Origin of the sequence: Shewanella sp. 10N.286.54.B9, assembly GCF_041468565.1 — a bacterium.
In the GTDB taxonomy this organism is placed as follows: domain Bacteria; phylum Pseudomonadota; class Gammaproteobacteria; order Enterobacterales; family Shewanellaceae; genus Shewanella.
Genome location: NZ_JBFRIY010000040.1, coordinates 3,294 through 57,387, shown reverse-complemented (window position 1 = coordinate 57,387; position 54,094 = coordinate 3,294). Strand labels below are relative to the sequence as shown.

52 protein-coding genes are annotated in these 54,094 nt (G+C 44.8%); 3 read left to right on the top strand and 49 right to left on the bottom strand.

The window, feature by feature from the left end; all coding sequences use genetic code 11:
* Window positions 1-53: 53 nt before the first annotated feature.
* The 49 genes from AB4135_RS14970 to AB4135_RS14730 all read right to left on the bottom strand — a co-directional run bounded on the left by AB4135_RS14970 (window position 54) and on the right by AB4135_RS14730 (window position 52,135).
* The gene (locus AB4135_RS14970) at window positions 54-545 is read right to left on the bottom strand and encodes a chemotaxis protein CheW (RefSeq protein ID WP_371994113.1); all 492 of its coding nucleotides are present in this window, start codon (window positions 543-545) and stop codon (window positions 54-56) included.
* Between the two features lie 353 nt (window positions 546-898).
* The gene (locus AB4135_RS14965; RefSeq protein WP_371994111.1) at window positions 899-1,795 is read right to left on the bottom strand and encodes a chemotaxis protein CheW; all 897 of its coding nucleotides are present in this window, start codon (window positions 1,793-1,795) and stop codon (window positions 899-901) included.
* Window positions 1,779-2,570, bottom strand: coding sequence for a ParA family protein (locus AB4135_RS14960; RefSeq protein WP_371994109.1), 792 nt, complete (start codon window positions 2,568-2,570; stop codon window positions 1,779-1,781). Before AB4135_RS14960 ends, AB4135_RS14965 begins: the two co-directional genes overlap by 17 nt.
* Before the next feature lie 63 nt (window positions 2,571-2,633).
* The gene (locus tag AB4135_RS14955; RefSeq protein ID WP_371994108.1) at window positions 2,634-3,371 is read right to left on the bottom strand and encodes a hypothetical protein; all 738 of its coding nucleotides are present in this window, start codon (window positions 3,369-3,371) and stop codon (window positions 2,634-2,636) included.
* Window positions 3,364-4,506, bottom strand: a complete 1,143-nt coding sequence (locus tag AB4135_RS14950) for a chemotaxis response regulator protein-glutamate methylesterase (RefSeq protein ID WP_371994106.1) — start codon at window positions 4,504-4,506, stop codon at window positions 3,364-3,366. Before AB4135_RS14950 ends, AB4135_RS14955 begins: the two co-directional genes overlap by 8 nt.
* 92 nt (window positions 4,507-4,598) lie before the next feature.
* A complete protein-coding gene (locus tag AB4135_RS14945; RefSeq protein WP_371994104.1) occupies window positions 4,599-6,788 on the bottom strand; it encodes a chemotaxis protein CheW in 2,190 nt (729 codons plus the stop codon).
* 13 nt (window positions 6,789-6,801) lie between these two features.
* The gene (locus tag AB4135_RS14940) at window positions 6,802-7,539 is read right to left on the bottom strand and encodes a protein phosphatase CheZ (RefSeq protein ID WP_371994102.1); all 738 of its coding nucleotides are present in this window, start codon (window positions 7,537-7,539) and stop codon (window positions 6,802-6,804) included.
* Window positions 7,540-7,552: 13 nt separating this feature from the next.
* The gene (cheY, locus tag AB4135_RS14935; protein WP_012143382.1) at window positions 7,553-7,936 is read right to left on the bottom strand and encodes a chemotaxis response regulator CheY; all 384 of its coding nucleotides are present in this window, start codon (window positions 7,934-7,936) and stop codon (window positions 7,553-7,555) included.
* Between the two features lie 41 nt (window positions 7,937-7,977).
* Window positions 7,978-8,697 (bottom strand): RNA polymerase sigma factor FliA, encoded by a 720-nt coding sequence (locus AB4135_RS14930; RefSeq protein ID WP_371994100.1) that lies wholly within the window; start codon window positions 8,695-8,697, stop codon window positions 7,978-7,980.
* Complete coding sequence (locus tag AB4135_RS14925; protein ID WP_044556319.1) at window positions 8,690-9,571, bottom strand: MinD/ParA family protein; 882 nt, start codon at window positions 9,569-9,571, stop codon at window positions 8,690-8,692. Before AB4135_RS14925 ends, AB4135_RS14930 begins: the two co-directional genes overlap by 8 nt.
* A 4-nt stretch (window positions 9,572-9,575) precedes the next feature.
* The gene (gene flhF / locus AB4135_RS14920; RefSeq protein ID WP_371994098.1) at window positions 9,576-10,976 is read right to left on the bottom strand and encodes a flagellar biosynthesis protein FlhF; all 1,401 of its coding nucleotides are present in this window, start codon (window positions 10,974-10,976) and stop codon (window positions 9,576-9,578) included.
* 11 nt (window positions 10,977-10,987) lie between these two features.
* Window positions 10,988-13,087, bottom strand: coding sequence for a flagellar biosynthesis protein FlhA (gene flhA / locus AB4135_RS14915; protein WP_371994096.1), 2,100 nt, complete (start codon window positions 13,085-13,087; stop codon window positions 10,988-10,990).
* Window positions 13,088-13,347: 260 nt separating this feature from the next.
* Complete coding sequence (flhB, locus tag AB4135_RS14910; RefSeq protein ID WP_371994094.1) at window positions 13,348-14,481, bottom strand: flagellar biosynthesis protein FlhB; 1,134 nt, start codon at window positions 14,479-14,481, stop codon at window positions 13,348-13,350.
* 57 nt (window positions 14,482-14,538) lie between these two features.
* The gene (gene fliR / locus AB4135_RS14905; RefSeq protein WP_371994093.1) at window positions 14,539-15,339 is read right to left on the bottom strand and encodes a flagellar biosynthetic protein FliR; all 801 of its coding nucleotides are present in this window, start codon (window positions 15,337-15,339) and stop codon (window positions 14,539-14,541) included.
* 67 nt (window positions 15,340-15,406) lie between these two features.
* Window positions 15,407-15,676 carry a flagellar biosynthetic protein FliQ gene (locus AB4135_RS14900; protein ID WP_220737933.1) on the bottom strand — a complete coding sequence of 90 codons (270 nt, stop codon included), beginning with the start codon at window positions 15,674-15,676 and terminating at the stop codon, window positions 15,407-15,409.
* A gap of 108 nt (window positions 15,677-15,784) precedes the next feature.
* The gene (gene fliP / locus AB4135_RS14895) at window positions 15,785-16,534 is read right to left on the bottom strand and encodes a flagellar type III secretion system pore protein FliP (protein ID WP_371994091.1); all 750 of its coding nucleotides are present in this window, start codon (window positions 16,532-16,534) and stop codon (window positions 15,785-15,787) included.
* Window positions 16,531-16,905, bottom strand: a complete 375-nt coding sequence (gene fliO, locus AB4135_RS14890) for a flagellar biosynthetic protein FliO (RefSeq protein WP_371994089.1) — start codon at window positions 16,903-16,905, stop codon at window positions 16,531-16,533. Before fliO ends, fliP begins: the two co-directional genes overlap by 4 nt.
* Window positions 16,906-16,916: 11 nt before the next feature.
* On the bottom strand, window positions 16,917-17,297 hold the full coding sequence (fliN, locus tag AB4135_RS14885) for a flagellar motor switch protein FliN (RefSeq protein WP_020911691.1): 381 nt from the start codon (window positions 17,295-17,297) through the stop codon (window positions 16,917-16,919).
* A 12-nt stretch (window positions 17,298-17,309) separates the two neighbouring features.
* Entirely contained in the window at window positions 17,310-18,338 is a 1,029-nt protein-coding gene (fliM, locus tag AB4135_RS14880; RefSeq protein WP_220737930.1) for a flagellar motor switch protein FliM, read from the bottom strand.
* Between the two features lie 55 nt (window positions 18,339-18,393).
* Complete coding sequence (fliL, locus tag AB4135_RS14875) at window positions 18,394-18,912, bottom strand: flagellar basal body-associated protein FliL (protein ID WP_371994087.1); 519 nt, start codon at window positions 18,910-18,912, stop codon at window positions 18,394-18,396.
* Between the two features lie 92 nt (window positions 18,913-19,004).
* Window positions 19,005-20,567 (bottom strand): flagellar hook-length control protein FliK, encoded by a 1,563-nt coding sequence (locus AB4135_RS14870; protein ID WP_371994085.1) that lies wholly within the window; start codon window positions 20,565-20,567, stop codon window positions 19,005-19,007.
* 169 nt (window positions 20,568-20,736) lie between these two features.
* Entirely contained in the window at window positions 20,737-21,183 is a 447-nt protein-coding gene (fliJ, locus tag AB4135_RS14865; protein WP_371994083.1) for a flagellar export protein FliJ, read from the bottom strand.
* 8 nt (window positions 21,184-21,191) lie between these two features.
* A complete protein-coding gene (gene fliI, locus AB4135_RS14860) occupies window positions 21,192-22,532 on the bottom strand; it encodes a flagellar protein export ATPase FliI (protein ID WP_371994081.1) in 1,341 nt (446 codons plus the stop codon).
* A complete protein-coding gene (fliH, locus tag AB4135_RS14855) occupies window positions 22,501-23,463 on the bottom strand; it encodes a flagellar assembly protein FliH (RefSeq protein WP_371994079.1) in 963 nt (320 codons plus the stop codon). Before fliH ends, fliI begins: the two co-directional genes overlap by 32 nt.
* Window positions 23,463-24,518, bottom strand: a complete 1,056-nt coding sequence (gene fliG, locus AB4135_RS14850; protein WP_371994077.1) for a flagellar motor switch protein FliG — start codon at window positions 24,516-24,518, stop codon at window positions 23,463-23,465. Before fliG ends, fliH begins: the two co-directional genes overlap by 1 nt.
* A complete protein-coding gene (fliF, locus tag AB4135_RS14845) occupies window positions 24,508-26,205 on the bottom strand; it encodes a flagellar basal-body MS-ring/collar protein FliF (RefSeq protein WP_371994116.1) in 1,698 nt (565 codons plus the stop codon). Before fliF ends, fliG begins: the two co-directional genes overlap by 11 nt.
* Before the next feature lie 34 nt (window positions 26,206-26,239).
* A complete protein-coding gene (gene fliE, locus AB4135_RS14840) occupies window positions 26,240-26,572 on the bottom strand; it encodes a flagellar hook-basal body complex protein FliE (protein WP_220737923.1) in 333 nt (110 codons plus the stop codon).
* 795 nt (window positions 26,573-27,367) lie between these two features.
* On the bottom strand, window positions 27,368-28,723 hold the full coding sequence (locus AB4135_RS14835) for a sigma-54-dependent transcriptional regulator (RefSeq protein WP_371994075.1): 1,356 nt from the start codon (window positions 28,721-28,723) through the stop codon (window positions 27,368-27,370).
* Between the two features lie 3 nt (window positions 28,724-28,726).
* Entirely contained in the window at window positions 28,727-29,806 is a 1,080-nt protein-coding gene (locus AB4135_RS14830) for a PAS domain-containing sensor histidine kinase (protein ID WP_371994073.1), read from the bottom strand.
* A 742-nt stretch (window positions 29,807-30,548) separates the two neighbouring features.
* Window positions 30,549-31,982, bottom strand: coding sequence for a sigma-54-dependent Fis family transcriptional regulator (locus tag AB4135_RS14825; RefSeq protein ID WP_020911679.1), 1,434 nt, complete (start codon window positions 31,980-31,982; stop codon window positions 30,549-30,551).
* A 287-nt stretch (window positions 31,983-32,269) separates the two neighbouring features.
* Window positions 32,270-32,671, bottom strand: a complete 402-nt coding sequence (fliS, locus tag AB4135_RS14820) for a flagellar export chaperone FliS (RefSeq protein WP_371994071.1) — start codon at window positions 32,669-32,671, stop codon at window positions 32,270-32,272.
* Between the two features lie 6 nt (window positions 32,672-32,677).
* Window positions 32,678-33,031 (bottom strand): flagella biosynthesis chaperone for FliD, FliT, encoded by a 354-nt coding sequence (locus tag AB4135_RS14815; protein ID WP_371994070.1) that lies wholly within the window; start codon window positions 33,029-33,031, stop codon window positions 32,678-32,680.
* 198 nt (window positions 33,032-33,229) lie between these two features.
* The gene (fliD, locus tag AB4135_RS14810; RefSeq protein ID WP_371994068.1) at window positions 33,230-34,591 is read right to left on the bottom strand and encodes a flagellar filament capping protein FliD; all 1,362 of its coding nucleotides are present in this window, start codon (window positions 34,589-34,591) and stop codon (window positions 33,230-33,232) included.
* Window positions 34,592-34,690: 99 nt separating this feature from the next.
* Window positions 34,691-35,143 (bottom strand): flagellar protein FlaG, encoded by a 453-nt coding sequence (locus AB4135_RS14805; RefSeq protein ID WP_371994066.1) that lies wholly within the window; start codon window positions 35,141-35,143, stop codon window positions 34,691-34,693.
* Between the two features lie 232 nt (window positions 35,144-35,375).
* Entirely contained in the window at window positions 35,376-36,785 is a 1,410-nt protein-coding gene (locus AB4135_RS14800; RefSeq protein WP_371994064.1) for a flagellin, read from the bottom strand.
* Window positions 36,786-37,288: 503 nt separating this feature from the next.
* On the bottom strand, window positions 37,289-38,701 hold the full coding sequence (locus AB4135_RS14795; RefSeq protein WP_371994063.1) for a flagellin: 1,413 nt from the start codon (window positions 38,699-38,701) through the stop codon (window positions 37,289-37,291).
* A gap of 336 nt (window positions 38,702-39,037) precedes the next feature.
* Window positions 39,038-40,240, bottom strand: coding sequence for a flagellar hook-associated protein FlgL (flgL, locus tag AB4135_RS14790; protein WP_371994061.1), 1,203 nt, complete (start codon window positions 40,238-40,240; stop codon window positions 39,038-39,040).
* A gap of 33 nt (window positions 40,241-40,273) precedes the next feature.
* Window positions 40,274-42,196 (bottom strand): flagellar hook-associated protein FlgK, encoded by a 1,923-nt coding sequence (gene flgK, locus AB4135_RS14785; RefSeq protein WP_371994060.1) that lies wholly within the window; start codon window positions 42,194-42,196, stop codon window positions 40,274-40,276.
* Window positions 42,197-42,239: 43 nt separating this feature from the next.
* Window positions 42,240-43,286 (bottom strand): flagellar assembly peptidoglycan hydrolase FlgJ, encoded by a 1,047-nt coding sequence (gene flgJ, locus AB4135_RS14780; RefSeq protein WP_371994058.1) that lies wholly within the window; start codon window positions 43,284-43,286, stop codon window positions 42,240-42,242.
* Between the two features lie 28 nt (window positions 43,287-43,314).
* Window positions 43,315-44,406, bottom strand: a complete 1,092-nt coding sequence (locus AB4135_RS14775) for a flagellar basal body P-ring protein FlgI (RefSeq protein WP_371994114.1) — start codon at window positions 44,404-44,406, stop codon at window positions 43,315-43,317.
* 111 nt (window positions 44,407-44,517) lie between these two features.
* A complete protein-coding gene (flgH, locus tag AB4135_RS14770; protein WP_248974153.1) occupies window positions 44,518-45,192 on the bottom strand; it encodes a flagellar basal body L-ring protein FlgH in 675 nt (224 codons plus the stop codon).
* 71 nt (window positions 45,193-45,263) lie between these two features.
* Entirely contained in the window at window positions 45,264-46,052 is a 789-nt protein-coding gene (gene flgG / locus AB4135_RS14765) for a flagellar basal-body rod protein FlgG (RefSeq protein ID WP_020911666.1), read from the bottom strand.
* Window positions 46,053-46,062: 10 nt separating this feature from the next.
* A complete protein-coding gene (gene flgF, locus AB4135_RS14760; RefSeq protein ID WP_371994055.1) occupies window positions 46,063-46,806 on the bottom strand; it encodes a flagellar basal-body rod protein FlgF in 744 nt (247 codons plus the stop codon).
* Between the two features lie 175 nt (window positions 46,807-46,981).
* Window positions 46,982-48,343 carry a flagellar hook protein FlgE gene (gene flgE, locus AB4135_RS14755; protein WP_371994054.1) on the bottom strand — a complete coding sequence of 454 codons (1,362 nt, stop codon included), beginning with the start codon at window positions 48,341-48,343 and terminating at the stop codon, window positions 46,982-46,984.
* Window positions 48,344-48,418: 75 nt separating this feature from the next.
* Window positions 48,419-49,222 carry a flagellar hook assembly protein FlgD gene (gene flgD, locus AB4135_RS14750; protein ID WP_371994052.1) on the bottom strand — a complete coding sequence of 268 codons (804 nt, stop codon included), beginning with the start codon at window positions 49,220-49,222 and terminating at the stop codon, window positions 48,419-48,421.
* A gap of 24 nt (window positions 49,223-49,246) precedes the next feature.
* The gene (gene flgC, locus AB4135_RS14745; protein WP_020911662.1) at window positions 49,247-49,663 is read right to left on the bottom strand and encodes a flagellar basal body rod protein FlgC; all 417 of its coding nucleotides are present in this window, start codon (window positions 49,661-49,663) and stop codon (window positions 49,247-49,249) included.
* A gap of 2 nt (window positions 49,664-49,665) precedes the next feature.
* Entirely contained in the window at window positions 49,666-50,064 is a 399-nt protein-coding gene (gene flgB, locus AB4135_RS14740) for a flagellar basal body rod protein FlgB (RefSeq protein ID WP_020911661.1), read from the bottom strand.
* A 175-nt stretch (window positions 50,065-50,239) separates the two neighbouring features.
* A complete protein-coding gene (locus AB4135_RS14735) occupies window positions 50,240-51,073 on the bottom strand; it encodes a protein-glutamate O-methyltransferase CheR (protein WP_371994049.1) in 834 nt (277 codons plus the stop codon).
* Window positions 51,074-51,214: 141 nt separating this feature from the next.
* Window positions 51,215-52,135 (bottom strand): chemotaxis protein CheV, encoded by a 921-nt coding sequence (locus AB4135_RS14730; protein ID WP_371994047.1) that lies wholly within the window; start codon window positions 52,133-52,135, stop codon window positions 51,215-51,217.
* A gap of 282 nt (window positions 52,136-52,417) precedes the next feature.
* Between AB4135_RS14730 and flgA the strand changes: the two genes are divergently transcribed.
* From flgA to AB4135_RS14715, 3 genes are all read left to right on the top strand, one after another.
* Window positions 52,418-53,131: a flagellar basal body P-ring formation chaperone FlgA gene (flgA, locus tag AB4135_RS14725; RefSeq protein WP_371994046.1), complete on the top strand. Its 714-nt coding sequence runs from the start codon at window positions 52,418-52,420 to the stop codon at window positions 53,129-53,131.
* A 76-nt stretch (window positions 53,132-53,207) separates the two neighbouring features.
* Window positions 53,208-53,531: a flagellar biosynthesis anti-sigma factor FlgM gene (gene flgM, locus AB4135_RS14720; protein ID WP_371994044.1), complete on the top strand. Its 324-nt coding sequence runs from the start codon at window positions 53,208-53,210 to the stop codon at window positions 53,529-53,531.
* Between the two features lie 45 nt (window positions 53,532-53,576).
* Window positions 53,577-54,002 carry a flagella synthesis protein FlgN gene (locus AB4135_RS14715; protein WP_371994042.1) on the top strand — a complete coding sequence of 142 codons (426 nt, stop codon included), beginning with the start codon at window positions 53,577-53,579 and terminating at the stop codon, window positions 54,000-54,002.
* The last annotated feature ends 92 nt before the right edge of the window (window positions 54,003-54,094 follow it).

Sequence of the window (54,094 nt, the reverse complement as noted above, 5' to 3'; positions counted from 1 at the left end):
TCTAGGCTGTTTTAGCCTTTCCGTCTTAGCTTTTACCATCTAAGCTTTAGCGATTAAATCTGTGTCAGTTCCATCCACTCTTCATCTGAGAGTAGCTTATCCAGATCCACTAAGATCAACAGCTCGCTATCGCGGTTACTAACACCCTGAATAAACTTGGCGCTTTCTTCAGTACCCACATTTGGCGCATTATCAATCTCTGAGCGACGCAGGTAAACAACCTCTGCAACGCTATCGACCAATATACCAATAACTTGTTTTTCAGCTTCAATGATTACGATACGCGTTGAATCATTAACGTCTGCAGACGCAAGGCCAAAGCGCGAACGAGTGTCGATAACAGTCACAACGTTACCACGTAGATTGATAATACCTAGAACGTAGTGCGGTGCACCTGGTACCGGCGCTATTTCAGTGTAACGCAGTACTTCTTGAACCTGCATGACATTGATGCCATATGTTTCATTATCTAACTTGAAAGTCACCCATTGTAACACTGCATCTTCATTGCCAGCCGCTACGGCTACGCTATTTGAACTTGTCATAATCGCCTCAATCAATAGTTCTGTGACTATCTATTTAAATATTATATTAATACCAACCGTAGTAAATAACTACTCACTCTAGCTTGTCAAAATACTCGATAACGTCGTTAAAAATGTTGATTGTAGAATAACTACTTATCGAAAATTTCTGCCTTGTGTCAAATGTTTTTCCTGCGCTATTTCTGAACACCTACTTACTGTGATTGGTATAAGCATATCTTTCTATGCGCTTCAAACCAATCACTTTAATATCGAAATACTACAAACCTATGCCCTTTATCGGCATTTGCTATTTTTTCTAAACTCGCCACTGCAAATTTTGCTAATTTACTGCGGTAATGACTCAGAGCAATCTAGCGCGAGCCTTGACTTCCAAGCCCCGAATCGAGCATCGTAATTAATGCATCAACATTCAAAATACCACACATCTGCTCTTTTACTACTCCAGCAAGCCAAGGTCTTTTACCTGCTTGACTGCGCCAGTTAACTTGTGACTTGTGTATTTTTACAGTATTGACCAATGACTCGCAGGTTAAGCCCCAGCTACTCTCTTGTAATACCACAATATATTGATAGTTGACGCTTTGTGCCAAATCCTCATATTTTTCGGGCATTACCCAGGCACAGGTATCAACCACATTTAACTGAGACTCTCTGTGCTGCTGCACACCGAGATACCAACTTGGCCGACCCATTAAATGGTTTATACGGTCAAGGTTTACAATGCCACCTAAGCTGACTAATGGCACCGCTAAAGTTAATCCAGCAACTTTAAAGAACAGTACTTGAAACTCGTCATCTAATTGCTCTACCAGATCTTTAGTGACGCTTGGAGGCGCCGGCGGTGATTCTGGAATCTGTTGATGAGCAATAGGCTCTATCTCTTCAGGCACAATAGCTTTAGCTGCTATAGCCTCGCTCACTTCGGGCGCATCGATAACGACATTTCTATCAGCTTTAGCTCTAGTCTTCTCTTCGACTAAAGACTGGTGTACTTGAGGTTGTTCAAGCTGGTTATCTACAACTGTCGGTGCAGATACCGGCGCTAACAGTTGCTCCAATGCTTGGCTACTGACACGCTCTTTCACAGCATACTGTTTAACCTCGGCCTTTGATTGACGTTGAAGCTGCCTAGTAGGCACCTCCTCGGCTAATGCAATCAAGGGGTCAGCCAATTCTGTGTCTGCTGTATTGTCAGTTAACAATAAAGAGAAGTAATCACTTACTGCATCATCAACCAATTTTGACATGGGAGAAATCCTTGGCAAGTAAGTCATCGAGTAGCCTATCGTAAGCTTTTACCCCTCGACTACGAGGCGCGAAATGTGAAGCGGGTAGATGGCTCAAGCTTGCGTCTCTAAATTTAGTGTCCACGGGGATAACATCAGACCAAAGATTGTTTCGATAATCTTGAGTTAATTGTTGCAAAGCCACTGTGGCAGCTCGGGTTCTTTTATCAAACATGGTTGGTACGATTGTGTAGCTATACTGGACTTTCTTTGATCGTCCCATGAGGATCATGGTTTTAACCATTCTATCCAACCCTTTAATCGCCAAAAATTCAGTTTGAACGGGTACGATAATGTGCTGACTAGCAGCAAGAGCGTTAACCATCAACACACCGAGTACCGGAGGACAATCTATAAGCACCACATCGTATTGATCCTCTAAAAGCGCTAACGCTTTAGTTAAAATTAACCCCATCCCTTCTTGGTGCCCAAGGCTACGATCTAGCGTAGCTAATGCCATTGTAGAGGGGATTAGATCGAGATCGGGTACATTGGTAGGCACAATATAATTGCCAATGGTCTCTTTAGTTAACTTTTTATTGGCTAAGAAGAGATCATACAAAGAGCTCGGTAACTCTTCACTGTCGATCCCTAAGTAATAGCCTAGTGATGCATGAGGATCCGTGTCGACCATGAGCACTCGTTTACCACGCTTGGTAAACGCGCCAGCTAAACTAGCAACAGTCGTTGTTTTACCAACACCGCCTTTCTGGTTTGCTATGGTCCAAATTTTCAAAATGATCCTTATGATGGCCGCGCCACCGTCTTTGAGAGACTCTAACTCACACTAAGCTAACCGCTAATCTTCTATCGCTCGAGTTGTGATCCTGATCCCGCCATGAGGCAGGCTTATCAGCTTTACGCCCTCTTCAGTAATATTGAGCATTTGAGCTTTGTCTGGAAGGCTATAAGTCATCTGTGGGGCTAGTTCATTATTAGCTTGCTCGACAACGGCATTTGACTCTTGTAGCAATCTATCGTCGGCATATTCAGCAGCAGGTTCTTGCTTATCTATCTTAGCAACCACATGAGCAGTATCAATATCAGGCAAGTCATTCTCCTGCAGCAGCCTATTGTCTGTTGTAGGTACTTTTGATTTTGCTGAGTCGATAGTTAATGGCTCAAGCACGGTATTTTCAATACTGTTATCTGCAGCGATGCTACTTTCGGCTTCGCTCTGATTTGATTGCGTGATAGAGCGTTGAATAAGTTGCTCCACGCTGCCATCACCTATCGGCATTGACGTAAGCTCTCCCGCGCGTGCGCGAGCAACAAATGACTGCACAAACACTGGGTTTTCCGCCATCCAATTAGCCATAACCTCAGCTTGCTCATCAGGTACCATAAACAAAATTTGGCTTTGTTTTAATTCAGCCACTTCTTCTAGCAATAACTGATTTTTATACCTGAGTTCGAAATAGAGAGAACCTAAAACAAAAGCGGCAATACTGAGTAAAAACATCACCAACAACGACACAGTATTCACCGCGCCCCTGATGCTTGTTCGACACTCATATTGCCGTTGTTTACTAGCCATGTGCCGTCTCTTTGAGGATCGATTCGGCCATCTGCTCAATGCTAATAGATTTAGTTGCAATGCCGGTATTCGTTACCGCTTGCGGCATGCCATACACTACGCAGCTTGCTTCGTCCTGTGCCCAAATATTAGCGCCCGTCGCTTTGAGCATACGAGCGCCTTCGCGACCATCTGCGCCCATACCAGTGAGCACTACCGCTAATACATCGCCGCCAAATAATTTAGATGCCGATGCAAAGGTAATATCCACACTGGGCTTATAGTTCATCTCAGGTTTCCCTGCGAGCACTTTAATACGACCAAAACTACCACTGCGCTCCAGCATCATCTGCATTCCGCCAGGTGCTAGGTACGCACAACCCGCACGTAATTGATCACCAGATTGCGCTTCTTTTACCTCAATTTTACACAGGCTATTTAGGCGAGTTGCAAAGGTCGGTGTAAAAGCTGCAGGCATATGCTGGATCAGCAAAATCGGGTGCGGATAATTTGCCGGTAATTGGGTTAACACTTTTTGCAGTGCGACCGGGCCGCCAGTCGAGGTGCCAATTAGTAAAGCTTTATACTTTTTACCGCTGGCACGAGTAACAGCCGACGAACGACTGCTCGGTTTATCTGCTGGCTGCGGCGGCACTGGCTTACTGGAAGCTGCTGCACGGGATAAAGGCACCGCCTGCGCCGCAGTTGCCCGCGGTTTTACCGTTGCTATTGATGGGCGAACAGCAGGCCTAAATAAACGACGCCGACCTAAGGTTTTAATTCGCTGCTGTAGCAGTGCAATAGCATCATCTTTATTGGTGGCAATATCTTCGAATCGTTTCGGAAGAAAATCAAGTGCACCGGCTTCAAGCGCATCTAAGGTCGCTTTGGCGCCATCGTGGGTTAATGATGAAAACATCAAAATTGGCACCGGATTGCTGGCCATAATCTGTTTAACCGCAGTGATCCCGTCCATCACTGGCATCTCAATATCCATGGTAATGACTTGTGGCTTAAGTTCTGCCGCAAGCTTTACGGCTTCTGCGCCATTCACAGCAGTGCCAATCACTTCGAGTTCTGGATCTTGACTGACAATCTCACTAACGCGTCGTCGAAAAAAACTTGAATCGTCGACAACTAGTACTTTTATGCCCATTTAAATTCCTATAACGCATGGGGTTCCAGCTTTCACATTATGCAAAAGGACAAGTCGAAAACATGTTTTCTTCTTGCCCTCTCAATTAGGCGTTAACCTTTATTGCGTGCGTAATGCTTTAGAAGTCCAGGAACGTCCAAAATCAGCGCGATACCGCCGTCGGAGGTAATTGTCGCCCCCGCCATTCCCGGCGTACCATGTAACAAGGTGCCTAGTGGCTTAATTACCACCTCTTCCTGTCCAATAAGTGAATCCACTACAAACCCTATCTGCATCGTGCCTAACTGCACAATAACCACGTGCCCATGCTGTCTATCTCCATGGATCCCGCCAGTTTGGGTTCGAGTGAGCCAGCTCTCTAGATAAAATAGCGGTACCGCTTTATCACGAACAATGACGGTCAGTTGACCATCGACCACATTGGTTTTAGTCAGATCAAGGTGGAAGATCTCGTTAACGCTGGACAGAGGTAATGCAAATACTTGCTCAGCGACTTCAACCATTAACGTAGGCATAATAGCGAGTGTTAATGGCACTTTAATCTCTAACCGTGTGCCCTTGCCTTTAAGCGAATCAATAAAGATGGTGCCGTTTAGCTGGGTGATCCGTGTTTTAACCACGTCCATTCCTACGCCACGACCTGAAATATCAGATATTTCTACCTTGGTTGAAAAGCCTGGGGCGAAGATAAGATTATAAGCTTCTTCATCTGTCATTCGAGCAGCAGCATCTTCGTCAAGTACACCGCGATCTATCGCAATATTCTTAAGTCTTTCAGGGTCCATCCCTGCGCCATCATCTTCAATTTTTAATAGAATATGATCGCCTTCTTGGCTAGCCGACAGAGTAATCGTTCCGCTACGTGCTTTGCCGCTCGCTTCACGATCATCGGGCATCTCAATGCCATGGTCGACTGAGTTTCTCACCAAATGCACCAGAGGATCGGCTAACGCTTCAACTAAGTTCTTATCCAGGTCGGTATCTTCACCCACCATAACAAGATCAATCTCTTTATTGAGACTGCGGGCTAAATCTCTAACAACACGTGGGAAGCGACCAAATACCTTCTTAATTGGCTGCATGCGGGTTTTCATCACCGCGCCTTGAAGATCCGCTGTTACTAAGTCTAAATTAGCTAAAGCCTTCGACATCTCTTCGTCATCACGTGAGATCCCTAGGCTCAATAAGCGATTACGGACTAATACCAGTTCACCGACCATATTCATTATCTGGTCGAGCCTTGAGGTATCAACACGTACTGTCGTTTCAGCTTGTGGCATATTATTGCCAGCAGTTTTCGGCGCAGCTTTTGCGACAGGTTTTGCTTCTGCTTTAACCTCAGCTTTAGCAACTGGAGCCGTAACGGCCTTTTGCTGTGACGTGGTTATCGCTTGAACTACTGCAGCGGGAGCGGTTTCGCTTGTGGTCACTTGCGCCGGTTTTTCTACAGCGGCTGGTGCGGCGCCAGAACCATGCAGTTCATCAAGCAAACGCTCAAATTCGTCATCGGTTATCTCATCAGAGTCAACAACATGAGTTGGCTCCTCAGTTACGACAGCGACCGAAGCTGATGCCTTAAACTGACCCGAACCATGCAGCTCATCAAGTAAAGATTCGAATTCATCGTCGGTAATGTCATCTGAGCTTTGGGCAGTTTCAACAATACTTGTAGCAGCATCAACACCCGGGCCTTTGCCACTGCCGTGTAATGCGTCAAGTAATGCTTCAAATTCTGCGTCGTTGATGTCGTCGATACTGCCGCCGGCTGTCATATCGGCAGCTTGTGGTGCTACAGCCTCTACAACCTCTTCAACCATTGGCTCTTCAACGACTACTTCGCTTGCAACAGTAGCAACACTCGCTTGAGTGTCTGCTAACTCTGAGGGCAGCAATTGTCCCGCACTCAAGGTTTTTAGTTGTGCTAGCAATGTGGTGTCGGCTGGAGATTGAGGCTGACCTGCTTGAGTTTCGGCAAACATCGAGTTAATCGCATCAACTGCCTGCAGGATAACATCCATCAGGTTGGCGCTAACTTCTCGTTTGCCGGTACGCAATAGATCGAAGGTATTTTCTGCTTCATGACAGACATCAACCATTGGCGTCAAACTGAGGAAGCCTGCACCACCTTTTACGGTGTGAAAACCTCTAAAAATAGCGTTAAGCAGATCGGTATCGTCAGGATTATTTTCTAACGTGACCAGTTGTTCCTGTAGAAGCTCTAAAATTTCACCAGCTTCGATCAAAAAGTCCTGCAGTATCTCTTCATCAACATCAAAGGACATTATTTTGACTCCCTTAAAAACCTAAACTCGAAAGCAGATCGTCAACTTCATCTTGACCCGTCACAACATCCTGACGTTTTTCTGCATTCATAATAGGACCTTCGGCTTCAACATCTAACGATGGTGCGCATTCATCAGCAGTGGCTGGTTGCTCACCAAAGACAGTCAACATCGATACTAAGCTGTTCTCAACTTCTCGAACGAGATCTATCACCCGACGGATCATTTGCCCAGTTAGATCTTGAAAATCTTGTGCTAGCAATATTTGATTAAGAAGTTCTCTGACTCGGTTTGCATCCGATTCGCTTCTTTCGACAAATTGCTGAATATCATGACATAGCGCTTTGAATTCATTCAGTGGTAACTCACGACGCATGAGTTTATCCCATGCAGGTTTTACCGCTTGAATATTATTGCTTAACGCATTAGCTAAAGGTAAACACTCTTCTACCGCGTCCATGGTCTTATTAGCAGCTTGCTCCGTCATATCAATAACGTAAGTTAAGCGCTCTTTAGCATCCGGTATTTCGGTGTTAGCAAGTTCAATCAAGCGGTTATCCACTTGAAAGTCTACAATTGCACTGTGAAGTTGGCGGGTTAAACGGCCAACTTCATCAAAGAGTTCTTTCTGGATTGGAGAGGCTATATCCCTCACCAATTCATCGGCTTTGGCTTGCTCGCCATCGCGAAGTAACGCGACGAGGCTCTCAGCTTGCTCGAGAGTAATGAGCCCTGAAGTATGTTGCTGCATTGCTCATCCTTGCTTAACCGAGTCGCTCGAAAATTTTATCTAGCTTTTCTTTAAGCGTTGCTGCAGTGAAGGGCTTAACGACATAACCGTTAACACCAGCTTGCGCCGCTGCGATAATCTGTTCACGCTTAGCTTCAGCTGTCACCATCAGTACCGGTAGATGCTTTAGCTCATCATCGGCACGTATCGCCTTTAGTAGATCAATGCCTTGCATACCAGGCATGTTCCAGTCGGTTACGACAAAATCAAAATCGCCCTTCTGTAACATAGGTAAGGCTGTTGAACCGTCATCTGCTTCTTGAGTGTTGTTGAATCCCAAGTCTCGCAACAAGTTCTTGATGATACGTCTCATTGTTGAAAAGTCATCAACAACAAGAATCTTCATATTCTTGTCCAAGGTTTCCTCCGCGGAACTTATTTTTTAGTGTTTGTTTATTGTTATGCTTGCGTCCAGTGCTTGAGTTTACCTTTGAGCCTTAGCATCGCCTGACTATGGATCTGGCTTACTCTAGACTCACTGACCTCAAGAATGGCCCCAATCTCTTTTAAATTTAATGCTTCATCGTAATACAGCGACAATACCAGAGCATCACGTTCTGGTAATAGCTTTATCGCTGCCACTAATGCTGAATGAAATTCAACTTCAGCTAACGATTCATAAGACACATCTTCATGATCATCTTCGTGGCTAACGACATCGACTGCGACACCTAAATCTTCAATGCCAACAACTTTGCCCACAGACACATCATTTAGAATGCTGTAATACTCATCAAGCGACATCTCTAATCGCTCTGCTATCTCAGGATCTCGTGCATCGCGACCAAGTTCTTGCTCTAGCTCATCAATCACTTGCGCAACACGACGTTGATTGCGATGCACCGAACGCGGTACCCAATCACCACGTCGTATTTCATCTAACATAGAGCCACGAATTCGAATACCAGCGAAGGTTTCAAATTTCGCGCCTTTACTGCCATCAAACTTTGATGATGCCTCTAACAGCCCCATCATACCCGCTTGCAGCAAATCATCTAGCTGCACTGACGCTGGTAAGCGCGCCAGTAAATGATGTGCAATTCTTTTTACTAGCGGTGCATACTGTTCAACGATAGAGGTCTTATTATCTAAACTAGTATACGCGGCCGCTTTATTCACCTGACTTATCCTCTTGATAATCAGGGCGTTGAACCAATCGTTCAACAAAGAACTCTAAATGTCCGCCAGGCTGAGAAGGTATCGGCCAACTCATTATTTTGTTCGCTAGTCCGTGATAAGCAATGGCTGCTGGAGACTTAGGGAACGCCTCAACAATCAGTTTTTGCTTTCTTACCGACTTACGTAAGTTTTCATCGAAAGGCACCGTAGCAACCAGTTCGAGCGCCACATCTAGGAATCGATCAGTTACTTTGCTTAACTTAGCAAACAACTCCATCCCTTCGCGTAGACTGCGCACCATGTTGGCAACAATCTTAAATCGGAACACGCCATGTTCGCGGCTCAATATTTTAATCAGTGCGTAAGCATCAGTAATCGATGTTGGTTCATCACAAACAACGATTAATACATCTTGTGACGCCCGCGAGAAACTAAGCACCATGTCTGAAATCCCCGCTGCGGTATCGACGATTAAGATATCAAACTGAGTTCTCATTTCACTAAATGCGCGAATGAGACCTGCATGCTGTGCTTGAGTTAACTCAACCATCGCTTGGGTTCCTGACGTTGCAGGAATAATCCCAATACCCTTTGGTCCTCTTAAGATGACATCATCTAATTCGGCATCTCCAGACAAAACATGAGATAAATTTTTCTCAGCGCGCAGTCCTAGCATCACATCGACGTTCGCTAAACCCAAATCGGCATCCAAAACGAGCACGCGTTTGCCCTTTTCTGCTAACGCTACGGCGGTGTTAATTGACACGCTGGTTTTACCCACGCCACCTTTACCACCAGACACGGCGATAACTTTTACTTTTTCATTATTTGGCTGATTCATCATACGTAAACCACTTGCTTGATCGGGAGTCATGTTTTTACTCAAATGCATGGGTCACTTCTCGTGACCGTTCACTGTTCTGTAATGGTTCTAATTCTTGGTTATCTAACACGGCTAATGCTCGGTTGGCTAAAGCTAACGTGTCAGCCACTTGCATATCTTCAGGAACACGTTGTCCATCAGTCACATAACTCAAAGGTAACCCACTTTGGATCAGTACACTTAGCGCTGGCGCCAATGACACTGATTCATCTAACTTAGTCAGTACCGCGCCTGAAAGCGGGATACGGGTAAACTGTTTTACGGCGTCTTCCAGTACTCGACGCTGTCCTGTTGCAGACATTACCAGATAACTACGAATAGGTATTCTGCTATTTGCAGTTAAGTTATCCAATTGCTGAAACAAACGCAGATCTCGCTGGCTCATACCTGCAGTATCAATCAATACTAACTTGCGGTTTCTAAACTGATACAAAATCTGTTCTAACTCATTAAAATCATGAGCCTGTTTAACTGGGCATCCCATTATTTTGCCATAAGTTGCCAATTGCTCAAAGGCTCCAATGCGATAATGGTCAGTTGTAATCAATGCGACTTGATCTGAACCATGATGTGCGGCAAATCTAGCGGCTAATTTAGCAACAGTTGTCGTTTTACCTACACCTGTTGGTCCCACAAATGCCACTACACCACCTTGACGAACAATATCATCGCCTTGGTTGTCTAGCATATTAGCTAAACTTCGCGGCAATGAGGCGACTAATTCAGCTGGTGAATAATGCTCGCTCAAGTTAGACAGTTTTTTGGCAACCGCAGGAGAAAACTCAGCTTCTAACAACTTGCTCTCAAGCATCGCACCAACGGGATCGACACGCTTTTTTTGTTCAGACATTAAGGTGCTAACTTGATGCGTGAGTAGGCTGCGAATTGACGCCAACTCCTCTTTCATCGCATCCATTTCTGCGCTGTTATTTTGTTTCTGTGGTGCAAAGCTGTCCGGCGCTCTATTCGGGGTAAACTCTGCCTTTGCAGGCTCTTTAGATTTGGCAACTTGTGCCTGTAAACCTTTGGCCCACTCAGGCATGTCGAGCTCTTCACTACGCGTGGCTGAAGTATGCTGGTTGACACGGCTTTGTTGACGTTCCAGCAATGCTTGCAGCGAATCTGGCGCTGGTGTTGCTTTAGCGCGAGACTCAGCTTTTACATTGGCTTGCGATCCGAGTGTCACTTTTTCATCGCTAAGGTCGGTAAAGGCTGCAGGAGACGGCGCCGACGCGGCAAGTTGAGGTTTAGGATCGTCATAATCCACTGCCGCAACAATTTCTATTCCGCCGGTCACTTTCTTATTCGACATAATGACAGCATCCGAACCCAACGTTTCTTTAACTTGGGCTAAGGCCGAGCGCATATCTTTTGCTAAAAATCTTTTAATCTTCAATTATTCGCCCTCTACTGTCCAACAGCGGATACGATGCGTATCTGTTTCTCATCAGGTACCTCTTGATAGGAGATCACCCTCAGATTTGGAATCGTATGCTTAACAAATCTTGATAATGTTGAACGTAGCATGCCTGATGTTAATAAAATTGCTGGTTGACCGACCATTTCTTGGCGCTGTGTAGCATCAACCAGTGACTTCTGCATACGCTCTGCAAGGCTTGGCTCAATATTTGGACCCTCACCTCCAGTTGCTTGCATAGACTGATGCAACATCTGTTCCAACTCTGGCGCCAAAGTAATGACAGGGATCTCAAGCTCAGGGCCACTGATCTCTTGTACTATCATTCTCTTTAAGGCAATACGCACTGCAGCAGTAAGTACTTCGGTATCGGCACTCTTCGGCCCGTACTCTAACAATGTCTGCACTATGGTCTTCATATCTCGTATCGATACGCCTTCGTTAAGCAGGTTCTGCATCACCTTCACCACCGTGCCAAGTGGCATAACATCTGGAATGAAGCCATCAACCAATTTAGGCGAACTCTTAGCCAGCATATCTAATAGCTGCTGCACCTCTTCGTAACCAAGTAACTTCGACGCATTGTTGGTCAATAGTTGGCTGATGTGAGTGGCTACTACCGTTGCTGAATCGACTACAGTGTAACCTAAGGTCTGAGCATGTTCTCTGAGCTCTGGTGCAATCCATACCGCTTCTAAACCAAAGGCAGGATCTGTGGTTTCGATCCCCTCGAGTTTACCAAATACTTGTCCAGGATTAATCGCCAGTTCGCAATCATGGCGAATTTCACCTTCTCCCGATGACACCCCCATCAGTGATATGCGGTAAGCATTAGGTGATAAGTCCAAGTTGTCACGAATATGCACTGCCGGTACTAAGAAACCTAGCTCTTGAGATAACTTCTTACGCACCCCTTTAATTCTACCAAGTAGTTCACCGCCTTGGCCTTTATCGACCAAGGGGATCAAGCGATAACCCACTTCAAGACCAATCGTGTCAACATGTTGAACATCGTCCCAACTCAGCTCTTTTGGCGCCGCATCACGTTTCTCAACCGGTCCAGACTTGGCAAGCTCAACGGCCCGCTCTCTGTCAGTGTCTTGTTTTTTCTTAATAAAATATGCTGCCCCACCCGCTATTGCCGCGAGTGTGATAAACACGAAATGTGGCATACCCGGCACAATACCCATAACAAACATAACCGCAGCTGCAATGGCTAATGCTTTTGGGCTGTCAAACATCTGGCTCATCACCATTTCGCCCATATCGCCAGACTCGTTCTGACGAGTAACCATAAGTGCTGCAGCAATCGATAACAAAAGACCAGGAATTTGCGCAACCAGACCATCACCAATAGTCAGTAACGTGTAAATCTCAATAGCATCGGAAAAACTAAGCCCGTGCTGCACCATACCAATAACAAATCCACCAAGGATATTGATCACTAGAATCAATATCCCAGCTATCGCATCACCTTTTACAAATTTTGACGCACCGTCCATCGCACCATAAAAATCAGCTTCTCGAGTCACTTCTGCACGGCGAGTGCGGGCTTCGTCTTGGCTAAGTAGCCCAGCATTTAAGTCTGCGTCAATCGCCATCTGCTTACCCGGCATCGCGTCGAGGGTAAAGCGAGCACTCACTTCAGAGATACGCCCTGCACCTTTGGTGACAACGGCAAAGTTAATGATAATTAGGATTAAAAATACCACTAGGCCGACAGCGTAATTGCCACCAATAACCACTGAGCCAAACGCTTCAATCACTTTACCGGCAGCATCTCCGCCATTATGACCTTCAAGCAGCACCACACGCGTAGAAGCGACGTTAAGGGCTAGACGTAAAAGCGTAGCAACAAGCAAAACCGTGGGGAACGCAGCAAAATCGAGTGGCCGGTCACTATAGATAGCGACCAATAACACAACTAATGCAAGTGCGATGTTGAAAGCAAATAAAATATCGAGCAGAAAGGCAGGCATGGGCAGTATGATCATAGCCAGTGCAGCTAAAACCAATAATGGGGTACCCAAACCTTTAAATTGTGCGGGCTTTAGTTGTTTTAATTGCCCAAGTCTTGCGTTAAATTCCATTCACCCTAAGTCCAATCTTTGACGCCTATTGGCTGTACTGCAAATTTAGTACCAAAAGTTGTACTAATACTAATTGCATTAACCAGTAACAAAACCAATAGGATCAAGCTGCTCACATTGCAGAGCATGGACACTATAACCTGAAAAGAATAACCAAAGAATGCAAAGCCAAGTAAGTGGGTGTTTTTTATACACTTCAAACGTAAAAATGAGACTTTAACGCAACGCTAATATTTAAACCTGCAGATATTGCCGCTCGATTAGTGTTTTAGCTCATCTGGAATAGGCTGTTTAGTGGGAATGGCATTAGGACGACGGCCTTTACCTCTTTGGTACTGACGCAATTGAAATACGTAGGCAAGCACTTGTGCTACTGCAGTAAATAGTCCTTCGGGGATCTCTTGATCTATTTTGGTAGTATGGTAAATAGCACGGGCTAAAGGCGGCGCGGTAACAATTGCCACATCATGTTCTCGAGCAATTTCACGGATTTTAAAGGCCACTTCATCCACCCCTTTAGCGACCACAAAAGGCGCGGTTGATTTAGCAGCATCATATTTAACCGCTACAGCATAATGTTCTGGGTTAACCACTATGACGTCGGCATTAGGCACTTCGCCCATCATGCGCCTTTGTGCCATCTCTTGTTGTAGCTGACGAATACGTCCCTTAACTTCGGGTTTACCTTCGGTATCTTTGTACTCATCTTTAACTTCTTGCTTGGTCATTTTTAACTGTTTGGCGTGATTCCAAATTTGATAAGGCACATCGATAGCGACAATTATAAACGTCGATGCACACAGCAAAATGAAGATCCATGAAACCAAATCCAACGCATGATAAATATTGCCGGGAAGGTGATCTTGTGACAACATCAAAATATCATTGAGGTAAATATTAAGTACCAGATAGGCAGTAATTGCCACCACCGAAAACTTAGCAATACCTTTGGTAAGTTCAACCACAGCTTGTACGCCAAACATTCGTTTAAACCCTGCAACAGGGCTCATTTTACTCGGCTTGGGCATACAGGCTTTGGCAGAAAAAGACATCCCACCCAGTGCCACATTTCCAGCAAATGCGATCAATGCTAGCAATAAGATAAAGCCTAACAGTGGCGCAGCTAATTCATTGCCCACCATGCTCCAAATATTCATCATCTGCCGCGTGTCAAAGATCTCTTCACGGGTCAATGTAAAAAGGTTAGTCATAATAGTGTGCATCGCTTTAGCAATACTTGGCCCTGTCATAACAAGCCCAACTGAAGCGGCAATAAGAACAGCAGAAGTCCCTAAATCTTTGGAGCGTGCAACCTGCCCTTTATCTTTGGCCTGTTGCAACTTTCTGGAGGTTGCTTCCTCTGTTTTTTCTTGGCTACTGTCATTTTCAGCCATGACAGTCCCCCGTATTGAGTGGGGGTATCACTATGATGAAGCGCGTAGGCAATAGCATCAGTTAAGCCCACCATCTAAGGTGCACTGTAGTTCAAGGACATTACACAGCAGAATTTGTACCTCTCGCCATATCTCATCAAAGTGAGCCATGATTGGTGTTAAAGTGAGCCAAAGAATAAACAAGCCACTAACCATGGTCACAGGGAAACCGATTGCGAAGATATTCAGCTGTGGCGAAGCACGTGTCATCACCCCGAAAGAGAGGTTGATCGTCAGAAGAGCGACAATGGCCGATAAAGACATGGTGAGTGCAGCGCCAAACATATAACCGACAAATTCGGTAAACATCCGGTAACTCGCAAGACTCAAACCTTCCATTGATACCGGAATTGAATCAAAACTCGCAACCACCATTTTGATTAGTATTAGATGCCCATCTACCGCCAAAAATATCATTGTTGTTAGCAAAAGAAAGAAGTTAGCGACAACTGGTGTCTGTTGGCCGGAACCGGGGTCAATCATGGAGGCGAAACCTAGACTGGTCTGCATACCAATAATTTGTCCGGTTAGCACAAAGGTCTGCATTAACAGCAGGGTTGAAAACCCCATAGAAACACCAATGATGATCTGCTGGAAAGTGACAAACACGGCGCTCAAAGAAAATAGTTCGATATCAGGCATTGGCGGCAGCACGGGCACTACTGCTGCTGTAACGGTCAGAGATAACAGCAACCTAACTCGCGACGGAGTGGTATTAGCACCAAATACCGCCATCACCATAAACATGCTAGAGATCCGTGTTAATGGCCACATGTAGCCAGCAATCCCGCCCATTATAGTATCAAGTAAGATATTCATAATGACAGTACAGCACCTGAATGCAGACTTTGTAACCAAGGGAATTCAAACAGTTGCAATAACATGATTAACCGATAACCTGCGGGATCATATTTACCATTTGTAAAAAAAATTCCATCATCGTTTGTACCAGCAGATGCCCCATCAACATTAAACCTAATAAGGTTGTTAGTAGACGTGGCAGAAAACTCAATGTTTGTTCGTTAATCGAAGTGGCGGCCTGAAATACTGCCACGATTAAGCCGACGATGAGTCCCGGCACAATGATCATCGAAACAATAGTCACAATTACCGCTAAGGCTTCTCGGAAAATATCAATCAGTGCTTCAGGAGTCATAGGGTACCTTCTATAAACAAACCTTTAATCGCCAACAAAACCGTCGTAACCATAACAATGTGCGATTGTTGGCATAGACCCGTTAACGCTCTTACAGTCATAGCTTACCTATAAGCCGAAACTGTTGGCTAACGTCCCCATGACAAGACTCCAACCATCAACGAGCACAAACAGCATGATCTTAAACGGCAACGAGACAATCATAGGCGATAACATCATCATACCCATCGCCATCAAGATACTGGCGACCACTAAATCTAATACCAAAAAGGGCACGAATAGCATAAAGCCGATCTGAAATGCCGTCTTGAGTTCACTGGTGATAAAGGCCGGAATAATCACGCTCATTGGCGCGTCTTCCGGCTCATTGATATTTTGGTAACCCGAAATTTCAATGAAGGTATCTAAATCTGATAACCGAGTCTGTGACAACATGAAATCTTTCAGCGGTCCCTTGCCCGTATTAAAAGCATCTTGAATCGGCATTCCCTGTTCGATATAAGGTTTTACCGCTTGCTCATAAATCTTATCGAATACAGGAGACATAATAAAAAATGTCATGAACATACTGATACCGATTAAGATTTGATTAGAAGGCGCTTGCTGTAAACCAATTGCTTGGCGCAAAATCGACAACACCACAATAATGCGGGTAAACGAGGTCAACATAATGACAGCGGCAGGGATAAAGCTCAGTGCGGTCATTAGCAGCAATATCTGCATGGTGACCGAGTACTGAGTTGAGCCATCAGCCCCCGTTGACACAGTTACCGCGGGCAAAATCCCCGTTTCAGCTAACACTGTAGGGGATATTAACGACAGCGCGAGGCCACCAAATAGCACAATCCATTTTATCATTGGGATGACTTCGCTTGACGTAAGCGACTCGCAAAGGAGTCTGTGGAGATCTCAACGGGCTCGCTGAGCTTATCAACCAAATTAACTTGATGTGGGGTAACACCCAGTAAATACTGTTGGCCGTCAACTTCTACCAGAACCAACTTTTCTTTTTGACCTAGTGGCGTTACAGCAAGTGTTTTCAACACTCCTTGGCTACTGGGTACCAAATTAAGTCGCTTCACCATATAAGCGAGTGCAAAAATGAGTAACAGGACTACAATCAGCCCTCCCACCATACTGGCCAGTGTGGCAACACTTGAAGGCGCTGCCGATTTCTCTGCTGTCGCTGCGACCGTGCCAAGACTAGCTAATACAAGCTGAAAACTCATTGCTAATCCTTTTATTTAAGCTTTTTGATACGCTCAGTCTGACTGATCACGTCGGTTAAACGAATACCGAACTTGTCATTAACAACAACCACTTCACCGTGGGCGATTAAGGTGCCATTAACCATCACATCCAGTGGTTCCCCAGCAACACGGTCGAGTTCAACAACCGAGCCTTGGTTTAGCTGCAGTAGATTACGGATATTGATAAAGCTGCGACCTACTTCCATCGAAATAGTGACAGGAATATCCATAATCGCGTCAAGTTTTGACGCTTCCTCTTCGCTTAGTGGAGCGGCATCGCTGCTAAATTCATCTAGCTCTACAGCTTGTGCTTCTTCAATTGCCTGCTCAGCCATTGCTGCAGCCCAGTCATCGCCTGTATCTGTACTCATTTACTTATCACCTTATATATCAGAACGTTCGCGTGGTTTGCCTTTATGGGTCACCAACTGCAGTTCCGACTTAACCGTTTCTGGCCTTTGTATTTGTTCACAAATCTTTAATGCAAGATTCTCTTTAGTTTTCCCCATCTTACAACGATAAGTGGGAAGATCTTCAACTTTCAAAATAATATGTTCAGGCAGCTCAACAGGGATCACATCTCCAGCCTTGAACTCAAGCACATCACGCAATGTCACCTGGTGCTCCACAACAGTCGCGTCGATACCAACATCAACATCCATGATCTCGTCACGCAGAGCCTGCGACCAACGCATATCAGTATCTTGCGTGTCACTTTGTACACCAGCATCGAGTAACTCTCGAATAGGCTCAATCATGGAGTACGGCATCGTAATATGGAAATCACCACCGCCGCCATCGACTTCGATATGGAATGAACTCACCACGACAACTTCGGTTGGGCTAACGATATTCGCCATTGCGGGGTTAACTTCAGAGTCGAGATAATCGAACTCAACATCCATCACTGGTGCCCAAGCTTCTTTATAATCTTCAAAGATAATTTTAAGCAGTAGTTGCACAATTCTGCGCTCAGTAGGGGTAAACTCTCGCCCTTCAATCTTTGCGTGAAAACGTCCATCACCACCAAAAAAGTTATCGACAAGGATAAAAACGAGCCTTGCTTCCATGGTGATAAGCGCGGTGCCTTTTAACGGGCTAAAGCGCACCATATTTAAGCTTGTCGGTACAAAAAGAGTGTGGACGTACTCACCGAACTTGAGCATTTGTACGCCATTAATCGACACTTCAGCCGCGCGGCGCATCATGTTAAACATACTAATACGCAAGTGGCGAGCGAAACGCTCGTTAACGATCTCCAGCGTTGGCATTCGGCCACGCACAATACGGTCTTGCGAAGAGAAGTCATAAGAACGAGCATCAAGCTCACCGTCCTCAATCATATCCTCTTCGACGTCATCTACACCGTGTAGTAGCGCATCAATTTCGTCTTGGCTTAATAAATCACTCACGATATTGCCTTTGCCTATATAAAAACGTTTGGTTTACAAAAAGAGCCGTGTAAATTTACTGCATCACAAAGCCGGTAAATAATACTTTTTCAACGACTTTACGACCAATAATCGGTTGCAGCGTATTTTGCACGTTGAGTAATGCTAAAAGTCGCAATTCATCTTTGCCCGCTAAGGTACTGAGTTTTTGCACATCCGCGCCACTAAAAGTGGTTAATAACGCATCTTCAATTAATGGGATGTGCTTTTTAATCAATACATCATCATCTTTACCACGTACCATTAGCTGAACCTTGATCTCAACGAGTCGAGTTCGGCCATTACCAGGCAAGTTAAACAGAAATGGTCGTGGCATTGCCGCGTAAAAGGCTTCCCTTTTATCCGATACTTGCTCTTCGGCAACAACCTCTCCATTGCTAGTTTGATCTGCAGTCTCATCGCCACTTAATAGCAACCACAGTGTTACTGCGATGATAACAATAAGTACTGCTGCAATGCTGCCAAATAAAATTAACTTCTTCTTACTTTTAGGCTTGTCACTGACTTCAAGCTCTAATGATTCTTCTTCTGCCATCTGCTTTCCCTAACTGGACTTCTATGCACTTGCTTAACTCGGTCAACGTCACAAGTTAAGCCAAGTTTTTAACTGTGCTATAGGTTACCTGCTTATGCGTAATAATCTATACCTGAAGCAGAACTTGTTGCTTGATTTGCGCCAACAATCAGCTCTTCTGCTGAAATTTCATCCATTTCAGCGCTACTATTGCCCCCGCTGTCTCTATCACCTTGGAATGATTGGTCATTACCTCTGTCACCTTGTGATACTTGGCCATCGGTCAATTGCATACCTTGTTCGGCCAGCATTTCACGTAATCTAGGCATTGCTTGTTCAACGAGATCTCGAGTTTGATGTTGGCTGACTTGAAATTGCACTTGAGTGGTATCACCTTGAACTTGGATCCGTACCATCATACTGCCAAGCTCTGCAGGATCGAGTCTGATCTCAGCATGTTGCACCCCTTGACTAACCATAGTCAGCAACTGCTGCTTCATTACTGGAGAAAATCGCTGGATCATCTCCTGCATTTGAGAAGCTTGATCAGCGTGTTGTTTCAGCGCCAGCTGGATCTGCTGTGGTTCAACTCGGGTTAAACTCTGCTGAATTTGCAAATTATGCGCTTGCAGGCCCGATACTGTCTTAATATCTTGGGTAGAAACCTCTTCATTGCCGCTAGCAAGATTCGCTTCCAACCCCATTTGAATCGGGGTCAATCTCACTGACAACTCGGCGCCTTTAAGCTGCTCTGCCGCCATACTATTGGCTGTATTCGCCAGTTTTCCATTATTGCTATTCTCTATATCAGCTCGCTTTGCAACCGCTTCTGTAGTGCTTGTTGCAGCAGCCGCTGCTGTTTGAATGGCAGCTTCTTTGCCTAGAATATCGCGACTTTCCGCTTTGGTGCTCGGATCGATTGCTTGCTGTGTTAATGCCTCAGTCGTAGCGCCATTACTTGTTTGTTTAGAACCGTTTAGATTGCTGTTGTTCACTTCTAAACCACTAGAAGTATTCGCTTTATTTGTAGAAGTGTTATGCCCATCTGCAGAGTTCATTATTGCTGCATTTGCCGCTGGTACGATGGCATATTGCGCTAATAGCTTACCATCGGCATCTAAAATATGACTTTGTGCTAGTAACGCTTCAAGTTCCGCCTGCGGCATTTCAGTTAATGCTTGTTCGGATATGCCAGTTTGTAAGCTTAGTGCTTGTAAGATCTCATCAGATAACTCAGTGGTTATGTCTGAGTCACTGTTATCAGTTTCTTCGGCGCTAGCTTTCGATATCGCAAGCTCTGCATTAGTGTCATCGCCTAACGGCAACTCTTCGCCGTCAGCGGCAATCACTGAGTCAGTATTCGCATCAGCGCTGACAGGAAAGTTGTTGGCAAGGTTAATTTGAGCCAGTACCTGATTAACATCATCACTGTTTGACTCTTCATTACTGTTGGCGTTTTTCAAGTCGCCTTGTTTTACTTTATCCGCCGCGGTCGTGGTTGATGCAGCGTTTCCATCTATTTTATTTTGCTCAGCCGTAACGCCCTCTTTGCTGGCCTTTTCAAGTGCCACAGAGAAATTATCACCTTCAGCGCTCAGTTCAGGTTTTGCGCTAGCGGTCTTTTTAGCACTGGCGGCATCGGCACTACTGAGTAATATATTGGTCATCTGCTGCATAACTTCTCCGTCAGCGTCCCATCAAAGCAAAATAGATCGTTTAGTTGAGTAATTAGCGTCAAAATATCGGCTTAAATGCCCGCTTAAATTACTTATTATCTACTTAAAAGCAATTATGATGCCAACAAAGCCGTGGATATTGAACAGTTTGAAAGCTATCGGGATAAACCTAGCGACGGGACTTACGGTAAAACTGCTGTGAGGCAAACTCATCAACCATTTTCTGCTCTCTGCGTTGTTCAGCCAACTGCGCTTTTTCGGCTTTATTCGCCAGTAAAAGCTCTACGGCTTTGCGCTTTTGCTGTTTTTCTTGCCAGTGAGCTTGGCGATGTTGCTGTTGGGTGTTTGCTTCTTGAACGGAATTGACTTGCTGCACAATGGCATCGTCGACCTGACGTACAAATTGATGAAACTGATGATAGTAACTGGCGCTGATATTTTTACCTTGCTGCTGCTCCATCTGTTTCATGTAATCTAACCGATAGTCTTGCAACGCCTTTAGCTGGCTTTGTCTGCGCTGTAACTCTAATTGAGCGGCACGAAGTTGCAGTGAGGCTTGTTCTTCTGCCTCTTGATTTAGTTTAAGAACGGTAAACAGCGGATCGACTTTAGCCATGACTTAGTTTATACCTGACATTGTGCGCCCAACTGACTCAACATAAGCGTACTACTGTCAAAGGTAATAGCATCTTTCATCGTTTGGCGTAAAAACGCATTCATAGCGGGCTGTAGGCGAATTGCATTGTCAATTCGAGGATCGCTACCTTGGGTATAAGCACCAATAGAGATAAGGTCTTTGTTCTGTTGATAAAGCGAATATACCTGCTTGACTCGACGCATCGCCTCTAAGTGTTCTGTCGTTATCACCATCGGCGCGACACGACTAATGGATGCTTCGATATCAATCGCCGGGTAGTGACCTGAATCGGCCAGCGAACGGGAAAGAACGATATGGCCGTCAAGGATTGCACGCGATGCATCAGCGATGGGATCTTGTAGATCATCCCCTTCTGTCAGAACCGTGTAAAAAGCAGTTATCGAGCCCTGTTTACCACCGCCATTACCCGCCCTTTCCACCAGCTTAGGTAATTTGGCAAATACTGATGGCGGATAGCCTTTAGTTGCAGGTGGTTCACCGACTGCCAGCGCTATTTCGCGCTGCGCCTGAGCGTAGCGGGTTAAGCTATCCATCAGTAGCAGCACGCTGTAACCCATGTCGCGAAAATACTCTGCGATTCGCGTCGATGTTTCACAGGCGCGCAGTCGCATTAATGGTGAGGTATCAGCAGGCGCTGCAACAACGACCGAGCGGGCGCGGCCTTCGGGGCCTAAAATCTCTTCAATAAACTCTTTAACTTCACGGCCACGCTCTCCCACTAATCCCACCACAATAATGTCAGCGGTAGTGCCGCGGGTCATCATACCTAACAGCACACTTTTACCGACTCCTGAACCGGCAAACAAGCCCATTCGCTGACCTTTGCCTACGGTCAACATTGAGTTAATGGCGCGTACACCAACATCGAGCGGTTCACTAATGGCGCGTCGTGCTAAGGGGTTTATTGCAGGAGCGTGAGTCGGTGCTTTTTGGTCTGTTTGCAGATTGCCTAAGCCATCAATCGGCAGGCCACTGCCGTCAAGTACTCGGCCTAATAAAGCCAGTCCAACACTTAAACCTGACTGTTGTCCTAGTGGGGTAACTTTTGCCCCTGGCAGCACGCCACTAAGCTCTTCAATTGGCATTAAGTAAAGCAGCTCATCATCAAAGCCTATCACCTCGGCGACAAGCTCACCAGACATGGTTTCGATAGAGCAAAGACTGCCAACTGAAGCGCGGCAGCCGGTGGCTTCTAGCGTTAAACCTACCACACGAACTAGCTGTCCACTGGCTTCGGCCACAAAAGGGTTAATCTTATTGTGGTGCTGCGCGAGTTTACTGCGCAGTCGGTGTTGGCGTGTTGGCATGTTCACCTTCGGCGACTGGGACGGGTTCTTGAGTTTGCTGCTGTTGTTGTGTCTCCATTGCTGGAGCCGAATTAGACTCTGCACTCTCAACAGCAACTTGCTTACTCGCTCTGTGATTAAGTAGCGTTTCCTCTTGCTGCTCTTTTTGCTGCAATAGATCTTGCTGAGTTTTTTCTAACTCAAAAAAGACATGTTGAATGCGAGTATCGACTGTCATATCGATATGACTGCGGCCGCTGCTAATAATACAGTCGCCAGCGGATAAGCTTGGATCGGCTTCGATATCCCAGCGGTTTTTTTCTAATTGCGCTGCACTATAGAGCCCGCTAATCAATGCTTCGTCATCAGGCGTCACTCTGATATTCACTTGTTGCTGTTTAATCGGCAGCGAGTCTACACCTTGGCGCAGTGCACTTAATATATGTTCAGGGTGTGTTTTAAGCTCGTGACCGATAACGGCTTTAGCGAGACTCATAGAGGTGGAGAGTAATTCTTTCTCAATTTCGGTATCGAGAATGCTCAGCGGTTGCTCAAATTGCTCAAGTAATGCTTCAAAGCGTTGTAACATCTCGGCGGCGGCTTGTAGCCCTGCTTCATGCCCCTGTTCTTTTCCTTGCTCAAATCCTTCGCTATGGCCTTGCTCTAGCCCTGCTAAACGACCTTTTTCAAGCCCCTCAGCATGTCCTGCCTCTTGTCCTTGAACAAAGCCTTCGCGCTCTGCATCGGCACGAATATCTTCGATTTCGGTCAATGTGGGCGGTAAAATCGTTTCAGCTTCGCCTTCATCATCAATGTCGATGCTTGAGCCATGTCGACCAAACATGTTCAGCGATGAAGCATCTACCGCTTGGCTAATATCGGGCAGATCCCAGTGACCAAACTCATCAGTGGTATTAACCGTTGCCCCTTTGGGCTCTTTTGGGTCAGCCATTATAAGAACTCTTCACCGCCACCACCACCGAGCATCAACTCGCCACTTTCACTCAATCGGCGTGCTATCGATAAGATCTCTTTTTGCGCCACTTCAACTTCGCTGATCCTAATGGGTCCCATCGCTTCTAAATCATCACGCAGCAATTCAGCCGCCCGTTTAGACATATTACCAAGGAGCTTCTCTTTGAGTTGATCATCAGTGCCTTTTAGCGCCTTCATTAGTACATCTTGCTGCACTTCTCGAAGCAGCACTTGAATACCCATGTCGTCAACATCACTTAAGTTCTCAAACACAAACATAAGGTCTTGGATCTGCTGCGCCATCTCTTCATCAGACTCTCGCATCGTTTCCATTAGATGACTTTCAACGCCAGTATCGAGGTAGTTCATGATATTTGCCGCCGCTTTGAGGCCGCCCATCTTCGCCGCTTGTGCGCCGCCTTGACCAGCAAACTGTTTCTCCATGATATCGTTGAGCTCTTGCAGTGCTGCTGGCTGCACCTCTTCAAGATTAGCAATTCGCATCATCAGATCTAAGCGAGTATTTTCTGGGAACTGAGCGAAAATTTCTGCGGCTTGATCGGGTTCTAAATAGGATAAAACAATAGTCTGGATCTGCGGATGTTCATTTTGAATGATAGTGGCAACTTGACGGGCATCCATCCACTTAAGGGAGTCGAGGCCTTTCGCTCCACTGCCCATGATGATCTGTTCAATCAGGTTACCCGCTTTATCTTCGCCTAACGCAGCAGTCAAAGCCTTACGAACGAACTCTTCGCTATTAAAACCGATAGAGGAGTATTTTTGAATATCGTCCAAAAATAGCTTATGCACCCCGATGACCTTTTCTTGGCCAAAGTCCTGCATTGCAGCCATTGCCATACCGACCTTCTGCACCTGTTTTGGCTCCAGGTGTTTCAATATAGAAGCGGCATCACTCTCGCTCAAGCTCAGCAACAATATGGCTGTTTTCTCGATACCGTTTAAATCTTCTGGCTTAAACCCAGGTACAGGTGTTACTGCTTGCCCCTCTATGGGAGTATTATTTGTCATCTTCAATTAACCAATTTTTCACGACTTGAGTCGATAGTTCAGGTTCATTCGCGACAATCGCGCGGATGGCTTTAATCATGTCATCATCTTTATGCAAGTCAGGAATTAAAATCGAGCCGTCATCGGCATAACTGTATTCGGCTTCAGGGCGCTCTAACATACCTAAGGTATCAGCAGCATATTGGTCTTCAATCTCAGCCAGTTCATCGCCCATTTTCGGCTCTTCTGGCAGTTTAGCGCTATCTGGGTAAACAATACGCTTAAGCATTGGACTGATGATAAACATCACTATCGCTAATGCAACTAAGGTACCTAAGCCTAATTTTACCGCACGCCAAAACCAAGGTTGTTCCCACATTTCTGGTGCTGGCGCATCTTCTATTAACTGATCCATAAACGGCACTGTGACAACTTCAATCATGTCACCGCGTTGAGTGTTAAAACCAACGGCACCTTCGAGTAAACGGCGAATGTTTGCCAGCTCTTGCTCGGTGCGAGGGACGCGCGTTACGCTGCCATCTTCGGCCGCAGGCGCATTTTTGAAATCAACAGCGACCGATACGCTGACACGTCTTAATGTGCCTACTTGCTGACGAGTGTGACTGATAGTGGTATCAAGTTCAAAGTTGCGCGTGGCTTCTTTATGGCTGCTACCACTGCTAACAGACGTTGTTTCTGTACCTACTTCTTCAGGGATATCAGAGTTCATCGGTGGCTGATTAGACAATGCCCCCGGGATCCCGCCAGTGGTCCCACCATTCGAATTATTTTCAACAACCATCTCACTGCGCAGTGCCGGTAAGTCTGGATTGTAACGCTTAGCGGTTTGCTCTACTGCAGTAAAGTCCATGCTAACGTCGACTTGCGAGGTAAAGTTTTCAGGGCCTAGAATCGGCATCAAAATTGACTCTACCTTGTTACGGTATTCTGATTCTTTCTGTTGAACAATTTCCAGCTCACGACGAGCAATCGCTGACACGCCATCTTGGCTGCCTGAATTTAATAGACGACCATTTGAATCAGTGACGGTGACTTTATTCGGCTCTAGATTGTGAACCGCAGATGCGACGATATCGACTATCGAATCGACCTCTTCTTGGCCAAGACCACCACGGCGAGTGTTAACAACTACTGTAGCGCTTGGTTTAGAGCGATTTCGAGCAAACACATTTTCTTTTGGCAAGGCTAAGATGACTTTGGCGCGGCTAACACTTTTAAGCTCTTCAATAGCACGAGCAAGGTTCTGCTCCTGACTGTGTTTAAGGCGAGCTTGCTCCATACGCTGGCTAACACCAAAACCACTGTCTTTACTTAAATAGTCATCATTGGCAGCAGCTTGATCTAAACCGGCGCGGCTTAGCATCATTTTTACATCTTGATATTTATCTTCAGGGACTTTTACCACATCGCCTTGGATCTGGTATTTAATTTTATTTTTATCGAGTTCATCGAGTACTTGAACCATCTCTTGCGTACTCATTTGTCCTAAAGGACGGTATTCAGGCTCTTGTGCCCAAATCATCACAAAAACAGCTAATGCTAAACAGATAGCCAAGGCTAATATCATGGTCACTTGGCGTAACATGTCGATATTGCCAATCGATCCCATCACACCTGGCTTATGTTCCTCTTGAACGCCACTAGACTGCCCTGCAGCAGCGATATTTGAACCTGTTCCTACGACCATTTCTGTACTCACAATTGCTACCTGCTGTTAGGGCCTAAACAGGCATACTCATAATGTCTTTATAAGCTTCTACGAGCTTATTTCTTACTTGCACGGTTGCTTCAAAAGCAACGCTCGATTTTTCACGCGCGATAACCGTATCAGATAATGTCACTGTGGTATCGCCCATATCAAGGCGAGTGGCTAAATTAGATGCATTTGACTGAAGTTCGCTCACATTTCCAACAGCTTGAGAGAGAAGTTGACCAAAATCAGCGCCTGAAGTGTTGTTCACTTGGCGGGCAACACTTGTTTGAGTGCCTTGAGTACCGATTTGACCGTTAAGTGACTGCATCTCTTGCAGTAAAGAATTAGCGCCGATTTGCATAACTATCTCCCAATGTCGTTTTCTTGACGAAAATCTTAATTGAACTAGATAAAGCAGAAATCGTGCCAGAATGTTGAAAGCAGGAAAAGCAGGTTCTAGGGGCTAGCAAGATGAAGCAATCTTAGACGTATCAGCTTAAAGTACGCGGCTACGTCACTACGGAACGCTTCGCTTTCGGTAAAAACTAATAATGAGAAAAGCGACGGCATAAATACCGACCTACTTAAAAAGAAGGTTCTAGGTTCGAGTATTAGTGGTTTTAGGTGCTAGGGACTAGCAAGACGAGACAATCTTAGACGTATCAGCTTAAAGTACGCGGCTACGTCACTACGGAGCGCTTCGCTTCCGGTAAAAACTAAAAAAGAGAAAAACGACGGCATAAATGCCGACCTACTTAAAAAGAAGATTCTAGGTTCGAGTATTAGTGGTTTTAGGTGCTAGGGACTAGCAAGACGAGACAATCTTAGACGTATCAGCTTAAAGTACGCGGCTACGTCACTACGGAGCGCTTCGCTTCCGGTAAAAACTAAAAAAGAGCAAAGCGACGGCATAAATGCCGACCTACTTAAAAAGAAGATTCTATGCCCGAGTGTTAGCGGTTCTAGACTCTAGGCTCGAGTATTAGCCGTTCTAGGTTCTGCATGATAACCCATGCACAAATGCATACTCCTAGCTTTGCTCCTAGAAGCGTAGTGCCCTAGTATCTACCAGACCGAAGGCCACTCTCGAAGCGTAGCGACCTAGTATCTACAAGACCGAAGGCCACTCTCGAAGCGTAGCGACCTTGTTCAGTAATTAAGCTGGTATTTCAATCCCAGAGTCACGCATTTTAGCCATTTTATAGCGTAATGTGCGGGCACTGATCCCCAACTTTTCGGCCACGTCTTTACGACTGCCGTTGCACTGGCTTAGTGTCTCTAAAATGATCACATGTTCCTGCGCTTTAAGTTCATTCCCTAAGCCGTCAAGCTCATTGCTCTTAGTCTCCTCTTCTTCCGAGTTAACCTCCGCAGTTAATGAGATATCGCAAGAATCGATAATAATGTCAGCAATGGTTATTTCAGTCCCGACACTCAATATAAGTGCTCGCTGTACCACATTATCAAGTTCTCGAACGTTACCAGGCCAGCGGTGTGTCAATAGTCGCCGGGAGGCACATTCTGCCAACTCAGGGACTTCAGTTCTGTTCATCGCCGTTGCATGGCGACTAATTAAGTGTCTTGCCAAAGGTAAAATATCAGCTGGACGCTGATTCAGCGCAGGCCATGTTAACGGGAAAACATTAATTCGATAGTAAAGGTCTTCTCTGAATTCGCCAGCCTCAGCCATCGCTTTTAGATCTCGGTTAGAGGTTGCTAGTACCCGCACATTCAATTTAATGGTTTTGCGTCCGCCTAAACGCTCAACTTCACGCTCTTGCAGTACTCGCAGTAACTTAGCTTGCAGACCCACTTCCATCTCAGAAATTTCATCCAGCAGTAACGTACCGCCTTGTGCCTGCTCAAACTTTCCGGGGCAAGCTTGATATGCGCCGGTAAACGCCCCTTTCTCGTAGCCAAACAAAGTCGCTTCCAGCATATTTTCTGGAATTGCCGCACAGTTAATTGCGACAAATGGCTCTGTCGCACGCTGACTGTGTTGATGTATATAGCGAGCTAATACCTCTTTACCACTACCACTTGGGCCCATGATCATCACCGACGCATCAGATACTGCAACTCGCTGCGCTAAAGATAACAGTGCAAGGCTCTTTTCATCAGCCACAACAGGACTGCCTTCTATCGATTTTGCAGGTAGATAACGCGATACTTGATTAAGCAGCACTTCTGGTGAGAATGGTTTAGCTAAATAATCGACTGCGCCCAATTTCATGGCATTGACTGCGTTATCTATGGTCGCGTAGGCCGTCATCAATAGCATAGGTACTTTGGGATGGTACTGCTGCAGGTAATTGAGTAACCCAAGGCCGCCAATCCCCTCCATTTGCACATCGCTTATCACCATGTCAAAGCTGTCATTTTTAAGCGCTAAAATACCCGCTTCAGCCGACTCGACATCAACGCAATCATATTGCGCCAACATTAAGGTATCTAACAATGCTTCTCTTAATGAAGCATCATCTTCAACTAACAGTAATCTTCCTTCAGACATGCTCTACGCTCCAACCACTGTATCAGTGATAACTTGTGCTTTCGCCAATGGGAATTTAAGCGCAGCGGTGCAGCCTTTACCAACATGGCAGCTAAACTGCATCATGCCGCCATGGTTATTTACCACTGACTGCACAACCGCTAATCCGAGCCCTGTTCCCTGCGCTTTAGTGGTAAAGAAAGGTTCAAGCACTTGTTGCTGCATGTCGCTATCTAATCCCTTGCCGTTATCAATCACATCAACATGTAACGCAGTTTCGGTGTCGTAGGTCTTTATAGTAATGGTTGTTGCGCCCGCCTCGATACTGTTGACCACTAAATTATTAATGGCCGAACTCAAAGCTGAATCATTAGCACGTATAGGCTGAGTGGCATGGTTAATAAATTCGAGCTGACAACCTTTTTGAGCAGCGATTGGCAGACAGTTATTCAACACACTGTCTATAACCTCTTCGATACTGACGATGACGTCTAACTCCTGTTGACGGCCTTTCGCCATCAATAGCATGTCATTAACTTGATGTTCGAGCTCATTAAGCCTATCAACCAACTTTCCTTGAAAACGCTGTCTGGCGCTATCCGAAATTTTGGGGCTTGCAAGGTTTGATGCATACAATAATGCTGCACTCAGAGGCGTACGAACTTGATGTGCAAGCGTTGCCACCATTTTTCCTAATGCTGATAATCGTTGCAGATGAGACAAATTCTTTTGTAGTAAACGAGTCTCGGTCAGATCGGTTAATACAATCAGTTGGCCAGGTTCAGGTGTTAATGGCGTTATCGCGAGCTTCACTCGTCGGCCATTACGCAGTGACACTTCATGGCCATCATCATCTTTAGGAGAGAAGGCTTGATTGATCACTTTAAACCAGCGTAGTCCCTCTAAGGGTCCGCCAAGCAGTTCGATGGCAACCGGATTCGCATCTGTCACTATTCCGTCACCATTGATGATCACCACGCCTGATGGCATCGCCTGCAGAATATGCTCCATACGGTTGGACATATTCGCGGCTTGCTGAACATCGACCAATTTGGGACGAGTGCTGGCAAGCGGATCAAAACTTGGCTGGGGAACTGCGGACATAAAGACTCCGTCAAAAAACTGTATATGACGGAGTTAAAGCAGGTTTCATGCCACTTTAAAAAGCAGAGGCTAGATGGCTTATTCAGTCGGCATATATGCCGTCAGGTTAGGTGCTTGTTTTGTAGGTCGGCATTTATGCCGTCAGATTGTATGATTGATTACGTTGTTTGATGGGCTAAAGCCCAACCTACAGGCCATAATGGGCATGACGCTGCAACCTTTTGTAGGTCCGCATATATGCCGTCAGATTGTATGATTGATTACGTTGTTTGATGGGCTAAAGCCCAACCTACAGGCCATAACGGTTATGACGCAGCAATCTTTTGTAGGTCGGCATTTATGCCGTCAGATTGCTGGTCGATTATAATCATTGATGGGCTAAAGCCCAACCTACAGACCATAATGGGCATGACGCTGCAACCTTTTGTAGGTCGGCATTTATGCCGTCAGATTGTGTGATTGATTACGTTGTTTGATGGGCTGAAGCCCAACCTACAGGCCATAACGATTATGACGCTGCTATCTTTTGTAGGTCGGCATTTATGCCGTCAGATTGCTCTTTTCTCGTTTTTACGTTAAGCGAAGCGTTCCGTATGGCTGTAGCCGTGCGTCTAAGACTTTACCGTCTTTGCTAGTACCTAGCGCTTAATACCTACGTTCCTTAAGAACTACACAAAATGAGCGCAAAAAAATGCGACACCAAAAGCGTCGCATTTTTTCTACAGAAAGTATGAGTGGAAGGCTAGTCTTTACCTAAGCCATATTTACGCATTTTCTCTACTAACGTAGTACGGCGAATACCGAGCATTTCAGCAGCACGGGCAACAACATTATCTTGCTGATCCAATGCTTGCCTAATCATGTCAATTTCAAGTTCTGCCAGCAGATCTTTCAAGTTAACCCCTTCAGGCGGCAGTTCACTTGGAAAGCGAGACTCTGGGATATCAATTGGCTCTTCATCGTTAAAGATAGAAGCCAGAGCGTCACGCTCTAATTGCTCTTCACTGATCTCAACGCAATATTCAGGCACATCAATATGGCGATACTTAATCGGTAAATCATTAACGTCTACCAATCCACCTGGGTACAGAATGGTTAAGCGTTCAACGAGATTAGAAAGCTCACGAACATTACCCGACCAAGCGTGCTCTTTTAGCGACTCAATCGCTCTTTGAGTAAAGCGAACTCGCCCACGCCCTTCGTTATAGACACGGCTAACGAGCTCTTGCAACAACAATGGAATATCCTCTTTGCGTTCACACAAAGCAGGCATTTCAATTGGGAATACATTCAAGCGGTAGTAGAGATCTTCTCTAAAATCGCCCTCTTCAATCATGCTTTCAAGGTTACGATGGGTTGCCGCTACCACACGCACGTCTGCAGCAATAGACTTACTGCCACCTACACGTTCAAACATGCGCTCTTGTAATACGCGCAACAGCTTGACCTGCATTTGCAGTGGCATGTCACCTATTTCATCAAGAAACAGCGTGCCTTTTTCAGCGAGTTCGAAACGACCTTTACGTGCACTAATCGCACCAGTAAAAGACCCCTTCTCATGGCCAAATAGTTCACTTTCAAGTAACTCTGGCGGAATAGCGCCACAGTTAACAGGAATAAAAGGGCCGTCACGACGTTCTGAAATATAGTGGATATTACGGGCAACAACCTCTTTACCCGTACCTGACTGGCCCAGTACTAAAACTGTGGCATCAGAGCTGGCAACTTGGCTAATGAGATGGCGCACGTTAGCAACCCCCTCACTGCGGCCGACAAGGCTACGAAACAATTTAGTTTGATTGGCACTCGTTGGCACATCTGCTCGCTTCACTTGGCCATAAACCTGGCAGAAGTGAAGAAGTTCAGTGAGCTGCGGATAATTTAGTGGTTCTTCGATACAGCCAAGAATATTAGACGCTTTAACGTCTGCAACTTCTCCTAACAGCAAAAATGGCTGCCATGGAAGCGCTCCAGCCAAAGACTGGATAAGTTCTTTAGATTGATTTTCAGCAGGTAAAACAATCGCACGAAAGCGCGTTTGCTTAGTATGCAACTCAAGTTTATCGAAACCGATCAACTCGACTTGCTCACCTAAAAATTCAAATACACAAGACAAGCGATTAATTCGCTCTGACTGGTTACCGACAAGTAGAATTCGTTGATCTGTTTGCATCATTCCGAAGGCCGTTAGGCTTATATGTATCAGCGCATTAATTATTAGTGTTGGTTGCTTATTTCAAGCCAGTAGCTTCTCTCAAAGAAATCTTATCAAATTCACTACCAGATTGAATAGTGTATTATCGGCTCGCCATTAGCAAGCCTCTGATGAATATTATGAGAAACCGAAACGTTTTTGCTCAAAAACTCATCAACCGCCAATTTTATAATGACAAGTTTTTGACAGGTGCCAAAAAGGAGTGCGCTTACACTCCTTTCTAGCCTCTATAAATAGAATCATTCTGATTAGTTTTCAGAAGATAGCTCATGAAGCTCAGTCGGAATAGCATCCCAAGCTTCCTTAATGACACGTAAAATATCTGTTGCGTCATCAATTGCTTGTACATCATTATTAATATTTGCATCAGAGATTTTTTGCAGCATAAAGTCATAAAGCGAACTCAAATTACTGGCAACGTCCCCTTCTGCCTCCATATTCAGGCTGCTATTGAGTCCAGCCACAATGCTTACAGCTTTGCCTAAACTCACACCTTTAAGCTCTAGGTTATTCTGCTCAATGGCATAACGTCCTTGCGCTAAACGCTCTAGCGCGCCAGAGAACATCATTTGAATCACTTTATGCGGTGAAGCGACTGCAATACTGCTATCAAGAGAAACCTTACGATATGATTGAAGCGAACCTCTCATAAAAACCTACCTATTTGAATCTATTGTTTTATATAAATTAGTTTGCCGTTTACCTTTACGCATTCCACGTAACAAGGCTTCGCGATCAGCTAATACTTTTTTGGCTCGATGTTCAAATTCTGTCGTCTTATCTGCCTGTGCTTGCAGGTAGATCCGATCTTCAAATTGACTATCGGTCACTAGCTGACCAATCAAAATTTGACGCGCACTAATCATATCCTGCAATTTAGATACCAGAGTGTCGCTTTCGTCATTTTCAAATTGAATTTTTTCGAGATTATCGAGCAGTTCTGTCATTGCACAATCAACTGTCGCTAGTTGCTCAACAATATCAGCTGTGGGGATAAGAGGTGTATTCATAGGATGTTCACTTCAATCATTTCTCGTCATGACGACTGGCTTTAATGGTAGTTTTAAACTTGGCACATTCTTGAGTGTGGCGAACCACCTTCATCCAATAAGCAACCGGCAACGTCGCCTTTGCCACTTCTGTTAAGACATATTATTGGCTTGCATAAACGGCAACAACTAAATCATCTGATAACTGTTAACTCACTGCTACTTTTGCGGTACTACACCAGGAAGTGAAGCTAACCGGCTTGATAAATCAGCAGATTGTGCACTTAAATTAGCTACAATTAGATCCATAGCATTAAACTGTTTTAGTAATCTAGCCTCGTAAGATGCCATTTTACGGTCGAGTTGTTCACGGCTTTCGGTAATACGGGTAATTTGGTTATCTAAGGTCTCATCTCTGCTATCTATTGTTCCGCCTGTTTGGACATATGTTTCCACTAAACCATCAAGTCTTGCAGCAAGACCTGTATCCTCAGCGCTAAACATATCTTTGATTTGCGTCATATCATTCTCAAGTGCATCTTTGAGAATGCTATCGTCGATTTCTAAAGTTCCCGTCTGAGTGGTTTTTACACCTATATTGGCCAGCATAGTTGCACCGTCTTCAGAATCGTAACTGCTAGACAAAACGCCGCGCAGCTGACTCTGAATACTGCGGATCATAGAGTCGCCCTGCAAAATTCCGGCAGTCTTAGTTTCGGCATCATACCCAGAAAGGTTCGATACAGTTTCCATTAACGCATTGTATGATTCGACAAAACTCTCAACACTACTTTTAACCGTTCCAGTATCGGCTGACACAGTGAGTGTTGAACTTTTAGAAATATCGCTATCTTTCAGTGTCAGACTTACACCACTAATAACATCCTCGACAGTATTACTGCCAGATGTCACTTTTAGTCCATCAACATATAAGATCGCATCCTTTGCAGCACTGAGTTCAGTCATTGCAAAAGTATCAACCAATCCTGTACCGCCGTCGGTATCTGTAGCCGAAACCGTGATCTCGTTTGATGTGCCGGTAGAATTTGAACTCATTACCAACTGTGGGCCACTATCGCCATTAATAATGGTTGCGGTCACACCAACATTATCTTCTGCATCGTTGATTTTTTGCATAACAGTTTCAAGGCTGTCGCCCGCGGCTACATCAACGGTAAAATCGCTACCATCAATAGCTACAGTCACGGAACCCTCACCTATAGCAGCGGTTGCATCTGCAACGGGGATAGAGCCAAGTTTTTGACTCTCTGCAAGCTGCTCAACTTCTACTTTATAACTGCCAGCTACAGCATTGGCACCTGCTGTAGCACTGAAGTAGTCACTATTTGAAATTTTAACTTTACGAGCAATAAAAGTATCTGGATCGGTAAGTTTTTCAAGACTATCTTGAAATTCTGTCATTGCACTTTTCAAAGCACCAATTCCTGAGATCTGGGCATTTAGCTTTCCCTCGTCAGCATCAAACTTTGCAACTTTAGGTGCTCTTTCAGCCCCAACAAGTGCAGATACAATGCCGTTGATGTCCATTCCTGAACCGATACCGACTGATGTTAACCCCATGACAACCTCAATGCTTAAATGCTTAAATGCTTAAATGCTTAAATGCTTAAAAATTTAATATGGTAAACCTATATACACCGAGTTTACGTTACTGACTAACTATACTTCTGTAGACATCAATAGACCATCCATTTCAGCCATTTTCTCATGCAATTTAATGGCCAACTCTAACGCTTCTTCGTTAGGGATCTGTCTAATGAGTTCGCCAGTGTCTATATCTAGCACACTCACTACCTGGGTCCCTAATGAATCATCAACTTTGAATGTCAGCCCCTTGCGCAACATCGCCATCATATCAGAAAGCTTTGCTGTAACCTCTTCCATCTCCTCAGGGGATTCTGTCAGCTGTTCCTCCGCTAACTCTTCTTGACCTTGCTCTTCAACTGATTGCTTTTGCACATTTACCGTATTAGCTGCGGGCAACTTATTAACAGTTTCGGTGCTAGCTAACACATTGCTAGCATCTGTTTTCGCATTGATATCAGGGCTCAGAGCTTTAGGTGTATCAATAGCTGCCGGTATAACAGAACTGTTGGTTGCATTAAGTTCCATTTTCACCACTCCTGTTTTTATTATTAATAATAGAATTTGCCGCTATTATGAATCTAAGGGATCTAACTTAAGGAAATGAGCGTTTACAATCTCATTAAGACTTCCCCAAAGTTCGCTATCAAATGAATACAACAAAGGGAGAACCGCTACCGGCTCTCCCTTTAATCAATTAGCTAAATAATATCAGCTCTTGTATCAACATAAGGCCAAACCTTATTCTGTAGCCTAAGGCTTACAGCAGTGACAATGCAGCCTGTGGAAGCTGGTTAGCCTGTGCAAGCATTGCAGAAGATGTTTGCGATAGAATTTGCTGCTTAGTTAACTCAGCAGTTTCTTTGGCAAAATCTACATCTTGAATACGGCTACGTGCATCAGACACGTTAGTTTGTACATTGTTCAAGTTGTTGATGGTGAAGTTCATACGGTTTTGTACCGCACCCAAGTCAGCTCGGTTGCTATCGATGCTAGCGATTGCAGAGTCAATAACCGCTAAAGCGTCTTGCGCACCTTGCTCGTCACCGATGTCTATATCACGTACTGTTGATAGGCTAGAAGCTGTACCAGCTCCTGTAATCGCACCAGTTGTACCAGTAACAGTAAATGCATCTGTTGATGAGAACTCAAGCTCAGAGTTAACGACTACACCACCAGCATCTACAGTATCAGCAGTACCTGCAACACCATTAGTTACTGTCGCCATAGTCATAGTACCGCCAGCTGGACCAACGGCCTTAACACCCGCAACATCGTCAGCAGTAATGCTTAACTTACCAGTGCCTGAATCGAAGCTCGCTGAGTGACCATCTTTACCAATCGCTGTAGCAAGCTCTTCCATGCTACCGTTAAATTTACTTAAATCGTAAGAGTCTGTACCAATTTCAAGCGTACCTGTATCTGCTGCTGTCATACCTGCAATTTCAACAGAAGCTTTAGTCGAAACCGTCACGCCAGTTCCTAGGTCATTTAACGCTTGAGCTGCTGCTTTTGCGTCCATACCTGAAATATCAGTTGCAACTGAAGTACCAGCTGGTCCACTTAAAACAACATCGCTTGCACCTGTACCTGTACCGTAAGCAGTGCCTGCCGCTGCAGCTGCGCCAAATACAGTGCCTGCGCCTGTTTTCTGATCTTGACCAATCGCATTAGCTGAAACGTCGCTAAGTGACAAAGAAATAGTTTGATTCGCTTCTGAACCCACTTGGAAGTTTTGAGTACCGTAACTACCATCTAGTAGTTTCTGACCACCAAATGATGTTTGGTCAGCAATACGGGTCAATTCAGTTTGTAGAGAAGAAATCTCTTTTTGCATTGCGCCGCGATCTTCCGCAGAGTTTGAACCGTTAGCTGATTGCAAAGAAAGGTCACGCATACGTTGAAGAATATTTGTAGACTCTTGCATTGCACCTTCAGCTGTTTGCGCAATTGAGATACCATCGTTAGCGTTACGCATTGCAACACCGATACCGTTGATTTGGCTAGTCATACGGTTAGAAATTTGTAGACCCGCTGCATCGTCTTTTGCACTGTTAATACGTAGACCAGATGCTAAACGCTCCATTGAGGTTTTTTGATTGCTTCCAGCGCTGTTTAGGTTATTTTGCGCTTTCATCGAGGTGACGTTAGTGTTTACTGAAATAGCCATTATTAATTCCCTCTTACCTTGCTTTAGACTGTACTAATTAACAGTACTTATATTAGTGCCTGTCTTTCTAAAGCCAGGCGAATCATGTTGGTTACAGTATATTTAACGGCACGATCTTTTTAAGCTTTAGTATTTATTTTTCAATTTCGCAAAATAAATTTTAAAACTCAACAAATCAATAACTTAACCCACGCCACCTATTAACTAGATATGCTCGAAATACGAAAGCAACCAAAACAAACTCAATAGGTTAAACCTAGAAAAGCGCCTGTCGGCCTGAGCCGTATTTGAAAAGTGGGACAAAGGTTGACAACGATGACTCATATATTAAAGAGTTAGAAGCGATAGGGAATAGAAACAGTTGAGAGGCACTGGCAGTTCGAGAACATTAACAATCAAAGTAAGGCTTATATAAAATAAAAAAGCTTCGATATTACTACCGAAGCTCTATATAACGTCAATTTAAACACGCTGCAGCCACTCTAAGCTACCAACTGCTTATCTTAACCCAGTAATGAAAGCGCCGCTTGTGGCAACTGGTTGGCCTGTGCAAGCATTGCAGAAGAGGTTTGCGACAGAATTTGCTGCTTAGTTAGCTCAGCAGTCTCTTTTGCAAAATCAACATCTTGAATACGGCTACGTGCATCTGACACGTTAGACTGTACATTACTTAAGTTATTGATAGTAAAGTTCATACGATTTTGAACCGCACCTAAGTCAGCTCGATTGCTATCGATGCTTGCAATAGCCGAGTCTATAACGGTTATCGCGTCTTGTGCACCTTGCTCGTCAGTAATATCAATATCGCGCACAGTAGATAAAGCAGATGCTGAACCTGCTCCGGTAATAGCGCCACTAGTACCCGTTACAGTAAATGCGTCTGTAGATGCGAACTTAAGCTCAGCATTAACAACAACGCCACCCGCATCAACCGTATCAGCAACACCAGCGGTACCGTTAGTGACAGTAGCAATTGTCATTGTGCCACCAGCTGGGCCAACCGCTTTAATACCAGCAACATCGTCAGCAGAAACACTTAATTTACCTGTACCCGCGTCAAAGCTTGCTGAGTGACCGTCTTTACCAATAGCCGTAGCAAGATCTTCCATGCTGCCATTGAATTTGCTTAAGTCGTAGGTATCGGTACCAATTTCAAGAGTACCATTGTCGGCCGCTGTCATACCTGCAATCTCAACGGTTGTCTTTGTCGAAACATCAACCCCTGTACCCAGTGCATTTAGCGCTTCAGAAGCGGCTTTTGCGTCCATAGCTGAAATATCGGTAGCTACAGATGTTCCTGTTGGGCCGCTAAGAATAATATCGGTCGCTCCCGTAGCAACCCCATATGTTGTACCAGCTGCTGCAGCTGCACCAAATACTGTGCCGGCACCCGTTTTTTGGTTTTGGCCAATCGCGTTTGATGACACATCATTTAGCGACAAAGAGATGGTTTGGTTTGCTTCAGAACCCACCTGGAAGTTTTGAGTGCCGTAACTACCATCAAGTAGTTTTTGTCCACCAAATGAAGTCGTATCTGCAATACGTGTCAGTTCTGTTTGTAATGATGACATCTCTTTTTGCATCGCGCCACGGTCCTCTACTGAGTTTGAACCGTTAGCTGATTGCAGGGATAAATCACGCATGCGCTGCAAGATGTTAGTTGACTCTTGCATCGCACCTTCTGCGGTTTGTGCAATAGATATACCGTCATTGGCGTTACGCATAGCAACACCAATACCATTAATTTGGCTGGTCATACGGTTAGAGATCTGCAGACCCGCAGCATCATCTTTGGCGCTGTTAATACGCAAACCTGACGATAAGCGCTCCATTGATGTTTGCTGACTTGAACTCGCCTTGTTCATGTTGCTTTGGGCTTTCATTGATGTGACATTAGTATTAACGCTAATAGCCATGGTGTAATCCTCTTCTTAGTTGGTTTGCCAAGATTGGTTACTTGGCTAAAATTGTTAATATTTCAATTATCAAACTGAATCTGTATCACCATTGCCGCTGTTCTTGGCAAAGTGTTTTTTATTTGACTTGTCTACCGTGCAATAAACATCATTAACTTAATGAATATTAACAAACACTTAACCGTCAAATTTTTATCTTTCTAGTTGTAGCTAAACATTTCAGGTTTATTAATGCTTTTTTTGTGCCAACATTTAGATTAAATCAAAATTATTTAATCTTTTATTTACCTATTACTTACAAGTCATATCGCTTAGCGCGTTATGAAAGGTCAGCTTTTATAAATAATCAAAAAGCGACATAGAGCCAACCTTACTAAATACGCTAGATACCGCATTAAGCGACATCTGCTGCTTTTCAAATTCAGTTATCGCTTCGGCGTAATCTAAATCTTCCAGTAGTGACAGTGCAGACTGGTTGACCAACTGTTCCTCTTTATGCGTGCTGGTATAGTTTTCTAGACTCTTTAAACTATTACCTGCCACACTGCGGCTGGTTGCCATCTGCTCTTGACCGCTACTTACGTTATTCAATAACTGTGCCATTTCCGCTTGCCCTTGCGGAGAATTCAATTTACCACCGTCTTCAAGCAACGCTATTGCGCTATTTAAGGTATCGAATATGTTTGAATTTTGCTCAGGAGCTAACTCAAAGGTATCACCCACTTCAGGTGTACCTTTCAGCTGTAATTCAATGCCATCTACCGTTAGAGGTTGAGTCGCATCAAAATTTGGAATTGTGGTTACCGTGCCAGCAGAATCTGTCACATTAACATCAAGCCCACCCGCCCCATTATCAACGAAGTCAAAGGTATAGTTGCCCGCAACAGGTAAAGTGGGGTCGGTTATCTTTGCGCTTTCGACGCTAAAGCTACCTTGTTGGGTTGACGAATAATTGACGCTGTAATCGCCAATCGCATTGGCAGCATTCATAAAGACGCTGTCGCCTGGAATATTACTGCCTACTGTAACGCCTGATGCTACAACCGAATCCCTTATGCCGGAGTCGCCGCTGTAGACCACCTTGCCATTGTTATCAAAAGCAAAGGATTCCGAGTTAGTTTTAAAACCGCCAAACAGGCTATTACCGGATTCATCTTTGCTGTTGGCAATAGATAGCAGCTCTTCTAAACTGCCGCGCATCTCATCGGCAATAGTTTGCCGATCGGCATCACTGAGTGTGCCGTTTACTGAACGCAGCATCTGTTCACGCATGCTCTCAACCACATTTTCAGCATTACCAATTTTACTTTCGCTAATGGCCAAACGATTTGAAGCGTAATCGATATTCTTTATAAACTGATCAACCACAGCGCCTTGTTGCTTAAGGTTATCAATACCGATTGCAGCAACGGGATCATCCCCAGCAGTACTGACCTTTTTCCCTGTGGCTAACTGCTCCATGATTTTGCTAGTCGCAGACTGGCTTTTCATCACGTTAGTCGTAGTTTGGTTAAACATTTGCGCCGTTGAGATTCTCATGCTGTTTTCCTTTCTCTACTCTTTAATGCCGGATTAGCGTAGTGAGCTAAACAAGGTATTAAATATTTCCGTCGCGGTAGTCATGATCCGCGCCGACGCTTGATAAGACTGTTGAAAGCGCATCAAATTTGCTGCTTCTTCATCGAGATTAACACCCGATACACTTTGCACTCGGGTATAAGCTTGATTGTAAATAGCACCTGCAGAGCCCACTGCAATTTCAGCTGACTTTGTTTTGCCGCCAATATCGAGTTTGGTATTTTCAAATACGTCAGTCAGAGTTGTACTGCCACCATTCATTATTTTACTTTCGCTGAGCTTGGCCATATTCACTAAGTTACTGTTGTCACCTTCTGCAAATGACAAGTCAAAAGTAAATTGCTCTTTGGTGGTTGCGGTGGAATCTACTTCAAAAGTGAAACCGTTAGCAGTTATGCTTGGCGGTGTATAGGGCGCTGCAGGCCCTAGCGATGTGCCCTGTGCATCGAACACTTCAAAGGTTGGCGGAAGTGCTGATGGGTCTATTTCGAAAGTTAACTCTGAACCTGTAGTTGGAAAGCCTGCTGCATTTCGATTGTCTATGCTGACAAGATTGATACTGGTGTTACCGGAGTTTGCCGCGTCCGCGGTAACTTTTGGCGCTGCAGCGGCAATGCCTTTGCCATCAGTCATGGTGACAGATAATGCAGTTGCTGCACTTGAAGTTGGACGGATCTCAAATTTATCGCCTGAAGCCATCGCACCACTATCAATACTTATACTAAATCCGTTAGCACCTTCTAATGTCGTACCATTTAGTGTTAGTGGGGTAACGTTTCCGCTTTGGGCATCTTTTAGCTCATAGGTCGATGGTGCGGTAAAGCTTAATTCATAACTATTTCCAGTAAGCGCACCAACATCGTCAATATTGACGGCTAGATTGGCATTACCAGTATTGGTTGATAATGCGCCAACTCGACCTAATTGCATTGAAGGATCATTAATATCGGTAAAGATATTACTGCCCACTTGCCCATTAAGATCAAAACCTTGGGCTTGCGCTTGATTAAATGCATCTGCAATGCCTAAAGCAAACTGGCCGAGTTCAAGCTGCGCCGGCATTAAGGTATCGTCTCTGTAATTAACAAGAGCACCGAGTTGACCGCCTATTTTTGATCCGTCGACCACTAAGCTCTTACTTCCTGATGAAGCCGTTATTTGCAATTCATTGGCATGTGGATCGCCAGGTTTAGTGCCAACTTGCATTGATAGTTCGCCGGAGACCAACATGATTGATCCTCCGAGCATGACGCTTTTAGCGCCCGAGTCGAGTGGAACCACATTAACTTCAGCATATTCGCTTAGTTCTAGAATCAACGCATCTTGCTTATCCAGCAACTGCATATCCTGACCCTGAGACTTCATTAGCTCACGGTTGATATTGCCAAGCTCATTACTGATCTCATTGATTCTATCGGTGACAGCAGAGATCTGGTCATTAGTTTGGTTCATCTGACCATCTAGATGCTGCTGCATTTGGTTGACATTATTTGCCAACTGGTTGGCATTGGTCAGCAGTGAATCTCGCAAGCCTAAATCATCAGGAATATCAGATAAGCTATTTATGCCTGCAAAAAATTCGTTCAACGATGCAGGTACCGCAGAGCCTATTTGTGAAAATAGTTGATCGAGTTCTGACATCTTGCTGTAGCTAGTTTGTGCTTCGCTGGCAGCAGTGGTGCCTATACGTAACTCTCTCGCTGCGTAGTCGTTATAGACTCGTTTAACGTCTGATACATAAGTGCCCGCGCCATAAAAATTGTTACCCAATCGCTGAGATTCTAAGCTCGATTGCGACGCAACCTGACGGTTGTAGCCTTCGGTATTAGCATTAGCAATATTATTACTGGTAATAGCCAGTTGCGATTGTGACGCTAGCACTCCGGTGCGAGCAATACTAAGCAAGTCCATTGACATTAGTAACGACTCCCCATTACAAGTGGCTCTGCATTTTGATTAATCATTTTGTCGCCCCTTGTAAAACATCTTTAAAATCTCGTGTGATTGTTTTCATAACCTGCATGACTTTATCGGCATACTTTGGGTCAGTGGCGTAACCCGCATCTTGCAGAGACTGCACAAATGCAGCAGGGTTAGCCGCTTTTTTCATAGCGTCTTGGTAGCGTTCGCTATTAGAGACAAATGATACAAAGTCATTAAAGCTCTGCCCGATATCTTCATAGACGCGAAAATCTGCTTTCTGCTTAACCGCTACGCCCTGTTCATACTCCAGCGTGCTGACTTGTGCTTTATCACCTTGCCAACGGTTATCAGCTTTAATATTGAATAGATTATTGCTTTGCTGACCGCCCGCACCTTTCACCATCTTTTGGCCCCAACCAGTTTCTAGTGCCGATTGCGCGATGAGCACTTCAGGGGTGGTTCCCAGCTCTTGCGCCGCTTTTTCAGCGTGTGGGTAAAGACGGCTAACAAATTCGTCTTGACTGGTAAAATCAGCTTGAGATTTATCAGCGGTTAATGCCGCCGACGGCAAGACTTTGCCACTTAATAAAGCATCTAAGGTTTGTGGTGCCACGGCTGTATTTGCGGTTGAGTTAGTCAAAGTTTCAACGGGCGCAGCACTCATACTTCTTGTGGCCGGCATTTGCAGCGCATGTGGGTTATCAAGCGTAAAAGCATTTGATTTAGCTGAGCTGTTACTGTCGCCTCTTAATACGGACGCTGGCGTCATTGGGCTATTTGCAGGGTCGAGTTGTTGCACCATTAAATCAGCTAAACCCAGCATGCCTTCACCAGACAGGTTGAGCGACATCTGTTGATCGTGCATCTGCTCGTAAAACTTCGTGTATTGGCTGTTCATTGGGCTGTCGGATTCGAACACAGCGTTAGCATCTCGCATACTGGTCATCAGCATCTGTACGAAAATACCTTCAAACTGTTGTGCCACTTCTTTTAGTGCACTGTTCTCGCCATTCCGGGCTTTGGATCTGAGTGAGTCCAACCCTCCCAGATCCAAAAATTGCGATGCATTCGACAGCTTATCCATGACTACTTCCCACTAAAACCGACAATTTTTAGATTATTATCAGTTCTCCATGCAAAGCCCCTGCCATCTTTAATGCTTCCAGTATTGCTAGCACATCTGATGGCGCAGCTCCTACTAGGTTAACTGCCCGTACTAGCTCGTCTAGCGTGGTGCCAGGATTAAACATAAACATGCGACTATCATCTTCAGCGACATCAATAGTGCTATCGGTAGTGACGACGGTTTGACCACCTGCAAACGGATTGGGCTGCGAAACCTGCGTAGCCTCAGCAATTGTTACCGTTAGACCACCGTGGGTAACAGCAGCTGGCAATAATTTGACGTCTTGACCAACAACAATGGTGCCAGTGCGTGAGTTAACAATCACCTTTGCCGATTCAGCGGCAGGTTCAACTTCAATGTTTTCCAGGGTTGCGAGAAAAGAGACCCGTTGTGAAACATCACGGGGAGCGCTCACTTGCACTGATGCGGCATCAAGTGGTCGCGCCATCCCAGGACCTAATAGGTCATTAATCGCATCTGATAATCTTTTTGCCGTTGAAAAATCAGCCCGACGTAAATTGAAAGTCAGATAGTCACCGGTTGAAAATGGCGTCGCTACCGTGCGCTCAATAATGGCACCATTTGGAATACGACCTACCGTTGGGGTATTTTGAATGACTTTAGAGCCATCTTGCCCTTCTGCGCTAAAACCACTCACCACCATGCTGCCTTGAGCAATCGCATAAACATTGCCGTCAACACCTTTAAGGAAAGTTTGTAGCAGCATGCCGCCACGTAAGCTCTTAGCCTCGCCTAAACTTGAAACCGAGACGTCTAATGTTTGCCCTGGCTTGATAAACGGCGGCATATTAGCGCTAACAGCAACCACAGCCACGTTCTTAATTTTAGGTCTGAAGTTATCGGGCAAGTTAATACCAAAGTTCTTCAACATCGTTTTAAAGGTTTGTTCGGTATAACGGGTTTTCTCACCCGTTCCCGGTAAGCCAACCACTAAACCATAACCTATCAATTGGTTACTTCGCACCCCTTGAACATTGGCAATGTCCTTGATGCGCTGTGCATGTACTGGCGATGCAATCACTAAAATTACACACAGTAATGCCAGTTTAAGTTTCATCATGAAAAGTCCTTAGCTCAGTTAACTCGCTTAAAATTGCTCAACAGCTGCCCTACTCGGCGGTGAAGTACTACAGTCCGCCCAGTACGTTAATACTTATTGTTATAAAATCTAAAACGGCCACCAGCTACCCATAAAGAATGAGCTTAGCCAACCGACTTTTTGAACTTCTGCAAAGGTTCCAGTGCCACTATATTGAATACGTGCATTAGCAACACGAGGAGAGTCAATGGTGTTATCTGGGCGAATATCTTGTGCACGCACAATACCGGTAATACGCACAAATTCGTCACCGTTGTTGATACTTATCCATTTCTCGCCGCGAATAACCAAGTTGCCATTATTGAGCACCTGCATCACGTTGGCAGAGATACTGCCCGACAAGCTATTGCTTTGGTCGGCGTCAGACTCGCGCTTGGTGTTCATGCTGTCTTTGTAGCGCAGGTCGATAGGGTTACCACCAATAGTGACATTTCCACCACCAGCATAAATGGGGTCAAGTGAGAGGTCGGTGCCTTTTTTAATTTCGTTATTGGCGCTCTTTTTCGCTTGAGTCGATTCCATCAACATAACAGTAATAATATCGCCTACTTTCAAGGCTTTAATATCTGAATAAAGGCTAGAGGCTTGGCTGTCTTGATACATTGAACCTGTCGCTGCTATTTTCGTTGGTGGCGCTTCTGGGTAAACAGGCGCGTAATAAGGATCGTCTGCAATTGGCTTTTCATTGGTTGAACTACAACCTGAAAGCGCAGCAATAACGAGTAAAATCCAATAACGATTCATAAATAGTCTCTTTATATTACGGGCAAATCGAATGCCAAAACCTGTGAAAACATGCGAATACTGCACTAATGCTATAAATTCTGATTCACGTACGACAGCATCTGATCGACTGCTGAAATAACCTTTGAATTCATCTCGTAAATGCGTTGGCTTTCAATCAAGTTAACCAGCTCTTCGGTTACATTCACATTGGAGGTTTCAAGTGCCCCTTGGCGAATTGCGCCCATGCCGTCAAGTGATGCAGTGCCTTGTATAGGCGTGCCACTGGCGCCCGTTTCCATATAGAGGTTTTGCCCCATAGGATCCAGACCCGCTGGGTTAATAAAGTCTGACATCGCTAGCTGTCCAACCACTTGGTTTTCAGCATTACCAGGGGTTTTAACCGAGACTTCTCCCTCTGCTGAAACGGTAATGCTAGTGGCATCATCTGGAATAGTGATGGCTGGTTGCACTACATAGCCAGAACCTGGGGTCACAATTTGGCCGGTATCATCGAGGCTAAACTGACCCGTACGTGTATATGCCGCGGTGCCATCTGGCATTTGCACTTCAAAAAAGCCGGGGCCTTCAACCATCAAATCAAGCGAGTTGTCAGTGGTTAGCATGTTGCCTTGAGTAAAGACTTTTTGCGTTGCGACCACTTGAGTACCCGCGCCAATATTCAAACCATTTGGCAGCTTGGTATTTGATGCACTCACCCCACCCGCTTGGTTAACGTTTTGATAGAGGAGATCTTCAAATACCGCACGGCTCTTTTTAAAGCCAACTGTACTGGCGTTAGCAACATTATTCGAAATAACAGAAATATCAGTCTGCTGAGCGTCTAAACCAGTCTTACTTATCCATAAAGCGGGATGCATATTAAATCTCCTAGCTAATGCGCATTAATGAAGCAGATGCTTTATCTGTTTCTTCAGCTGTTTTCATCATTTTGACTTGCATCTCAAACTGACGTTGTATGTCAATCATCGATACCATCTCGTGTACAGCATTGACGTTACTGCCTTCAACGGCCCCACTCAGTAGACCAACGGAAAGGTCAGCTGGTGCGGGTTCACCCGACATTTGACGAAACAGTCCATCTTTGCCGCGCATTAAGTTTTCATTACCAGGGTTGACCAATTTAATACGGCCAACCTCTTCAATTACCTCAGCGGTTGCCCCTGTTGGACGAACAGAGATAATGCCATCTTGAGATATTTCAATTTTTTCGATTGGCAGTGGCAACACAATAGGTCCATTGTCACCCATTAATGGGGTACCTTTATCGTTACGCAATACGCCAGTGGTATCAAAACTTAAACTACCTGAACGGGTATAAGCTTCACCGCCATCATCGGCTTGCACCGCAATCCAACCATCGCCCTTTACGGCAATATCTAAATCTCGACCAGTGGTCTTTATCGGACCATTGGTAAAATCTGCTGACGGAGTCTCTGTCATAGCAAATACACGTGTTGGCAGTCCTTCACCAAAGGCTTGCATTGAACGCGCTTGTGCGAGATCAGCTTTAAATCCATCAGTGTTTGCGTTTGCCAAATTGTTGGCGCTAATGGCCAACGAATTCATATTCTGCTTTGCGCCGCTCATAGCGACATAGAGTAACTTGTCCACGTAATGCTCCGTCAAACTTCCGTCTAACGTATTAATTAGCAAGCATCGTGCCAGAAATCTAATTTACAAATTAAGTATAGAAAGAAGAGTTTACGAATAGAGTAGTGAACTATGATAAGAGAGAGGAAACACGTTGCCGCTGCGGCAACGTGTTTTAGTAAAGTCTGCGAATAGATTAACGGATCTGCAATACCGTTTGTTGCAAGGTATTGTTTACTTCCAATGTACGAGAGTTAGCTTGGAAGTTACGCTGCGCCGAAATCAAATCAACAAGTTCAGTGGTTAAGTCTACGTTTGATTGCTCAAGTGCCGATGAACGAATACTACCGAAGGTACCACTGTTAGCTTCACCCGCTAATGCCGGGCCCGAATCAAGGCTGGCTTTCCATGAGGTGTTACCTGCCTGTGATAAACCTTGTTCATTAGCAAAACGTACCAATGCTACGCGCGCTAATGGCACGGTTGAACCGTTACTATAACTGGCGTTAATCAGGCCATCTGCGCCCACTTCAACGTTAGTTAATCGCCCGACGGTAGTACCATCTTGGGTCAATTCAGTCACTTCAAAAGGTGAGGCATATTGCGTCGGATTATTAAAGTTCAAGGTCAAGGTTTGCGAACCGTCAGCGCCAGGGCCGAGTACATTGGCGCCGCCTACCCCTAGTTGCTCAGTCTGAATAACGGCTGGGTTACTGCCAGTGTATGCACCCGTATCATTAAATGAAACTGCAGCACCTTTCCAACCGCCAGCAGTTTCAGCATTTTTGGTGCCATCGACCAAACCATCACCACTCGTATCAACATCATAGGTTCCGGCTGCAGGGTCAACATTAACTTTCTTACCATCAACAGCGTAGAACGCTACCCAGTTACTCTCACCAGTATGCGCAGCATTAGGAGGACGAACAAAGTAAGTCGTCATCACATGCGGCTCACCAAGCGAGTCGTACATGGTTACTGATGTTGAGTTATTGAATGTATCTGGGTCATCGGGATCGAAATTAGCTGGGTCAAAGGTTTTATCGCCCGCATTAAGGTTCATCTGCAAACCAATATTATCCGTTTTAACCGGACTGCCTGCAGTATCAGGAATTTGTACTGGTTGAGTGGTTGTCAAACTGACAGAGGTTGAGTTGCCATCTTTATCAACCGGGAAGGTTTGTAGGAAATTACCTGCCGAATCGACCATATAATTGTTCGAGTCAAACTTGAATGCGCCAGCACGGGTAAATGAGTGGTCTTGAGAACCGACTTCAGAAGAGGTCACAAAGAAGCCACCACCGTTAATCGCCATATCAAGCGAGTTATTGGTAAACTGTAAACTACCTTGATGGAACTGCTGCGCCACTTGGCTGGTTGCCACGCCACCACCAACGGTTGTTTTGCTGTTAGCGAAAATAGAGCTGGCGTAAACATCGGCAAATTCAGCGCGAGACTCTTTAAAGCCAGTAGTGTTTACGTTAGCGATATTGTTTGCCGTTGTATTTAGATCTTTTTGCGCAGACGATATACCGCTCAAAGCAATGTTAAATGACATAGTTCACCTCAATCCTTGTTCAATTCGTTTTAGCAGAGGCAGTACTTGCCGCTACTATTAATATCTGTCGGACGTTTACGATTCTGATACCGCTAATACATCACTGATTTTAATGCCACCCACGCCACGTAAATTCAAAATAGCACCGGTTGCTGCAGTACCTAATGAAACGCTGGTCACATGTGCGTAGGTTGAAACGGGGAGCTCTTCACTCTTACCGTCAACGTTACCCGTCACTTTAAGGGTATAGCTGCCTTCAGCCACCGGTTCACCATTTTTGCCCATGCCGTCCCAAGTAATATCGACGTTACCGCCTGCACTACCATCAACGGAAAAAGTAGAAATAAGCTGGCCAGTTTCATCTTCAACGCGAACCGTTAAGTCCTTAATCGTTTCCGGGGTACTGACAATCGCTTTTATGTTGGGCTCATCGGCAGACACATAACCTGTATCCGATGGAATTAACACTTTCTGACCCACAAGGCCTGACGCCTGCAGCGCTTGGCTCGAGGTTGTTAATGCATTGAGGTTAACAATCTCTTCATTAAGTTTGCTGATCCCATCAACGGTTGAAAACGATGCCATCTGCTGGATCATTTGGTCATTATCGACCGGTTTAAAGGGATCTTGCATCGACAACTGTTGACTCAATAACGAGAAGAAATCTTCTTGAGATAGCTCCTGACTATTAGGCTCAGGTATTGAGTTTTCTGCCGGCAAACGAAGGCTATCTAAAAACGGGTTACCGGTTGTAGATGTCTGCTCTGTCGACGCACTAGCTTGTGTCGTCGCTTGCGATGCTTGTGGCGTAACGGCTCCTGCCTGTTGCGGCTGAGCGGTTGCCGATTGCGTGTTATTGAGCGGATTAATCAGGCTCAAAATTTACCTCCAGCTTTCACTGAGTTACTTGCCAATTCTAAGAGTTTGCTGAAGCATCGATTTCGCTGCATCAGTGACTTGTACATTCATTTGATAGGAGCGAGAGGCTGAGATCATGTTTGCCATCTCCTCCATCACGTTAACGTTGGGCTTATAGATAAAGCCGTCAGTGTCTGCCATTGGATGGCCGGGAGAAAATTCTTTATTTAAGGGTAAGTCACTTTCAACAATACCTTTAACCGCCACGGACTGTGATGCACTTTGATGCTGTTGTGCTTTGCTCATTTCGGCTTCAAAAATAGGATGACGTGCGCGGTAAGTCTCGCCAGCACTGCTCGATACGGCATCGGCATTAGCAATATTACTGGCTGTGGTATTGAGTCTGACTGATTGCGCAGACATACCTGAACCTGCGACGTTAAATATATTAAATAAACTCATAATTAATCGCCTCTAATCGCTTTTTTCATACCTGAGAACTTACCGTCAAGAAAACCGAGGGACATCTGATACTCAAGTGCATTTTGCATGAATGCAGATTGCTCTTGTTGGATATCAACGGTATTGCCATCACCCGTATCGGGTTGATTAGGTACACGGTAAGCGACGTTTTGCTGAGTTAACGCTGCCATATCAAAATGTTTACCATCGCTCTTAGCCATTGCTAAGCCCGATTGACGTGACTGCGCAGAATTCATCGCTTTGGCAAAATCCACATCACGTGCTTTATAGTTTGGTGTGTCGGCATTGGCAATATTTGAAGATAGGACCTCTGCACGTTGGGAGCGTACGCCCAAAGTGTATTGATGAACTCCTAATGCTTTATCAAAACTAATCGCCATAAAATTGCCTCCTCAGCTCAGTGTCTGAAATAAAGCAATTGGTGTGCCAAAATAGTTAAAACAAGTAAAAATAGAGGTATATCTAGGATGCAGCGATGTCAAAAGGAAGATTTTACAAGATAAGAGGGTGTCAAAATTGCGTTAAACGCCGTTGAAACACCCTAAATACGATAACTTAACTGCGCTTTTGGTAATAGATCCCTGGATTACAGCGGATCATGTCAAACTCTTCAGATAACCCAGCAATAGACTCCGAGGCGCCTAAGAAGAGAATACCATTTGGGTTCAATGCGGCAGCAAATTGCCGCAGTATTTTCCGCTTTGCCTCTGGCGAAAAGTAGATCAGCACATTGCGGCAAAAAATGATGTCAAACTTGCCGAGTAAAGTATAACTTTCAAGCAAGTTGTGCGCTCTAAAGTTAACCAACTGCTTTACATTATTCTTAATCGCCATGTTGCCTGAAGGCAAAGTATCAAAGAACTGACGCTTCCTTTCCTCTGACAAGCCTCGCCCCAACGCTAAGTTATCATATTCCGCTTTTTTACAGCGTTCTAACATGGATGGAGACAGATCTGTCGCAAGAATGCTTGCACCGCTAGGCAATTTGCCAGGGCGACGTTGCTGATGCTCTAGAATGGTCATACTTAACGAGTACGGCTCCTGCCCTGAGGAACATGCCGCCGACCAAATTTTTATAGGCCGACCCAGTCGACTGTAGTTTGGCAGTAAAGTATTTGCTAATAACTCAAAGGGGTAACGGTCGCGAAACCATAAGGTTTCATTGGTGGTCATCGCATCAATCACTTCAGTACGAAGTTGACGCTCAGTCGGTTTCATCGAATGCTTTACCACATCCGACAAAGAGGGCAAATTATATTTGCCCATTAGTGGTGCCAATCGGCTACGCACTAAATATTGCTTGTTCTCTCCAAGCACAATACCGCTATGCTGCTCTAGAAATAGCCTGAATTGATGGTACTCGTTTTCAGCAAGTGATTTATTCGGCACTCTAGTATCCTAAATATCTATAAAACAAAGCCGCACAGTAGCTGCAGCTTAACAACAATCGCAGGTTTATACATTAGCCCCCAAGGAAACACAAGCAGGAGTTGGCTCCCTTGGGGCTACGAAACGTTGTAATAGTGCGGATTATAAGCTTAAGTGCTTGTTTACAGCCGCTGCTAGCTCATCTGGATTAAATTTCGCGATAAAATCATTGGCGCCTACTTTCTGAACCATCGCTTGGTTGAACACGCCACTAAGCGAGGTATGCAGCACGACTTTGATGTTTCTCAATTTAGGGTCATCACGTATTTCAGCCGTCAATGTGTAACCATCCATCTCTGGCATCTCAATATCTGAAATGATCAACGGGATCTCTGTTGAAACATCATCTAACTCTGCCGCTATTTCACGTAACTTATCTAATGCCTCTTTACCATCTTTAGCGGTATCGATTTGCAAGTCTAACGAGCTTAACGCACGAATGATCTGCTTACGGGCAACCGATGAATCATCTATCACCATGATGTGATGGTGCAGATCTCTATCAATGGTCAGCTTATCATCAAGCTCTTTACTGATATTGGTATTAACGGGTGAGATTTCGTCCAAGATCTTCTCAACATCTAAGATCTCTACTAATTCATTTTCTATCTCGGTGACTGCTGTGAGGTAAGAACCGCGGCCAGCGCCTTGAGGTGGCGGCATAATGGCTTCCCAGTTCATATTGATAATACGCTCAACAGAACTCACTAAGAAGCCTTGTACACTGCGGTTGTACTCAGAGATGATAATGAAACAGTTTTCGATGTTCTCAATTGGGCGACCACCTGTGGCTGCGCTTAAATCGATCACTGAAATTGTCATACCACGTACATGAGCAATGCCACGTACGTTTGAATTGAGCCTAGGTAAACTGGTTAACGGAGGGCATTGCAGCACCTCTTTTACCTTAAATACGTTAATGCCGAATCGTTGACGCCCATTAAGTTTAAATAACAACAACTCTAGTCGGTTCTGCCCAACCAATTGCGTTCGCTTATTTACTGATTCAAGAATGTTCGACATGAAAATTTGCCTTGTACTTATTTTTATCGATTAAATCTAAAAGATTCAATTTAGTTGAGTGACCACTTATTACGTTGATTTAGCGCATCGATGCTGCCGATACTGATCAATATAATTAACACCTACATTTAGGCATGCTACTTGCTTAGCTTGTATTATCTGATTTTAGCGTTGCGATTTTAGTCAACTTTATGACACCCGACGATTTAATGAGTTCGCTACAGAAATTCTAAAATAACACGACTTAGGTGCATTCTAGCGAATCAAGCTGGTGTATTCATTATGAAAATAATTTTTTGGCTCTTTTTAACCGTATTATTTGTACCCATCGCCGCTATTGCAAATACAGATCAACTTGCTAGCGTACCTTCTATATCGACCATTTCACGATTAGCTATAGCCGCAGTTGAAGAAAAAATCGAAGCCCCTGATAAAGCTAAGATAAATATCACTCCTCAGAGCCTCGATAGTCGTGTCAGCTTACCGAGCTGCTACTTGCCGATTAAAGCTGAAATTGCCAGTGACCGAGCTATCAGGCGTAACAACACGATAAAGATCAGTTGCGATAGTCCAGATTTAAGTTACCCGTGGCAAATATTTTTATCGGTGAGGGTTGATATTCTCTATCCGGTGGTCGTGGCTAAATCTACCTTAGGTCCAGGCGACCTGCTATCAAGCAGTGATGTCGAAATCGATTATGTAGAGCAAACCACACTGCGCGGTCAACAATTTGACCAAATAGATCAAGTGGTAGGTGCACGATTGAAGCGTCGTGTCGCGCCCCAGCAACCTATTTTCAATAATCACCTTTGCATTGTTTGTAAAGGAGATACTGTTTCTATATTCGCCCGCTCAGAAAATTTTGAAATTAAGACCGTTGGCGAAGCCCTACACGATGGGAATCTGGGCGATAAAATCCGTATCAAAAACACTCATTCGCAAAAAACATTGAATGCAAAAGTCACCGCTGTTGGCCAAGTTGAAGTAAGAATGTAAAATAAGCCTAAAGTTAATAGTTATCGCGCCGATAGCATGTGTAAGAAAGTCTCTTTATTCAATGTTGGATACCAAAATGGCTATGGATATTAAACAAGTAAATAGCGCGGCAACATCGCGTATAAACAGCAGTAACGCGGGCAAAGGCTCTGCAGCACAAAGTGCGCCAGCCGCCCCAGCACAAACTGCAGCAGCACAAAAAGCCGACTCTGTGTCAATTACGCCACAGGCTCAACAATTGCAAAATGTACAGACAAAGATGGCTGATATGCCTGATATAGACCAAAAGAAAGTGGACGAAATTAAAGCGGCTATTGCTGAAGGTCGTTACAAAATCGATCCAGATAAGCTTGCAACTAATATCGCAAACTTTGAGAGTGATCTCAGCGATTTAAACTAAATGTCGCCGTTAAACGCGGATTAAGGCAAAACAGATAAGGCCATTATGACTAATTTATCTCATCTTTTAAGCTCACAACATACCGTGTTGACTGAGCTTAAAGCCGTTATCAGTCAAGAAAAGCAAGCACTGCAATCGCAAGATGCAGACAACTTGTTAGCGCTTGCGAGCACAAAAGCAACCTTACTTGATAACTTAAAACATAACGATGAGATGATAGCCGTACAGCCTGATAAAAGTATATTAGAGACCGATGCCACTTTATCTCAGCAAGTTAGCCAAGCAAAGGAGTTGCTCGCTGAGTGCCAACAACTCAACGCTGAGAACGAGTCTTTAATCGAATTGAGCTTAGCCAGCTTAAATCGCTTTTCTCAAGCACTGCAGGTCAGTCGAAATTCTACCAGCCTCACCTATGATGGCAAAGGCCGCACCTCAAGTATCTCCAGCTTAGGTAATAATTTAAAAGCTTAAACACCTAAAGTATCAAAAGAAAAAGCGAAGCTAAGTGCTTCGCTTTTTTGGGTTCTAGGCTCGAGTATTAGCGGTGCTAGGTGCTAGGTGCT

Bases quoted from the DNA above. Each gene is read 5' to 3' on its own strand.
- flgJ (WP_371994058.1), bottom strand. From the start codon at position 43,286: ATGGATAAGCTGTCGAATGCATCGCAATTTTTGGATCTGGGAGGGTTG.
- AB4135_RS14940 (WP_371994102.1), bottom strand. From the start codon at position 7,539: ATGCAGCAACATACTTCAGGGCTCATTACTCTCGAGCAAGCTGAGAGC.
- fliL (WP_371994087.1), bottom strand. From the start codon at position 18,912: ATGGCAGAAGAAGAATCATTAGAGCTTGAAGTCAGTGACAAGCCTAAA.
- AB4135_RS14830 (WP_371994073.1), bottom strand. From the start codon at position 29,806: ATGTCCGCAGTTCCCCAGCCAAGTTTTGATCCGCTTGCCAGCACTCGT.
- fliD (WP_371994068.1), bottom strand. From the start codon at position 34,591: ATGGGGTTAACATCAGTCGGTATCGGTTCAGGAATGGACATCAACGGC.
- flgH (WP_248974153.1), bottom strand. From the start codon at position 45,192: ATGAATCGTTATTGGATTTTACTCGTTATTGCTGCGCTTTCAGGTTGT.
- AB4135_RS14965 (WP_371994111.1), bottom strand. From the start codon at position 1,795: ATGTCAAAATTGGTTGATGATGCAGTAAGTGATTACTTCTCTTTATTG.
- flgC (WP_020911662.1), bottom strand. From the start codon at position 49,663: ATGAGTTTATTTAATATATTTAACGTCGCAGGTTCAGGTATGTCTGCG.
- AB4135_RS14775 (WP_371994114.1), bottom strand. From the start codon at position 44,406: ATGAAACTTAAACTGGCATTACTGTGTGTAATTTTAGTGATTGCATCG.
- fliF (WP_371994116.1), bottom strand. From the start codon at position 26,205: ATGGTCGTAGGAACAGGTTCAAATATCGCTGCTGCAGGGCAGTCTAGT.
- AB4135_RS14950 (WP_371994106.1), bottom strand. From the start codon at position 4,506: ATGGGCATAAAAGTACTAGTTGTCGACGATTCAAGTTTTTTTCGACGA.
- flgE (WP_371994054.1), bottom strand. From the start codon at position 48,343: ATGTCATTTAACATTGCTTTGAGCGGTATATCGTCTGCGCAAAAAGAT.
- AB4135_RS14805 (WP_371994066.1), bottom strand. From the start codon at position 35,143: ATGGAACTTAATGCAACCAACAGTTCTGTTATACCGGCAGCTATTGAT.
- fliI (WP_371994081.1), bottom strand. From the start codon at position 22,532: ATGCCAACACGCCAACACCGACTGCGCAGTAAACTCGCGCAGCACCAC.
- AB4135_RS14970 (WP_371994113.1), bottom strand. From the start codon at position 545: ATGACAAGTTCAAATAGCGTAGCCGTAGCGGCTGGCAATGAAGATGCA.
- flgA (WP_371994046.1), top strand. From the start codon at position 52,418: ATGAAAATAATTTTTTGGCTCTTTTTAACCGTATTATTTGTACCCATC.
- fliR (WP_371994093.1), bottom strand. From the start codon at position 15,339: ATGAATATCTTACTTGATACTATAATGGGCGGGATTGCTGGCTACATG.
- AB4135_RS14925 (WP_044556319.1), bottom strand. From the start codon at position 9,571: ATGACTCCCGATCAAGCAAGTGGTTTACGTATGATGAATCAGCCAAAT.
- flgL (WP_371994061.1), bottom strand. From the start codon at position 40,240: ATGAGAATCTCAACGGCGCAAATGTTTAACCAAACTACGACTAACGTG.
- fliG (WP_371994077.1), bottom strand. From the start codon at position 24,518: ATGACAAATAATACTCCCATAGAGGGGCAAGCAGTAACACCTGTACCT.
- AB4135_RS14800 (WP_371994064.1), bottom strand. From the start codon at position 36,785: ATGGCTATTTCAGTAAACACTAACGTCACCTCGATGAAAGCGCAAAAT.
- AB4135_RS14815 (WP_371994070.1), bottom strand. From the start codon at position 33,031: ATGAATACACCTCTTATCCCCACAGCTGATATTGTTGAGCAACTAGCG.
- flgK (WP_371994060.1), bottom strand. From the start codon at position 42,196: ATGTCAATGGACTTGCTTAGTATTGCTCGCACCGGAGTGCTAGCGTCA.
- fliS (WP_371994071.1), bottom strand. From the start codon at position 32,671: ATGAGAGGTTCGCTTCAATCATATCGTAAGGTTTCTCTTGATAGCAGT.
- fliP (WP_371994091.1), bottom strand. From the start codon at position 16,534: ATGATAAAATGGATTGTGCTATTTGGTGGCCTCGCGCTGTCGTTAATA.
- AB4135_RS14825 (WP_020911679.1), bottom strand. From the start codon at position 31,982: ATGATGCAAACAGATCAACGAATTCTACTTGTCGGTAACCAGTCAGAG.
- AB4135_RS14730 (WP_371994047.1), bottom strand. From the start codon at position 52,135: ATGTCGAACATTCTTGAATCAGTAAATAAGCGAACGCAATTGGTTGGG.
- fliE (WP_220737923.1), bottom strand. From the start codon at position 26,572: ATGCAAATCGGCGCTAATTCTTTACTGCAAGAGATGCAGTCACTTAAC.
- fliN (WP_020911691.1), bottom strand. From the start codon at position 17,297: ATGAGTACAGATACAGGCGATGACTGGGCTGCAGCAATGGCTGAGCAG.
- AB4135_RS14835 (WP_371994075.1), bottom strand. From the start codon at position 28,723: ATGTCTGAAGGAAGATTACTGTTAGTTGAAGATGATGCTTCATTAAGA.
- flhB (WP_371994094.1), bottom strand. From the start codon at position 14,481: ATGGCTGAAAATGACAGTAGCCAAGAAAAAACAGAGGAAGCAACCTCC.
- AB4135_RS14715 (WP_371994042.1), top strand. From the start codon at position 53,577: ATGACTAATTTATCTCATCTTTTAAGCTCACAACATACCGTGTTGACT.
- flgM (WP_371994044.1), top strand. From the start codon at position 53,208: ATGGCTATGGATATTAAACAAGTAAATAGCGCGGCAACATCGCGTATA.
- AB4135_RS14945 (WP_371994104.1), bottom strand. From the start codon at position 6,788: ATGTCCTTTGATGTTGATGAAGAGATACTGCAGGACTTTTTGATCGAA.
- flgG (WP_020911666.1), bottom strand. From the start codon at position 46,052: ATGCATCCCGCTTTATGGATAAGTAAGACTGGTTTAGACGCTCAGCAG.
- fliJ (WP_371994083.1), bottom strand. From the start codon at position 21,183: ATGGCTAAAGTCGATCCGCTGTTTACCGTTCTTAAACTAAATCAAGAG.
- AB4135_RS14955 (WP_371994108.1), bottom strand. From the start codon at position 3,371: ATGGCTAGTAAACAACGGCAATATGAGTGTCGAACAAGCATCAGGGGC.
- flgB (WP_020911661.1), bottom strand. From the start codon at position 50,064: ATGGCGATTAGTTTTGATAAAGCATTAGGAGTTCATCAATACACTTTG.
- flhA (WP_371994096.1), bottom strand. From the start codon at position 13,087: ATGGAATTTAACGCAAGACTTGGGCAATTAAAACAACTAAAGCCCGCA.
- fliO (WP_371994089.1), bottom strand. From the start codon at position 16,905: ATGAGTTTTCAGCTTGTATTAGCTAGTCTTGGCACGGTCGCAGCGACA.
- AB4135_RS14900 (WP_220737933.1), bottom strand. From the start codon at position 15,676: ATGACTCCTGAAGCACTGATTGATATTTTCCGAGAAGCCTTAGCGGTA.
- fliH (WP_371994079.1), bottom strand. From the start codon at position 23,463: ATGGCTGACCCAAAAGAGCCCAAAGGGGCAACGGTTAATACCACTGAT.
- AB4135_RS14870 (WP_371994085.1), bottom strand. From the start codon at position 20,567: ATGCAGCAGATGACCAATATATTACTCAGTAGTGCCGATGCCGCCAGT.
- AB4135_RS14795 (WP_371994063.1), bottom strand. From the start codon at position 38,701: ATGGCTATTAGCGTTAATACTAATGTCACATCAATGAAAGCCCAAAGC.